Below are 57,671 nucleotides of genomic sequence, written 5' to 3'. Positions count from 1 at the left end.
TTTATTTTTTTCAGTAAAATGTCAAGTTCTTTTTTATCGTAACTCCACTCGCCACTATAAAAATCCTGATAGATACAATCGCCAAGGAACACAATCTTTTCTTCTGGTACATAAATAATCGATGAATCCTGAGCATGTACCCCACCGACATGTTCCACGACACAGGTAATGCCACCCAAGTCTATCTCCATCTTCGTTTGGAAGGAAAGATCCGGTGCCTGTAACTCCAAATCGTCACGTGTAGGCATTTCGCGTTTAATCATATCGCGGCAAAATTCGATTTCTTCCCCGGTTTCTACACGGGCATCAAGAGACGCATCATCCCATTTTACGTTTTTCAGATCATCTATTTTTTTCTTTGTTTCCTCGTGACTAATCGCTAATAAATTCATTGTTTTCATACCAAAAATATGGTCCCAATGCCAATGTGTAATGACAACAAACTTAATGGGCGATCTGACCTTTTCTCCGGCCAGGTTAAGAAAATCGCTTGCATGTGCCGGAGAATTCCCTGAATCGACGACCAGACTATATGTTTCCCCACAAATTAACCCTAAAGTGGGACGATCCGTTTCTGAATAATGAGGCATATAATATACGTTATTCGCTAGTTTTTTTAGCATTCAAATACCTTCTCACCTATTTTTTAGTTACAAACGTCCATGATGATTATTGTACAGTATTCTATCCTGACAAACAAAAAAGGATGTATTTCTGATGACAGAAACACAATCATAGGCGATAACCAATGAAATAAGCTCAGTCCATGGACTGAGCTTATCCTCCTATTATTCATTAGCAAATATCTCTTCTAAAAACCTTTCCCTGATGCTGAAGGAAGTATTTGGTGATTTGAAAAGAATCTGTCATCTCGTAATCTATTTCTTTAATCTCACCTTGATCAAAACTTAAGATGGTAGCATCGGGTAGCCTAAAAGAATTGGAGAATGCGTTGCGATAATGAACTGACTTTCTCCTAATGAGACCAAATCATGCAAAATTCTAGTAATTACCCTGTTCTTTTGTCGGTCCCATTACTCCAGGAACATGCAAGTCTGCCTGACGCAATAGAACAGTCATTTGACCTCGATGATGTGTTTGATGGTGGATTACATCTCTTAGAATTGCCCCACGAGGTGTTAGTCTACCAAATTGATCTACTTCCTCCAACATTTTTTCATCCGTCAGTTTCTGTTTGACCTCTTGAACCAGTCTTTCTGAAATCTCTTTATAGGTTTGGACAATGCCTGCAGCTTCCTTAGGTACAGAACTTTCTGATGGAACCGTTACATCCAGTCCTACCATATCAGCAAAAAATGCAGTACTTGTCATAATATGCCAACCTAGCCAACCAAGTGTACTATGTCCCTCCACAATAGCCTGGTCCAATTTATCATCTGTCAATGATTCCAAAACCTGGATGGTGCCATGTGAAGAATTCATCCAATCACTTAAAAAGTCATCTACTGTTCGATACATATTGTTCACTCCTACTTTTATATTCTAGTTATATCCTAACGGTTTCATAGAACGAATTCAATAATGCCGTTACGTATTTTTTGTTTCTGCAACTTTCCTCACACGTTCTGTAAATTGTACGACCACCTTATCGGAAGCGAACACTAAAAATAGCTTGATAAACCATTTCAATGGATTATTTGTAGTTGTATATTTAAAATACGTTTTATTGTCCGTGATTTTTTTTAATTCATATAATGCAGTGATCTCAAACATATTTGCAAGGGTAAAGCCGACTTTAAGTCTTTTCTCATCGGTAGTATTTCTATATTCCAATGTTTCTACATCATATTCTTCGATACGTTTACCTTCTTTATATTTCTGCCGATAGACGCTTCCAACTACTTCGTCCGTTATTTTAACAGCCTTCTGATCCACCACTTGAGGCATAATTTGCTTCATCTTATCCAATGAAGAACCATCCAAATAACTCCAAACCACTTCTATGGGTGCATCTATTTCTATATCTTTCGACCATTCTTTCATACCCTTACCTCCATCATTTGGATTTCCTATTCTTATACGCATTCTTAGTATAGTACTAATTCGATACTTTTTCGCTATAACCTTCTTTTTCCGTAGGTGACGACTTCTTTCAAATTGGTAATTATCCTCTATGTGACAGAAACGTCAATAAAAAGGTATACTGGTATTGTAAGTTCTTACCTCGTAACTTTTGAAAAAATCAAGGAGGCTATCGATATGATTATCGTAACAAACAGAATCAAGACAAAAAAGGGAATGGCTGCAAAAATGGCTCCAGCCTTTACTAAATCAGGTCCCTTGCAGAAAATGGAAGGTTTTCATAAAGTGGAAGTATTGATTACCCAAAATATTGAGGACTACGATGAAATGAATGTAAATATGTACTGGGTAACAATGGAAGACTTCACTCTTTGGAGAAATAGTGATCACTTTAAAGAAGCACACAAAGGAAGCAAGGCAGATTCGGAAAAAGAGTCACCAATTATTGGAAGTGAGATTATTATCTCGGAAATCGCCTCCACGATCAAAGCTTCCCCTGAATAAGGTGCGATCACTGTCACTTCCCGAATGATGTCGAATAAAAATAGCCTTTCTTTTCTTCTATTGAAAGAAAAGAAAGGCTTTTATTATTGTCTATGCTGCTTTCATATCTACTTCTATTTCATCCACTCTGTTTCTTTTCGCTCTTCTAAAGAATCCGAAAGTTAGAACAACGGTTAACACCAACCCAAGTACGAATGAGATATTTAAGTCTAAGTTGAATCCAATTTTAGCATTCAAAATATACACAAACACCATATACGTCATAAAGATTGCAGGAACTAAGGAAACAAAGTAATTCTTTCCTTTAATAAATAAATACATCGTTCCAATCCAAAGGGCGATTGCTGCGGTGGATTGGTTTGCCCATGAGAAATATCTCCATAGAATATTGAAATCAATAAAGGTCAGCGCGAATGAAATCACAAATAGCGGTATTGCAATCATCAATCGATTGATCGCTTTTTTCTGTCCGATATTTAAATAATCCGCAACAATGGATCGCGCCGCACGGAATGCGGTATCCCCGGAAGTGACTGGAAGTACAATCGCACCCAACACAGCAATTGTTCCAGCAACTGCTCCAAGTAACGTAATCGCGATTTCATTGACAGCAGCAGATGCTGTACCACCCGCAATGATTTCACTTAACGTTTGTCCATCGAATAAACTCATCGCTGCTGCTGCCCAAATCATGGCAATAATTGCTTCAGCGATCATCATACCGTAGAAAATATAACGACCTTGTGATTCTTTTTGGGTTGTCCTTGAGATAATTGGCGATTGTGTTGCATGAAATCCAGATAGTGCACCACATGTAATAGTAAAGAATAGAATTGGGAAAATTGGTAAATTGTCTGGATGCAAGTTTACTAACGTTAATTCTGGAATCGTATAATCCGAGAAAATCAGCGATATCCCGATAGCAATCGTTCCAAATAATAGTACTGCCCCAAGCACTGGGTAAATTCGACCGATAATTTTATCAATCGGCAGAATCGTGGATAGGAAAAAATAAATGAAAATAAATCCTAAAATAACCCCGAAAGCTACTTTTCCATCAAGCAAAATATCAATGAGTGAAGCTGGGGTCGTAACAAATACAGTACCTACGAGAACTAATAGCAATAAAGAGAAAGCGTTCACAATATGTCGTGAAAATTTCCCAAGAAACTTACCTGCAAGCTCAGGTATATGTGCCCCTTTGTTTCGAATGGATATCATTCCGGTTAAATAATCATGCACTGCCCCTGCAAAGATTGAACCGAAAACAATCCATAAAAAAGCTACTGGGCCAAATAAAGCCCCCATAATTGGACCAAAGATTGGGCCCGTCCCAGCGATATTCAGTAATTGAATCATCGCATTTTTTTGTTTTGGCATCGGCACAAAGTCTACCCCATCTGCAGCCGATATTGCCGGTGTATCTCTACTATCTGTCGGAACGAAAATTTTCTCTATAAATTTTCCGTACGTAAAGTAGCCGACAATTAATAGAATGATAGATACAAAAAATGTAACCATATTATTCATCCCCTTTTGCATAAAAATGAAACCGCTTGCAATACTATTATAATCTATTAACGAGAAATATCAAGTAGTTTTCGGTAAATAGAAAGTGAACTATTTGGTGCCTGTCACTCCCCGAGTTTTGTCGAATCTTGTCGAGGGTTTTATCCGGCTTGACAGCTGTATGTTGGAAGAATTTAATGGAGGTTTCTAAAAATTTGCTTACACTAAAAAAAGTCATAACAAAAACCGATTCTCATTTACCTCATGGAATCGGTTTTGGGGTCACTTTTATAAAATTTGCTTACTGACATGTTGATATCCTCGCTTTTTCACCGTATTATCTTTTTCTAAAGATTTGGCCATAGAATACTGCATTTTTTTCAATATGTTGATCGAGTTTTTCAAAGATTTTCTTCATCTTATTTCATCTTCTTTCTGATTTATAGTTGTTAGCGGCTCATTCTTTCATATGCGTCCACATACAAATCAAACGATTCTTTTAGTAAATCTTTCATCATCTTTTTCATGTTTTATCCCTCCCTTTTCTTGTTACTTTAATTATGGTATATAAGGAAGATTTTTACAAAGTCCATGAAATCGATAACATTGACGATGAAAACGGAAACAACGGAAATGAAAACGAGTCCATCTCTTTAATTCATAGATTTACACTCTTTTCCTTTGTTTTACTCAATGATTGGAGTCGATATTCAGAAGTAATTCGCTTACATTTTTCGATTTGGTTGTGCTACTCCTAATCCGAAAGCAAAAACTTGCGTAAACAGCATATCCAAATTGTAATTATTCCAACTTTCGGTTATAAAAATAAAATAAAATAAAGCTAGCTCTTCACATGAAGGCCAGCTTTTCTTATTGAATTTCCCCATCCCTATACTCAGATGGTGTACAGCCTATATCTTTCTTAAAAACCCTTGCAAAGTAGGATGGATCATCATAACCAATAACCCAAGCTATTTCTTCAATAGATAAAGTCTCTGTCTTTAACAGATGTTTTGCTTTATTTAGTCTTATCATTTGCTGGTAAGCAGTTATTGTAAGTTCTGTTTCTTGTTTGAATTTCCGGGATAAATAACCTGCATGTGTATCACAAAGTAAGGCTAATTCTTCATTATTTATCTGCTTATCATAAAAACTAAGCAGGTGTTCAATCACCCTCTGTGTCATTCTTGAATAATTTCTTAATGTGTTTGAAGTTACTAAGTCGCAATACTCTTCAATCATACGATCCTCTAGTTGATTTATGGTGGCTATATTGGTTGCATGCTCTATTTCAAATGCATACTTTTCGGAAATATGATGAATCAATATAGCAGGGACATCACTATTTCTTGCTGCTGTACGCAGTAAAGTATTAAGTACGATTCTTAAATTTTTCAATCGACGCAAGGGTTGACTTGGAAATCGTTCCGAAAAAGAGAACAGCATATTATCTGAACTTATCAGTTTTAAAGCAGACGTTTTATCTCCATGTTCAACGGCATGCATAAAATCTTTTTCGATTTTGTAACGTAGTTTTACCAGTTCAGCGTCTTCATCTACGTTAAGATTATCTACCTTCTTATCTGAAAAACTATTATTTTTTTCTTCGATAATAATTGTCGGCGTTGTTTCATTATGTACCATTTTATCAACTTCTTGGAGAACCGCAGCAAAACTGCTAGCTTGCTGTATCGTGAGTATCGAAATTTTATCGCTCACTACTCTTAGATCATTACTTTGTTTGTTGCTGAAATTATATTCCCTGGATAAACGAAATAAATTAGGGGTATTTTCAAAATATGGACCGATAATAATGGTATATACATCTTCCTTTTCTTTAAAGGAGTACCCAAAGTAATGTAACCCCCATTCGTTTATATAAGAATAAAGATGCATTCGTTGTTTTATTTTTTTATAGAAGTTCAAAACATCCGCTTCACCCGAACCTGGCATGTAATCCGGAATTGAAATTATTTCGCGATAGTAAATAAAATCCACATTTTGATCTAATACATATGTATTTAATTGTGTTATATCGTGTATTTTCATAGCTGTAGAGACCATTTTTGATATTTCCAAACCTGATTCCCCCAATATTTCTTTAAATGATAGGTGATTTTAATCCGCTTTAAGTTAAATAAGTCCTAACAGTTTTAAATTGATTTAATTATAATAATACCATAACACCGCTTTCATCCCTAAGATTATGAAGAGGTGTTCCCATTAAAATTTTATGCACATGATAAAATGTACCAGGACGAGCTATGTTATCATCTCTCTACCTTCGTTTTATCCTTCTAAATTTTATCAATACAGTATAGAGGAGAATAGTCATATGAGTGATCAACACCATGAGAATAACGAACAAAAAGATTTGCCAGACAAAGAAGAATCGGCGCTAGCTAAAGTATTAGGAGTACTTTCCGGAAGTTTTGCACCGATCATCGGTGTGCTCGCAGGTGCGGGCTTACTGAAAGCGCTATTAGCAGTTTTAACGATGGTAGGTTGGCTATCTACTGAAAGCGGTACCTATATCGTTCTATCCGCAGCAGGAGATGCCGTGTTCCACTTCCTTCCTGTATTTCTAGGGATTTCAATCGCCATTAAACTAGGCGCGAATGGATATGTCGGTGGTGTTATTGGAGCATCGCTTCTAACACCAGAAATTGTACATCTCGTAGAAGACGGAACCCGGACCATCGACTTTTTAGGAATGCCTGTCCTTTTGGCAGACTATTCCTCTACCGTGTTTCCAATTTTTATAGCCATGTTTGTTTATGCAGCATTAGATAAGTTCTTGAAAAAAGTCATCTATAGAGATATTCAAATGTTTATCAACCCAATGATCTCATTATTGATTCTCGTTCCGTTGACTATGCTCGTTTTTGGCCCTATAGGAACTATTATTGGAGAAACGCTTGGTTCTCTCATTAGTTTCCTAAGTGATACAAGTGGAATTTTAGCAGGTGCTGTTATGGGTAGTGCTTGGACGTTCTTGACCATTGCAGGTTTACACTGGACCGTCATACCAATTGCTATCGCAAATCTTGCAACAGGACCTGATCCAATTATTGCAATGGCTGCACCAGCACCATTTGCGCAGGTTGGTATAGGGATTGCTGTTTTCATGAAAACGCGTGATAAAGACTTGAAAGCTCTCGCCGCTAGTGGTATTGTGCCTGGGGGCTTGGCCGGAACAACAGAAGCAATTAACTACGGTATCATACTGCGTTATCGACGGACGATGATTTATGTCATCATTGCTGGTGCAATAGGTGGTGCAATCAATGGGGGCTTTGGTGTTCAAATGATTGAATTTGTACTACCTAGTTTACTGTCCATTCCAGCCTTTTCACCTATCGGACAATATGTAATTGGTATTGGAGTTGCTTTTGTTCTTGGATTCCTTTTCACATACGTTTTCGGTTACGAAGGGAAAACGAAGAAAGTAGATGACAATTACAACCATCTCATTGTTGGTGTAAAACCTGAAACAATTGGAAGTCCTTTACATGGAAAAGTCGTACCCTTGTCGGAGATTAATGATCCGTTATTTGCTACTGAAACAGTTGGTAAAGGGATTGCTATTGAGCCTGAAAAGGGTGAAGCAGTCTCCCCTGTCAATGGCGTCGTAACTACTCTATTTCCAACTGGACATGCATTAGGCATCACTTCAGACGATGGAGCCGAAGTACTTATATTTATTGGTGTTGATACCATTAAACTGGGAGGAAAGTATTTCACACCACATATCAATCAAGGTGATCGAGTTAAAAAAGGTGACCTGCTTATTGAATTTGACATCACGAAGATCCAAGAAGCCGGATACCGAACAACTACACCAGTTGTCGTCACAAACACGGAAGAATATCTGGTTGTTAAAGGTACTGAAAGCCCATCCGTCAAGCAAAATGACGACCTATTAAAATTAACAGTATAGGTGGGAAAGCGTACTGGCACTCCCGATATTGGATTTAGGATATAAGCGAAGCCATAGCTATGATAGCTATGGCTTCGCTTTTTTTTCGGGTTTCTTCTATTATAATCCGATCATTCCAAACCATTCTCTCAAATCATTATAATTCTCCTGGGAAACAGTATGTCCTGTGGCGTATTGTTTAAATATTACCTTTGCACCCTGGTCTTTAAAGAATTGCTCGTTTTCTGGTGCCCATTTAAATGGTAGCACCTGATCCATCTCACCATGCGATATAAAGATGGATAAATTGCTAACATCCTTTATGTCATATTCATGTTTTACAAATTCCGGAATATAACCACTTAGTGCAGCAATACCTTTCACACGATTCCCTAACACCACACCAAGTGTCATGGAAAGAATCGCTCCCTGGCTGAATCCAGTAAAATGCAGCTTGTCCTTATCAATTGGATACCTTTCACACGTATAATCGATAAATTGGGTTAATTGCGTGACAGCGTTATCGAATACTTCCCGATGTGGTTTACCAAATCCTTCAATCGTGAAGAAAGCATATCCTGGCGGCTGACTGATTGGACCTCGCACGCTGTATATGTAACAGGATTCCTCAAGCCCCTCAACTAACCCCAATAGATCCTGCTCATTACTCCCCATTCCGTGAATAAGATATAATGCAGGATAAGTCTTTCCTTCCTCTATAATAGAAGGTTTACGTACTTCATATATCATTGGTGCTTCCATTTTCACCACTCCTTTTCTATCCCTTCATTTTAAACGCTTTTGGTAGCAGAAGGAAATAATCGTTCTCCCTGTTTCCTAAAAATTGATATTGCCTAAAAAATAGGTCTTTTTAACTTATTATATTCCTTTTATCCATAGTGTCGTCTGCTTTGCCACAAATTTTACATAAAAAACACTTTGACTTAACAATAGGTACTGCTATATACTTAGAACTTGTAACTAATACATTTCTATGTAAATTAGTTAACTGATTTTAAACTATGAGGTGAAAAAAGTGAAGAAATTGTTATCTTCGAAGATGGGATTCTTCGCAATCGCTGTTGTTCTTTTTTGGATAAAAACATATACGGTATATAAAACGGAATTTGACTTAGGTGTTAGTGGTGCAATGCAAGAGTTCCTATTATTCTTTAATCCTCTAAGTTCAGGATTAATCTTCCTCGGGCTGGCATTGTTTGCTGTAGGCAAAAAAGCCGGACGTCGAATTATTATTTTTTCCTTTATTCTAGGCTTTATCTTGTATGCAAATGTTGTGTACTACCGATTTAATGGTGACTTTATTACAATAGCTACCATGATGCAAACGGATAATTTTGGTAGTTTGGGTGGTAGTATACTAGGTTTAATCGCACCGCATGATATTCTTTATGCATTGGATTTGGGTATTTTAATCGTATTGTATAACAAATTTAAATCAAATTGGTCAACAGAACGTGTACAGCTGCGCAAGCCATTCATGGTATTAGCTGCCGGCGCTATTGCTTTCGGTGTTAATCTAGGATTAGCTGAAATCGATCGCCCGCAACTATTGGAACGTGCATTTGACAGAAATTATTTGGTGAAATATCTAGGTACCTATAATTTTATGATTTATGATGGTATTCAAAGCTTTGAATCATCGACACAACGAGTTCTGGCTGACAGCAGTGATATTACAGAAATAGAAAATTATACAAAGAGTAAGTATGCTGCACCAAATGCCGAATACTTTGGAACTGGTGAAGGAAAGAACATTATCAAGATCCATCTGGAATCATTCCAGTCCTTCCTCATTGATTATGAACTACATGGTGAGGAAGTTACCCCATTCTTAAATTCATTGGTAAATGATCAAAGTCAGGATTACACCTACTTTGATAACTTTTTCCATCAAACAGAGCAGGGAAAAACAGCTGATGCGGAGTTGACAACGGATACGTCCCTATATGGTCTGCCACAAGGGTCTGCTTTCGTTACAAAAGGTGACAATACGTATCAAGCATTACCAGCTATACTGGATCAACAACAAGGTTATACGAGTGGCGTTTTTCATGGAGACGGTAAATCGTTCTGGAATCGTGATGAAGTATACAAACAGCTTGGTATCAATGAATACTATTATGACATTTTCTTTGATATGAGTGAAGAAAAGGTTATCAATTATGGTTTAAAAGATAAGCCATTCTTTGAAGAATCTGTTCCATTACTAGAAGAGATGGATCAACCATTCTATGCACATATGATGACATTGACACACCATCATCCATTTATACTTGATGAAGGAGAAGCAAGCCTTCCACCTGCAGAAACCGGTGATGGTACGGTCGATCGATACTTTCAGACAGCTCGTTATTTAGATGAATCATTAGAGAAATTCGTTACTGATTTAAAAGAAGCTGGTCTTTATGAGGATTCCATTATAATGATCTATGGAGACCATTATGGCATCTCACAAAATCATAATAAGGCAATGGAAGAAATTATGGGAGAAGAAATTACACCATTAAAAAATTCAGAACTACAACGTGTACCATTTATGATTCGTATTCCAGGTGTAGACGGTCAAGGAACAAATCATGCCTATTCTAGTCTTGTTGATGTTATGCCTACCCTATTGCATATTCTAGGTATTGATGCAAAAGATTATATTTTATTTGGTACCGATATGTTTTCTGAAGACCATAAAGAATTTATTCCATTCCGAAATGGTGACTTCGTTACAGAGAGATACAGTTCCATTAATGGAATCTTTTATGACAATACAACAAAAGAAATAATCGAAGAACCAACGGATGAAATGCTTGAAATGACAGAGACTGTCCTTCATGAGTTGGAACTTTCCGATAAAGTATTAAATGGAGACCTCTTGCGTTTCTACACACCTAATGAAGATTGGGAACCAGTAAATGCAAGTGATTACTTCTACGGTGAAGAAGAACTGATTGAAGACGATGTTGAAGTTGAAGAAGAACTGATTGAAGAAGAAGTTGATGTTGATGTTGAAGTTGATGTTCAAGATGAAGTTGAAAATGAGAATGCGAGCTAACAAAAACCATCCGGTGTATCCAACATCGGATGGTTTTTTCGATATATGTGCCACAATCAGGTTTGCATCAAAAGGACTGACCTCCGACTGGTGCCTGTCACTTCCCGAATTCTGTCGAAAGCCTTGTATCACAGTCATTTATTCGTGATACACGCTTTTTGTAGAGAATAATTACTGTTTTTATTCAGCCATTTTTCCTAAAGACAAAATTACTCCCTGTCTCTTGGTGGGTTTAACATCTCTTCTGTATCCTCGGTAATAGTTGTAGGTCGGTTGGAAATTTCTGTTTCCTCCCCAAACTCTGTTCCATATTTAAGGTTTCCAGGTCGTCTGCCCTCATCATTATCCGCATCCAATGCTGCCTCCATAGGGTTAAACAGAGCAACTATATAGTATAGGGCACTCAATCCAACAAGTCCATAGACCAATCTTGATAAGAAAGCGTCCTGCCCACCAAAAATTGAGGCTACTAAATCAAATTGAAAAAAGGCAATCAGACCCCAATTAAGAGCACCAATTATAATCAATGTTAAGGCAATGGTCTTTAAAGTCCGCATATATATCACACCTCCCTTGACGATTTATTACAGTTCCAACTTAGCTTTTGTTTTATATTCAATTTTAATACCAAAAAAATTTACAGGTGCCTGTCACTCCCCGAATTTTGGCGATATTTGTCGATTTGACTTAAATTTTTTTTGCTTAATGAGATCACGATTTCGTTTGTTTTTTATTCCCGTATTTCTTCTTCCTGCATATGCTAATGAAAAAGCGGAGGAATGCAAATGTATTACTATTATCCTTATGTACCAACTTATTATGTTCCAATGAGTTATGTTGATCCATCTTCTATGAATATGCGTCAACAGCCGAGTGTACAGGAAGTCCTACAAACGCTTCGAACACAGCACAATAATTTATATACGCAATTGGTGCAAGCTGGAATGAACAGACAAATCGTGGATTATGCATTTTTCTTTGTCGTAAGCTATACGCTCAATCAAGCAAACACCAATTTGCCGGCTAATCAAATCTATAATCAATTTCAAAGGCAAGTACCTTGGTTTAATATCCTGTTCAGACAATTTAATATACCTCAAAACTTAGTAAATCGTGTGTTGATTAGAGTCATTGAAATTACGTTAGATGCACTGGAAGATGACGCAGAGCAACCGGCTCCTGGTTGGTCCGGTTGGGAAAACTTAGGTGGTACCTTAACTTCTGCACCAGCAGTGGCATCATGGCAGCCAAACCGCCTTGATGTCTTTGGTCGTGGAACAGATCAAAGTCTTTATCATATCTGGTGGGACGGCAGAAGCTGGAGCAATTGGGAAAACCTTGGTGGCACATTAACATCTCCACCAGCAGCAGTTTCTTGGGGGCCAAATCGAATCGATACCTTTGTACGCGGTACAGACCAAGCTCTTTATCATAAATGGTGGGATGGCAGCAGTTGGAGTGATTGGGAGAGCCTTGGTGGGACATTAACGAGTGGTCCAGCTGTATCCTCCCGCCGTCCAAATCAACTTGATGTCTTTGTACGCGGTACAGGTAATCGCCTTTATAAAAAAACATGGAATGGTTCACGCTGGGAAGATTGGGAAGACCTTGGTGGTACCTTATCATCCGAACCAGCCGCTGTCTCTTGGGGGCCAAACCGGATTGATGTTTTTGCAAGAGGGCAAAATCAGGACTTAATTCACAAATGGTGGAATGGAACGAGCTGGAGCAATTGGGAAAGCCTTGGTGGGACATTGACAAGTGCCCCAACTGTCTCTTCTCTCCGCCCAAATCAGCTTGATGTATTCGCTCGAGGAACAAATAACAGACTTTATAAGCGAACTTGGAATGGTGCCCGCTGGTTGGATTGGGAAAATCTTGGTGGGACATTAACATCAGCCCCTGCTGCTGTTTCTTGGGGACCTAATCGAACCGATGTCTTTGCAAGAGGACAAAATCAAAATCTTATCCATCTTTATCGCGGCAACTAAACACGAAAAAAAGCGAACAGTGCCAGGCACTGTTCGCTTTTTAATGTATAAATAGTTTACCTGGGTTGAGGATTCCTTTTGGATCATACATATGTTTCGTTCGCTTCATCACTTCCAACGCCGCACCATGTTCTGCTTCCTGGAATTTCATTTTGCCAAGTCCCACCCCATGTTCGCCGGTGCATGTGCCGCCTACTTCAATTGCTTTTAAAACAATGGCATCGCTCGTCTGCTCTGCTGTTTCACATTCACCATCCACATTTGGGTTATACATCACGCTCGTATGAAAGTTACCATCACCCACATGTCCCCAAATTGCTCCTTTCAGACCACTTTGATCCATCCTGGTTCTGGCAAAAGAAACAAGTTCGCGCGTCCGTGAGATTGGCACACAAACATCACCACCAATTTCACAGATCTCTTGTTGATGGGCAATGGCATAATTTAAATCTTTTCTAGCTTTCCAGATCTCATTCATCTTTATTGGATCATTTGCTGCTATCCAATTCTCACAATTAAGATCATGCATTAATTCGCTTGCACGTGCAACTTCTTCTTCAACTGCTCTTTTTGACCCAGCAAATTCAAAAAATAAGGAGTGCTTCACCGGGAAGGACTCCCCACTATGATGGTTGATCATCGAGATGCTGACAGCGTCAATCAGTTCCATACGCAGAACAGGAATCCCCGCCTGTAAAATTGTCTGGGCGGCCTTAGCACAATCGTCCAACGAATCAAACGTACATCTGGCCATCATATTGTATTCAGGGATACGATGAAGTTTTAGCGTAACTTCAGTTATAATGCCGAGTGTCCCCTCAGAGCCAGTAAATAATCCTGTAAGATGGTAGCCAGATGAAGATTTCCTCGCTTTTGAACCAGTACGTATGACGGTCCCATCAGCAAGCACTACTTCCAAATCAAGCAACTGATCACGCATTACTCCATAACGGACTGCCGTTGTCCCACTTGCGTTCGTAGCAACCATACCACCAATCATCGCATCCGCTCCTGGATCAACCGAAAACATCAGCCCATACTCGTTCACCAGTCGGTTCAGCTGTAAACGAGTAACACCTGCTTGAACGGTAACCCGCATATCTTCCGGAGAAAATTCAATGATTTTATTCATGCGTTCAAAATTCATTACGATTCCCTTTTGAATTGGTATTGCTTGTCCTTCCAGTCCTGATCCCGCACCAAATGGGGTGACTGGCACAAAATTGGCACAAGCAATTTTAAGAATCTCCGCAACATCTCCCGCAGATTCAGGAAAACAAACGACATCAGGCTCAACAGCAGAATGAATGGATTCATCCTTGCTATGCTGCATTAACACCGTTTTATTTTGGCTGATTTTATCCTTGCCAAGTTTTTCAATTAGTTGTTGTATATACAATGGTAGCACCGCCTGTAAATATAATTAATAAATCATATGCGCAATCAACGCAATGATTGGCAAAGAAATTAACGTACGTTCCATAAATACGATCAGTAAATGGCTGAATTTAATCGGTATTTTTGAGATAAGCAACAAGGTACCCATTTCCGTTAAATAGATGATTTGGACTAAAGAAAGTGCACCTACTACAAATCTTGTCATCTCCGCTTCAATTCCTGATGCCAGAACGGCTGGCAGGAACATATCGATGAATCCGATTATTGTTGCTGGAGCTGCTGCAGCTGCTTCAGGAATTTGCAATACGTTTAGAATCGGTATCATCGGCTGAGATATCCATTGGAAAACAGGTGTAAATTCGGCAATTATCAATGCAATCGTACCAATCGCCATTACTTGCGGCAGTAAAACAAATACGATTCCTGAGAATATTTCAGTCCCTTGATTTATCTGCTCTTTAAATGAGCCTGCACCTTTCGCACGTTTTACTGCCTGATGAAGTCCCCACTTAAACGCTGACGTATTTTCAGGTATTTCTTCATGAATTTGGCTACGTTTATAATACGTATCCGGTATTCTGGAAATCGGTGGGATTCTCGGGATGATAACAGCACTAACTACCCCAGCAATAACTATCGTCAAATAAAAGACCGGAAACATATGCCCGACATCAAGCATATTGGCAATTACAAGACAGAACGGAAGTGAAACGGTTGAAAAACACGTTGCAATCGCTGCCGCCTCTCTGCCTGTGTAATAACCATCTTGATATTGCTCCCTAGTAATTACAACACCGACATTTACATTTCCTACCCATGATGCAAGCAAGTCAATTGCCGACCGTCCAGGCAATGTGAATAACGGCTTAATCGTTCCACGCAGTAAGGTTCCTACAAATTCCATTGCACCAAAATTAATTAAATACGGCATCAGATACGATGCCACAAAGAACCATACAATCAGGCTTGTAAGTAAGCCGAACATAACTTGTCCCGTAATTTCGGAATTGATCAGTGTAAAACCTATATCATGGAACGTCATGATTGCAAAAATGGTACCTAATAACCGAACAACCATCCAAAATATGGAAACATGAAAAGTATTCTTAAGAAATTCGGACTTCAGGATAAAATTTGGTTTCATAATCATTGCAAAAATGGTCAGGACGGTTGATAATACCATCGTGTAAGTAATAATGGCTGGCAACCAACCTGATAAAAATTCAATTATAAATTCGGTAATAATTCCTAATGGTATATTAAAAGAATCCCCATCAATAATCGGGAACAGGAAAATAATAACTCCAAATAAGGAGGGAAGCAAAAACTTCATTAAATCTTTTGTTGTATGCTTTTCATCCGCTGCGTATGCTTCTTTTTCTTCATTCATCATTGTTAACCTCCTCATTTCTTACATGCTTTCTAATCAGTCACTGGCTACATCGATTCAAGTACTTCTTCAAGTACCTCTATCCCGTCATCAATTTGCTCTTTCGATACAGTCAATGGTGGAATCATGCGAATCACTTCACCTGCATTTCCACATAAGTAGAACAGGACACCTTTTTCCAGACAACCATCCAATACTTTCATAACCGCTTCACCATCAGGCTCTCCTGTTTCAACATTTTGCAAAGCGAAGCCAATCATTAATCCAACACCACGTACATCTTTGATAATTGGAAATTTATTTTTTAGTGTTTCTAGGCGATGACGTGCATATTCTCCGACTTCACGGGAGTTTTCAAGTAATTTTTCCTCTTTGATTACTGCAATGGATGCTCTGGCGGCTGCACAGGCAATCGGATTCCCACCAAATGTTGTTGCATGTGTCCCCATTGGCCACTGTGCCATTAATTCTTTCGATGCAATCGTCACTCCAAGCGGCATACCAGCAGCAATACCTTTAGCTACAGCCATAATATCAGGGGTTACATCAAAGGTCTGAGCTGCGAACCAGTTACCAGTACGGCCAAATCCTGTTTGTACTTCATCAAAAATCAATAAGATACCGTGACGATCACAGATTTCACGGATTTTTTTCAACCAGGATTTCGGCGGGATGATATATCCACCCTCACCGAGAACAGGTTCTACAATCATGCAAGCAACTTCTTCCGGATCTACCTGATGCTGAAATAATTTCGCTGCTTCTTTTTCCAGTTTTTCCGCAAAAAATACTTCCGGATCTGAATCTGCTGGACATTCTTCGGGATTCGCATATGGCAGCTGGTATGTTAACCATGATGGCTGCAGATGTTTACGATATTTACTTTTGGATGTAGAAACACTGAGTGAACCGACCGTACGGCCATGGAATCCACCTGTAAATGAAATCACATATGGACGCTTTGAAACATATTTTGCTAGTTTTAAAGCTCCTTCAATTGCTTCTGTACCACTGTTTCCGAAGAAGAAATTATCCAGTTTTGGCGGGAGAATTCCTTGAAGATCCTGCGCCAGCTTCAAAATAGATTCATAGATAATAACTCCAGATGGCCCGTGAATTAAATGATCTGTGCTGTCTTTAATCGCTTCAACGACTTTTGGATGCCGGTGGCCGACGTTCTCTACTGCGATTCCTGATGTGAAATCCAAATATCTTTTTCCATCCGCTCCATAGTAATAACAACCTTCCGCTTTTACGACCGGTAAATTCGGATGGTCTTTTGCCATGCTTGGTGCTAAATAATTCCCAATGTTATCTACTAATTTAAGCCAATCTTGGTTTTCGTTGTTCATGGTGATTGCTCCTTTATTTATATCGAATATTTTTTTAGTTTTCGTACGACGGATGGCTGGCTAATTCCTAGCATTTTTGCCATTTCCGTTGTTGTCTTGCAGTGCTTTTTCGCATTTATTAAAACTTTTTCTTCGACCGTTTCTAAAATACGTGTCAGTGTCTGTCCCTCTATTTCGAGAGAATCAAGTTCACTCTCGCCGTTCGAACGGTAATTGATCGGTAGGTCTTCTTTCGTGATGATCGTGGATTCACTCTCCGTAACAAGTCTCTCCATCAGATTTTTCACTTCCAACTGATTTCCTTTCCACTCCAGATGCAGCAATTCATGGAAAAGATCATTGGATAGTGTACGGTCTAACTGATAGTCCGTGCAGAATTTCTCAATGGATTTTAGAATGATTTCACTCAAATCTTCAGGTCTCTCCCGTAAAGGTTTAATCTGGATTGGTAACACATGAAGCTGGTAAAATAGGTCTTCCCTGAATTGTTTGTTCGCGACCAACTTTTCCATATCGGCTTCGGTTGAACTGATCAATCGAAAATTACTTTTGTGATCTCGCATTGCTTTTAACAGAATGCTTTGGGAGGTGAGCGATAACTCATCGACCCCTTCCAAATAGAGCGTTCCGGTTGCTGCTAATTGAAAGTATCCGAGTTTTTGGGCCGCTTCTTCCAGGCTTCCTGTTAGCTCTTGTGCAAGAATTGCTTCCGGGATAGCCGCACAATTTACTTCAATGAACGGACCATCCTTCCAGGGACTCTCTTGATGTATGAGTTTGGCAAGTGTTGTTTTTCCAACACCATTCTCCCCTTGCAGATGAATTGGAACTTTGAGTGGCGCTGCCTTTTTAATGGCCTTCATTACTTGTTTCATCGACTTGCTTACAGCGATGAACCCACCAAAGTTGAAGCTTTTCTCACGATACGTTTCCAGTTCCTCTTTTACCCGCGACATCTCGCCTTCCAGTTCATTCAAATAATTCTGAAGATTAAGCAATTCGGATACCTCATACGAGTAGCTGACAACAAATTCGACTTCGTGATTCTCGTTGAACAGTGGTACACCTGTAATCAGTACTTTCCTGCCATCCTGTTTACTTTGGACGAGAACAACTTTTTTCTTCTGTTTTTGAACAAGTGGCGTAATTGCCGGAGAAAACACACCCTTTTTCTCTAGATCATACACAGATTGTCCGAGTAAATCTTCTGCAGACAAGCCATATTGTTTCCCACTAATATGTGTAACCTTAATGATTTTCCCGTCCCGATTCGTAACCATGATATCCTCATCATACGAATCAATCACCTCTTCTTCTGCATTTGGAAGAAGATATAGATTATCCATCCAATCGCCCCTTTGCCACCCGAAAATTATTCATATTTGAATAATTATACATTTATTAATAATAATTATACATACATGGATATAATAACGCAACAGGAAATTTGAAATGGTGCCTGTCACTCCCCGAAATTTGTCATTATATGTCGAAAATAATGTTATGCATCTCACAAATCGATTACCCCCTAGCAACATTCCCTATTTTCCCCTATAATGAATAAGGATGAAATTTGAAGTAGAAGTTACACGTTATAACAGGCTTACTGGATGCAGGCTGGTATTTTCCACCATAAGTTCTAATGAACATATAATGATCGTTTTTCTTCACTTACACGGAGGTTTTTAATAGATGAGTCTACTTACAATCAATTCACTAAGCCATAGCTTTGGTGATCGCACGTTATTTAAAGATGTATCGTTTCGACTGGTTGCTGGTGAACACGTTGGTCTAGTTGGTGCGAACGGGGTCGGAAAGTCTACCTTGATGAATATTATTACGAAACAATTAATCCATGATAGTGGCCGGGTAGAATGGACCCCTGGCACAGACTATGGTTACTTGGATCAGCATACCGTTCTGACAAAAGGGAAAAGTATTCGTGACGTCTTACGAGATGCATTTTTACCACTGTTCGAACAAGAAAAAATGCTGACTGATGTGACCGAAAAAATGGGTACGGCAACCCCGGAAGAGTTAGAACAATTGCTCGAGCAAATGGGAGTTATCCAGGATAAACTGGAAGCTGGTGGTTTTTATACATTGGATATAAAAATTGAAGAGGCTGCACATGGTCTTGGTATTGACGCTATTGGCCTTGATAAGGATGTCTCCGCACTGAGCGGTGGTCAGCGGACGAAAGTGTTGCTTGCAAAGCTTTTGCTTGAACAACCAGAAGTTCTCCTGTTAGATGAGCCAACAAACTTTCTTGATGTTGAACATATTGGATGGCTCAGTCACTATTTAAAAGAATATCCACATGCAGTATTGCTAATTTCCCATGATACGGAATTTATGAATGGTGTCGTGGATGTGATCTTCCATCTTGAATTTTCCAAGCTTACACGCTACACGGCTACGTATGAAAAATTCTTGGAGCTTGCTGAAATTAATAAGAATCAGCATATAAATGCCTATGAAAAACAACAGGAATATATTAAAAAGCAAGAAGATTTTATTGCGAAGAACAAAGCACGCTACTCGACTACTGGTCGCGCTAAAAGTCGTCAAAAGCAGTTAGCCCGTATGGATCGAATTGATCGCCCTGAAACTGCAATGAAACCGACATTTAGCTTCAAAGAATCACGTGGCAGCAGTCGATTTGTTTTCGAAGCAGAGGAACTAGAAATCGGTTATGACCAACCGTTGTTTCCAAAACTGACAACGGAGATTGAACGTGGTGACAGGATTGCAGTTGTCGGTAGTAATGGTGTCGGAAAGTCGACTTTGTTGAAAACGATACTTGGTGTAATCGATCCAATTGGCGGGAAACGTATTCTTGGTGACTTCCTCTTCCCTTCTTATTATGAACAGGAAGTACAGTCACCGAGTAACACGCCCATTGATGAAGTGTGGGATGCTTTCCCGCATCTCGATCAAGGTAAAGTCCGTGGGATTCTCGCTAACGTTGGGTTGAAAAATGAGCATATTACCCGTCCGATGAAACAATTGAGCGGTGGCGAACAGGCAAAAGTACGCTTATGCAAGCTCATGCTAAACGAGAGTAACTGGCTCGTATTCGATGAACCAACAAATCACCTGGATGTCGTTGCTAAAGAAGAATTAAAACGAGCATTGCAAGAATACAAAGGTACCATTGTTCTCGTCTGCCATGAACCCGAATTTTATGAAGACTGGGTCACAAAAGTTTGGAATGTAGAAGAATGGGCCATGAATGAACAAGCATAACAAAACAAAAAACAGGCTGCCGAATCTAAATCGACAGCCTGTTTTATATGTAATTCAGAATAAGTGCCTGTCACTCCCCGGTTTTTGTCGAATGCTGTTTGTGGATGTGTGGCTATACGTGTTTGGAATTTGTAATAGGAGGCTTCTCTTCTAATTTGATGAAACCCTTTTTATAAACTTCATAGTATGTATGGTAACAACTATATTCAGGAGGTGTTCAGGCGTGATTCACACAGTAAAACCAGGTGAAACACTATTTCAAATATCCATGGACTATCGTACACCACTAGCGGAAATTATTCGAGCAAACCCAGCAGTAAACCCTGATTTCATTTATCCTGGTCAAACCATTGTTATACCAGGTTTTCCTTCTCCTCTAACGATCCCTTACCGGATTGATGTATCCGTTAACAACCGCTGGCTAAGGTTACTAAAAGACGGTGTCCTTCAAAAACAGTATCCGATTGCTGTTGGGAGAATTCTGCATGGGACGCCTATAGGTGAATTTATAATTATAAATAAAGCACCTAATCCCGGTGGACCATTCGGTACCATGTGGATGAGTTTATCAAAGCAGCACTATGGAATACACGGAACAAATGACCCCAGTTCGATTGGTAAAGCTGTATCAAGGGGCTGTATTCGAATGTATAATAGTGATGTTGAAGAATTAGCAAGTATCGTCCCAATAGGAACATTGGTGTCCATACATCCATAATTTATATACCGCACATTTTAGTAATAAGAGTCTACGTTAGATTTTAAAATTTTATTTAATTCCTAACAAACAGTCCCAAAATGAGTTTTGGGACTGCCTATTTATTGGATTTATAATCCCTAAAACAAAGGTAAATTATTTAAATTATTCTCTTTCCTTTCATCTGGTTCGCTTCTGATAATATCCCTTCCATATTTATGGAAGACATCGATATGAGCGATATTTCCGGACTTCGCTTCATCCAATGCTGTAATATAATCCAGTTCACGCCCTAAATTTGTTTTAAATGCAATAAGATCACCTGAATCATTTTTTCGAACTGCAACGATTTCTTCTTTTCCTTCCATATTTATTGTTTCACTAACGGCATGATGCCCACTTTGTTCGCGGTAATCATTATAAATTTTTTCGAAGTCTTTCCTTTCCATATATGAGCAAACCTCCTTATTTCACAAAGCTTTTAAAGTCTTTATTGATTTTCCGCACTTGGCCGGTTTTTCGTCTTCACTTCTTCTATATTCGTATCACTATAAACCGATGTACCATGACCACCAGAAGTTTTGGCAATATATTCCTTTACTTCATTATAGGACAAGCCAGATTGCTCATTCTTTTCCTTTACAACATCGATATCTGTACCGGCATCCGTACTATTTTTCTGCTTATTATTTTCTTTCATGGGAGTCACTCCTCATTTTTTAAGTAAAATACTCAATTTTCGACTCAGGAAAATAACGACGTATATAACCACCAATCGTATCTTTTATATCCTCCTGTTCCTCATTTTGATATACATATTTGCCAATCCCGTATTTTCCCCATTTCCATTTACGTTTCGATTCATCCAGTTCCAGCTTGGTCATTGGATAGTTTTCCTCGATAACACGTTTGGCTGGTTTCGTGAAGCGGTGTTGAATCATTTCAAATGTTAAATCCTTGGTTGCAAAGGCAGGTAATGCAGCCTCAAGCTTTTCGAACATCTCCTTATAGCCTTCCTGCCAGCCGTCATGTATGTAAATTGGAGCGACAATAAACCCAAGCGGATATCCAGCTTCCGCTACTTTAACAGCAGCCTCAATGCGCTCATGTAGTCTCGAAGTCCCTGGTTCAAAGTATTTAATAATGTAATCATCATTGATGCTGAAGCGAAAACGGGTTCTTCCATTATGCTTTGCATCCAGCAGGTGATCGACATGGGCAAACTTCGTGACAAAACGCAAAAGGCCAAATTCTGACTCGCCAAAGTACTCGATCGCTTTTTTCAGTGTATGTGTGAGATGGTCCACACCAACGATGTCTGATGTACAGGATGCTTCGAAACGGGTCTGTTCTGGTGCGCGCTCCCGCATATAGCCATCCGCCGCTTCAAATATCTCATCCACATTTACATATGTCCGAATATATGGTTTGCTACCCATCGTTGTTTGCAGGTAGCAATAGTGGCAATGTCCCATACAGCCTGTCGCAAAAGGAATGGCATACTCGGCAGATGGTTTAGAAGTATCAAACTTCAATGTCTTCCTTATACCGACAACAAGGGTTGATTTAGCTGTCCGGTACTTTTGAAAATGATTTTCTCCTGGGAGGTTTCGAATTTGGTTGTGGGATGTCGTCTCTCGAATCTCAATCCCCATACCTTCAAATTTTGAAACCAACTCTTTTCCAAGCGGATATTCCAAAGCCCTGGGTTCCACGTAAACAAGTTGCGGGACAAAAGGCTTAACCATAATAGTTTCCATCACTGAACTTGATAATATTTGGTGGTTCAAACGCATCTTTGTATGCCTGCTCTGCCTCTGCTTCCGATTTAAAAATAGCAAATTCATCCGTCAAAGGATAATAGGTTTCATGTGCAAAAAGTGCCAACTCATGAGGTTTTTCCGGATTTTGTACGATTGCTGCTTGCTGAACTTGGGCTACATCCTGTGCATGTGGGTTTCGTATAATCATATAGACAACTTCACCTGGTTGAAACGATTCATTTAGTTCCAATTTAACAGCCTACTTTCGTTTGTTTATTCTTAGTTATTTCCGGGTTCTTGGTAGTTTATGTATAGTAATTTGTACACCAAAACAGGGTCTCCTACTTTATGAGGAAACCCTGCATGTATTATTTTCGCTTTCGCTTGTTTATCTTATTATCTAAATTAAGAAACTCGCTGTCTTGCGCAAATTCTGTGTCCTCTTTTTTACGTTTAGGTGTTGTATCATATTTCAATACGTTCCTTTGCCTACCCTTATCTTTATTGCGATTTTTGTTTTCCTCTGACATGAGCATAGCCTCCCTAAAACATTTATCATTGGGACTTGCATTCCTATTATGTCACATATTCCTATTCTTATTTAAGTTGAATCGAAATGTCTCAATCAGGCAAAACTACATGTAAAAGAGGAGGGATGATGAATGAGTAAAGGCAAAAAGAAGAAAAACAAGAATAAAGAGGAACTAAACGATATGAAAGATAACAAAAAGTATCCAACTAACCGCCCCAAATAACGAAAACCGAACAGTGTCTCTCACTGTTCGGTTTTCGATAATATTTGACTATAGGTCTTTCATCATTTCATTTACGAGTGCTTCCTGATAGCCTGCTGTTTGCTGGTGCCCGATTTCTTCGGCTATTTGCCGTAAATTTGGGTCGTTGATCCCGTTCAATTTTGCTAACCTTTCCCCATTTAAGGGGTTCGTTGGATTTGTTTTTATATAATCTTCCCTTGTCATATGCCATAACTCCACATGTTGCGGATAGCGATCCAGCAACCGTTGTGCCATGGCAAGACCTTCAGGATCAAAGTCGCCAGAGTAATGTAACGTGCAGCCTTCCTTCACCAACCGATCCATCAATACGAGTGCAGCTAATTTAAACTGGCCATTCGTCGAAATGATTGGTGTGTTCGGTTTCATGTCCAAAATACTCGAGCAGACACCCGAATTCTCAACAACCCATACATCTTTTCCACGGACGGGATAAACGCGACCAATTGTAACGAGCTCACGTAATGGAACATTCAACACCGTCTCCATCTCCACTGCTGCTTGCCACACGGGATGGATCTTCCCCAGTTTATCTTCTGCCAAAAATCCTGTGCATGTGACGAAATTAAGTAAATCATCACGGTAAATATTATGATATGTCAGCAATTCATTGATCGATTCGGTATCTGCCGGCATCCCCTTATCAGCTTCCTCCATTTGATAGGAAAGAAGATGTAGGAAAAGCTTTCCTTGATTGCGTGGCAATCCAACGTAGGCTTTTTCCAAATGAGCTACCATATCAGAAAATAACACTTGCTTGGTTTCCGCTAATCGAATGATCCATCTGCTATCACCTGGCATTCTTTTCACATATTCCAACCAAAATGCAATTTTCGGATGACGTACAATTAATCCATTAAAAAGATCTGCTACATTGTTTTCCCGTTCCTGCTTTACTTCTTTTTTCGAGCGGATGGTCTCACCAAAATATGCATCAAGCAACTCCTTCAGATTGAGCCCATCAAAACGTGTCTCTTGTAATTGCTTTTCAAAATCGATCAAGGCTATTTTGCCCTTTGTCTCCAGTTGCACCGCAGACATACCGAAGAAACTACCAATCGTTTCTAAATCATCTCTTGTAAAAAGCTGAACAGGAATTGTTCCACCTACTCTGCCAATGGATTCATATTCTCCTCAATGGAGCGCGCTCTTCCCATTTCCTGTGTGGCAACAAGGTTGTTCCATTTTACTAACTGATCCAGATCTTGCTGTAATTGTTCTTCTGTATAGGTTGAAAAACCGGATTGTTCCTGGATATGGGCATAAATTTCTTCCGGAAAAAGAAATTCCCGCATCCGTTCGTGTTCTATATAAAAATATCGCAATATCACTCGATATGTACTTGCCTTTTCAGCCGTTAAGTAACTGGCTTCAACGACCTTTTTAAATGCGTTTACTTCCATAACTAACACCCACATTTCTTAGAAAACTAAGCATACGAAAAGCCTTTAGGCGTATACGCAAAGCCCGCACTTATGCAATGCTAAAATAATTACCTTACGTCCATTTTAACATATAACCCTAAAAACCGAACAGTGCCAGGCACTGTTCGGTTTTCGACAATATTTGACAATATTCGGGGAGTGACAGGCACTGATTGCTATGCGATACTTAGTGCTGTTTTTCTTCTATGTTGCATGAAGAATACGAGGACAATAATTGCTAATCCGACTCCACTTGTTAGAAGGCTCGCATACATGGACAATGCTCCGCTTGTGATTAGCAATATGCGTTCTGGAATCGTCGTTCTCGTACGTAACCATCCAATTGCACCAGCACCAAGTGCGATCACGCCGATGGTTGCTGTCAGGAATGCTAAAAGAACCTCAACCACAGTGCCATCCATCAGGAGCGCTGGATCTAGGACAAACATAAATGGAACGACGAACCCTACAATACCCAGTTTTAAAGCTTCCATTCCCACTCGGTTCGGATTCGCATCTGCAATTCCGGCTGCTGCATAGGCGGCCACTGCAACAGGCGGTGTAATCGCTGAAAAGATGGAAAAATAAACAATAAATAAATGAGCTGCCATTGTCGTTACACCTAATTCAATCAGCGCAGGTGCAGCAAGCATGGCGGTTAAGATATACGCTGCTGCCACTGGCATGCCCATTCCAAGGATAATACAGATTAGCATCACCAATAGTAATGTTGGAAATAGTAAACCATCCGTTAATCCAAGTACAATACTCGTTAATTTCCCTCCAAGTCCGGTCGTCATGATTCCTGCAATGACAAGCCCAGCTGCCCCACATGCTGTTGTAACTGATATAGAGGATTTAGCCCCATCTACCATGGAGGCAACTATTTTCGTCATACCCATCCGATTTTCTTTACGGAACCAGCTGACAACTATAACAGCTAAAATTCCATAAAACCCTGTTCTGGAAGCACTGTAACCTTGCATCAAGAAAAATATCAGAACGGTGATTGGAATAAAATAAAACCAACCTTTCTTCAAAACTTTCGTTAACTTAGGAACATCGGCTTTGGCCGGCCGTGGTAAGTCTAGACGCATTGCTTCAAAATGGACCATTGCAAGCAAAGAGACATAGTATAAAACACCTGGGATAAGCGCAGCAATCACAATTGACCCGTACGACATTTGGGTAACAGCAGCCATTAAGAAAGCAGATGAGCCCATAATTGGCGGCAAAATGCTTCCTCCCGTAGACGCAGCTGCTTCCACTGCAGCTGCAATTGTTGGCGGATATCCAGATTTTTTACTAACCGGAATGGTAAAATGTCCGGTTGTCACAACATTTGCTGTTGGACTTCCTGAAATCGAGCCGAAAAATGCACTCGTAAGCACAGCAACTTTGGCAGATCCCCCTCGCGTTCTTCCTGCGATTGCCGAAGAAATGTTAAAGAAAAATTCTCCTGCACCTGATTTTTGCAAAAAGGACCCGAATAACATGAACATGAATACAAACGTTGCAGCTACGGAAATTGGAGACCCCCATAGCCCATTAAAGCTATAGGTCAGTTCATCAATGAATTCAACGACAGACAGTTCCCTATGACTTAGCAGACCAGTTAAATGATGACCGCCAAGAGCATAAGCTGCCCCAATAAATACAATGACTATAATTGGAAAACCAATTGTTCTGCGCGCCGCTTCAATCGTTAACAGCACAAACACGAGCCCGAAAAAGATGTCCAGTCCATTTAACGGATTCATAATTGGAATCCTCGTTGCAATTCGTTCTGCATGTATCGTAAAATAAATTCCTGCGCCAAGAGACAACAGTACGAAAAGATAATCCATTACGCTAGGTGCCTGCCTTTTTATACCATCCTTTTTCGAATAGCCATAAAGCAAAAAAGTAAGTGCCAGGATGAAAGCAAGATGGATCGCCATTTGATTAAGTGGATCCAAATTCCCCCAAACGACAGACCAAATCTGGTATACCGATAAAATGCATGCGATTATGGAAAAGATTTTCATAGGATTGCTTGATAGGTTGCGTTTATACCCTTCCACAAACCAGCCGGTTAAAAATGTCTTGATGTCCACTGTGCTACGACTCCTTTTTGGAAAAGTTATTCCAGCAATCCCTTTTCCCGGAAAAATTTTTCAGCGCCCGGATGTAGGGGAACATTGCCAACATCCATCATCTTCTCTTCTGTTAAATTTTTGAATTCCTCATGCACATTTCCAAGATAATCCATATTTTCATAAATCGATTTCGTCATTTGATAGACTTCATCCTCTGGGACATCTTTATGGGTGATAAGGATAGCCGGTGTACTTATTGTGTCGATATCCTCTTCCATAAAAGCATATGTGTTAGCTTTAATGGTGCCAGATTCCATACCTAGTTCTTCCGATACTGCCTGAATCGTTTCCTGATCCAGTGCGAGCATTTTCAACTTCATCGTAGTGGAAGCCTCAATTATATCTCCGGACGGTGCTGATACTGCATCACCGGTTGCATCCATTCGATGATCTGCCATCATTTCAAATGTTTTCGATCCGGATAAATAATCTATCGATCCTCCCCAGGAATGGATATCTTCATAGGTAACTCCATATTCCTGTAAAATTGCTCGCGTTATAATTTCCCCTGCTGAGCCTTGTTGATCGACCGCTAATCGAATCGGTGCTTGCTGTCGGGCAATTTCAGCAATCGATTCATACGGTGTATCTGCGGTAACAATGAATTGATAATAGTTAGATGGTATGACAACACTTACAGCCCGAAGATTGGTGTAAGCCTCTGAATATGGTTCCTCTCCGCTGTATGCGGCATAGGAAGTCATCGCATAGGACAAGCCATATGGCACGACAGCCGTTCCGACAGCTGGTGGGTTTTCCACAATGCTGCCCGGCTCCACTGTAACAATAGCACCATCGTTTTCCCGGCGGATGGATTCAGCAATCCCCTCTGCAAATACAGACCAGGCTCCACCAGTACGTCCACCAATGATCGTTGTTTCGATGGAATCCTTTGAACCGTTCGTATTTGAAACAGATTCACTTCCGCAAGCTGCCAAGAAAACAATTCCGAGCATGATAGCTATAGCCATGTATCTATTTTTATTCACGAATTTCTCCCCCCTACTCATTACTGCGATAAGTTACTTTTTCTTTCCCTCTTGAACTTGCAAACTAATATCTAATGCCTTCACCGAATGCGTTAATGCTCCTAATGAAATATAATGAACACCGGTATTTGCATAAGTTGCTAGTTTTTCCATCATAATCCCACCTGAAGCTTCCGTGACAATGGTGCTTGGGACCATTGCTGCAAATTCCTTAACTTCTTCTGGACTGCGATTATCGAACATAATAACGTCTGCGCCTGCAGCTATCGCTTCCATTACTTCTTCCTTGTTTTCCGTTTCGACTTCGATTTTTACCATATGACCAACTGCTGCTCGTGCTTTTTCAACTGCTTTCGTTATTGATCCACAATATGAAATATGATTATCCTTAATCATCACACCGTCATATAATCCATTGCGATGATTTTTTCCTCCACCAGTGATGACCGCATATTTATCCAGCATGCGCAAACCTGGCATTGTTTTTCTAGTATCACAAAGATGTATCGTTGAATCATTCAATGTTTCGATTGCTTGATTCGTCATCGTTGCAATTCCACTCATTCGTTGTAGCAAATTTAAGATGACCCGTTCTCCCGTTAACAAATGGCGAACAGGGCCATATACTTCTGCAATGGTATCGAGCGGTTGAACCTTCTCACCGTCTTTAAAATGAAGCTTGATTTCCATTTGTGGTTCGATCAGATGGTATGCTTCTTTTATAATGGCTAAGCCGGATAATGTCCCTGTCTCTTTGGCGATGAATACCCCTTTTCCTGTTTGAGTTTCCGGAAAAATCGCCTCGCTCGTTATATCCTGATCACCGATATCTTCTAATAAAAAAGACTCGAGTGCTTTGCGCAGTTTTAATATGTTCATGTTTATTTCTCCTTTTATGTAATTGTGATTGTGATGTTTTTCACATTAAGGGTATGAAGGTACGCTTGTTTATTTTTAATCATATAGGCCTTATTTTTTCTATGTATCTAGTGGTAAAGTTAAAGAATTCTAATTTGGTAAGTCACCTGTCTTGACATCTATATTTACATAGAATTAATATATTATCAAGTATTAAATTTCGTATGTAGGGTCCTTTACAAACGGATACCTGCTATCATTGACGTGTTGCGTATTTATGCTATGGTGAAAGCAAAACGATTCGCATCACGTGAAAATTTTATTGAGGTGGTTTCTATATGAAAACGGAGAAGAAAATGTCTTCTGCTAATAGACAGCAACTGATTATAACCAAGCTGAAAGAAGCAAAAAAGCCAATCAGCGGCAGTGATTTCGCCAAAGAAACCAATGTCTCCAGACAGGTGATCGTTCAAGACGTTTCCATTTTAAAAGCAAAAAATGAGCCGATCATCGCAACAAGCCAGGGGTACCTTTATTTAAACGATGATAAAAATGATTCTTTAGAACAGAAGGTAATCGCCTGTAAACATGGTGACGAACAAACGCTGGATGAACTCTATCTCATCGTCGACCATGGCGTTACGATTAAGGATGTTAAGGTTGAGCATGCTGTCTACGGTGATTTGACTGCATCGATTCGGGTCAGCAACCGAAGAGAAGCGGACCAATTCGTCGAGAAAATTCACACAGCTGGTGCCTCCTATTTATCATCCCTAACAGACGGTGTACATCTGCACACCATTGAAGCCGACGCTACCGACAAAATTGAAGCAGCCTGTGCCGACTTAAAAAAAGCCGGCATCCTCATCTAAACCGCCATCCCCAAAAACCGAACAGTGCCTGTCACTCCCCGGAATTTGGTGAAATTTGTCGAATGATAGACAGATTATCCTCTCTTCAAAAAATTCAGTTATATCGAAAAGAGATGAAACCACAGCCATGTGATTTCATCTCTTTTATTTGTGATAATCTATTAATCTGCCTGCATGCCTCCATCAACATTATACAAGGAGCCATTCACGAACGATGCATTATCAGATGCAAGGAACAGTACAACTTGAGCAACTTCATTTGGCGAACCGAAGCGTCCAACTGGTATTCCCTGTTTGATTGCTTCTCCTGAAGTTTCTGGCTCACCTGGTGTAATATTGTTCTGAATATCTGCAAGCATCTGTGTGTCAATCGCTGCTGGTGCAACAGCATTGACACGAATTCCACTCGAAGCTGCTTCAAGTGCAGCAGTTTTTGTTATTCCTGCTACCGCATGCTTGGAAGCAATATATCCAGCCATACCAGCTGAACCAATATATGCTGCATTTGATGCGGTATTAATGATGCTGCCATAGCCTTGGATCTCCATCTGTTTTATTACATGTTTTAGTCCTAGAAATACGCCAGTTACGTTAATACTAAGAATTTGTTCAAATTTTTCTTTTTCCAAATCCTTAATCTGTGTAAATGGTCCATTGATTCCTGCATTGTTGAAGAAAACATCAATTTTTCCAAAGGCTTCCACAGTTTGTCGCACATAGTTTTTAACATCTTCTTCATCTGTTACATTCGCTTTAAGAGTCATAATCTTATTACTATCAGCTTTCAAAGAAGTCTTTGCTTTATCAAGGGCTTCCTGATTAATATCAATCAACACTACTTTTGCGCCATTATTTAAAAAAAGCTGTGCCGTTGCTTGTCCAATACCACCAGCTCCACCAGTGATCAATACTACTTTATCTTCCATTTAAATCTCCTCCTTTTAGTAATTAACTGTCCTTTTGTAACTACCAACAGCATACTGTAAGCGCTGCCTTTTTACAAACATTTCGAAATATTAAACACAATAGTGCCTGTCACTCCCCGATATTTGTCGAATGGTGTTAAGCGATTCCAATTGAAACTATCCTTGTTTAATGAAATAATAAGCGTATAAATCCAACTTTATTGATATGATTAATGAAATCAAACGTAGGAGGTTCCTAATGAAATTAACAGAGTTAGAAATGAAGGAAGAACAAGTAAGCCTTTTAATAAAAACGGTAGAAGCCTTTGCAAGTCGTGCACGGCAGCACGATGAAGATGGCTCATTTCCTTTTGAAAATTTCGAGGACTTAAAAGGAATCGGTTACCCGGCATTAACGGTGCCAAAAGAATATGGTGGCGCTGGAATTTCATTATTGGATATGCTTCAATTTCAGGAAATTATCGGAAAGGCGGATGGTTCAACAGCACTTTCGATTGGATGGCATATGGGAATCATGAAACATCTTGGAGAAAATCAAATCTGGCAGAAGGAAACGTATGAAGCAATTGCCCGTGATGTCGCCCAAACAGGGGCGCTCCTAAATAATGCTGCCTCAGAGCCTGCTGCTGGAAGCCCCACTCGTGGTGGCAAACCGGAAACCTTTGCAAAAGAAGTCAATGATGGATGGGTAATTAATGGTAGAAAAACATTCACCACCCTCTCACCTATTCTTGATTATTTCGTCGTAAGTGCAACTATTGACGGCACTGACCAAGTTGGGAATTTTTTGGTTAAGCGAACGCGAGATGGTGTCAGGGTTGATGAAACATGGGATTCGATTGCAATGAAGGGTACTGGTAGTCATGATCTCGTATTGGAAAATGTAAATGTAAAAAAAGATGATCTCGTAGAACGTTTAACACCTGGTAAAAAGAAGGCTACTGGCTGGTTGCTGCATATACCGGCATGTTATCTCGGAATTGCCAGCGCTGCACAGGAATACGCAATTCAATTTGCTGCCAGCTATTCTCCAAACAGTATTGAAGGCACGATCTCCGATTTACCGAATGTGAAACAAAAGCTCGGTGAGATGGAGCTGAAGATGATGGAGTCCCGGCATTTCCTTTATGGTGTTGCTAGGAAATGGGATGAAAGTGATGCAGCTACTAGAGATGCGATGGGGCCAGAACTCGGCGCAGTTAAATTATCTGTCGTTAATAAAGCGATTGAAGTGATTGATCTAGCAATGCGAATCACCGGTGCCCGCAGTTTGTCAGCTAAAAATCCATTGCAGCGTTACTATCGTGATGTACGCGCAGGACTCCACAACCCACCCATGGATGACATGACAATTATGCAATTAGCCAGCAAATCAATCGCAGAACAAAACTAAACCAAACAGTGCCTGTCACTCCCCGATTTTTGGAGAAATTTGTCGATTTATCAATTCCGCTTATAAGCAGAAAAACAGTTCCGCGATGGTTCTTATTACCTTCGCGGAACTGTTTTTATATTACAATATAATGTTTAATTCCCAACCGGATATCCGTGAATATAATTCGACATAATTCGGGGAGTGACAGGCACTTACTGCCGATTGCTCAGTTTACGAGGTTCTCCAATTCATCGCCAGCTGCAAACCTTTTAAGATTTTCAAACGCTCCTTCACCCATTCGATCAACCGCTTCATAGGTAGCAGCTCCTATATGCGGCGTTGCGATGACATTTGGCAGTGTAGCCAGTTCACTTTTCGTAGGTTCATCTGCAAACACATCAAGGCCCGCAGCACTAATTTGGCCTTTTTTCAATGCTTCGATCAATGCATCTTCATCAACTAATCCACCACGTGATATATTGATAAGAATTGCCGTCGGTTTCATCATACCTAATGTATCTTTATTGATCATTTTGCGGGTTTTTTCATTGTAATTCGTACAAATAACAATCACATCAGAAGTGGATAAAAGCTCATCCAGTTCGACAAAATTAACCTGTAGTTTCTCAGCAGTTTCATAGTCTTTATGATTGCCATAGGTGTTTATTTCCATGTTAAATCCCGATGCACGTCTTGCAAGAGCTTTGCCGATATTACCAAAACCAATGATACCGATACGCTTTTTAAAAATTTCATAGCCTATTGTATTTTCCCAATGGCCAGCTTTCATTTCCTGATTTTTTTGAGTAATATGCCTTGCAGCAGCAATCATAAGACCAAAAGCATGGTCTGCTACAGCTTCTGTATTCTGACCTGGAATATTTGTGACTGGTATCCCTTTTTCTCGCGCATAGAGATGATCAATATTGTCATAGCCCGAACCAAACTTCATAATGTATTTTAAATTTGGTGCTGCATCAATGATTTCTTTATCAATTTTAACAACAGCTACAACTATGACGTCCATATCCGCAACTTCTCTTTTTAATTCCTCCTTCTCAATTCCCTGGTCTGTCAGGATAACCTTTACCTCCCCCAGTGTTCTCATGTCATCTAGAAATTTTGGTTCTGCTTTAATAAATGGATCCCGCAGCATAAATAACATTTTCATATGTATTCCCTATTCCTTCCTCAAATTACCAACAGTTATTTGAATATTATTTTTTCAGTATAGTCTATCGTGAATATGAAAGCAAAAAGCCGAACAGTGCCAGGCACTGTTCGGCTTTCGACATATTGTGACATAAATCGGGAAGTGACAGGCACCGTATACAGTTATTTTGATAAAACTTTCGAGATTTTTTCAATCGCCCAGTCCAGATCTTCCTGTTTGATTACAAGTGGTGGTGCAAAACGAATCGTGTTCTCATGCGTTTCTTTACACAATACACCTTCCTCCAGTAATTGTTCACAATACGAACGAACCGGTTTGTCAAATTCCACACCGATAAACAACCCACGGCCACGAACTTCTTTCAAACCTGGATGATTGATTGCTCGCAATGCTGTTGCAAAATAGTCACCTAATTGAAGTGATTTTTCAACTAAGTTTTCTTCCTCGATAACCTCAATTGCTGCCAAGGATACGGCACACGCCAATGGGTTACCCCCGAATGTTGAACCATGTGACCCTGGTGTGAAGACGTCCATCACTTCTTTATTAGCTGCAATTGCAGATACTGGAAAGATACCGCCACCTAGGGCTTTACCCATCACATAAATATCCGGGACAACATCTTCCCATTCACAGGCAAACATTTTACCGGTACGTGCAAAACCGGTTTGCACTTCATCAGCAATGAATAAAACATTATTTTCAGAACAGATATCACGAACAGCCTTTAAATAACCTTTTGGTGGAATAATGATACCTGCTTCTCCTTGGATTGGCTCCACAATAACTGCTGCAGTATTCGGGGTAATTGCCGCACGGACTGCTTCTGCATTTCCGAATTCAATCTTTTTAATACCTGGCACGAACGGCCCATAATTTTTTGTCGCACTAGGATCATCTGATAAGGATACTGAATTGATGGAACGACCGTGAAAGTTCCCTTTTGCAGCAATAACTTCTGCTTTATTATCTTCCACACCTTTTACTTCATAAGCCCAACGACGAGCAGCTTTAATAGCAGTTTCAACTGCTTCGACCCCTGTGTTCATTGGCAGCACTTTATCTTTTCCAGTTAACTCCGCAACACGTTTTGTCCATGGTCCTAATAATTCATTATGAAATGCACGGGAAGTAAGTGTTACTTTATCCGCCTGGTTTTTTAATGCTTCAATAATCTTAGGATGACGATGACCTTGGTTTAGAGCAGAATAGGCACTTAACATATCCATGTACGTATTCCCTTCTGGATCTTTTACCCATACGCCTTTCGCTTCAGAAATAACAATTGGTAGGGGATGATAGTTATGTGCACCGTAGTGGTCCGTCTGTTCGATAATTTCGTTTGACCTGGAAGTTGTCATAAATGATCCTCCTTAAAAAGTTTACTGATAAGGTGGAGAGATGTTTTAACCTCTCTCCTACTCTTTCTACCCTAGTATACATTTAAGATTAGATGATTCATAGATTTTCAGAAACCGCTTTCAACTACATAAGTCGTGTTAAATAATCTGGTCGATCTGCTTTAGAATCGTTTCGAATATATTCAAGGTTAGTATATGACTACGTCTGTCGCAACTAGAAGTAAACCTGATAAAGTTAAAAGTATTCGAAAAAACAGTGCCTGCCACGGTTCGGTTTTCGACATATTTCGAGCAATTTCGGGGAGTGACAGGCACCTAAATGACACCTAGATGTTTAGTATTTCCCTTATGTCTTCTTCGGTTAAGGTCGTTGTTGTTGATTCATCGGGGTTGATGATTTCTTCGATAAGATTACGTTTTTTCTCTTGTAGTTCGTTCATCTTATCCTCAATCGTTCCCTTGGCGAGAAGTTTTATGACTTGGACGGTGTTTTTTTGTCCAATCCGGTGTGCACGGTCAGCTGCTTGTTCCTCGACTGCTGGGTTCCACCATAAATCATATAAAATAACGGTGTCTGCGCCAGTCAGATTAAGCCCTGTGCCCCCTGCTTTTAATGAAATAAGAAAGATATCGCGCTCTCCATCATTAAATCGATTGCACGTCTCGACCCGCTCTTCGGATGGTGTTTTTCCGTCCAAGTAAAAGTAGGATCTTCCCTCATGCGTCAATTCTCTTCCGATAATATCCAACATCTTTGTAAACTGTGAAAATATTAGCACACGTCGACCTGAAAGCCTTGCTTCTTCCAGGATCCGCAATAGCTGTTCAAATTTAGCGGAGCTACCTTCATAGTTATCCACAAACAATGCTGGGTGACAACAAATTTGCCGTAGTCTTGTTAGCCCTGCCAAAATTCGAATTTGATTTTTGCGAATCGTATTCTTATCGAGATGCTTCAATGTTTTATGACGAAGCTTCGCCAAATACGCTGCATACAATGTCTTCTGTTCCGGTAACAGTTCTACCGATTCCATTGACTCGATTTTTTCTGGAAGTTCCCCCACAACATCCTCTTTCATCCGGCGCAGCATGAAAGGACGAATCCTTCTGGAAATCTTCTTTCTCGTTAATCTACTGTAATCCTTCAAGCTACCGAACAATTCCGGGAAAACAACATGAAAAATCGACCATAGCTCTTCCAGTGCATTTTCAACCGGTGTCCCTGTCAGCGCAAAGCGGTGATCAGCCTGTACCTTTTTTACTGCCCGTGCTGTTTGTGTCATTGGATTCTTAAATGCTTGGGCTTCATCGAAAAACACGGTATGAAAGTTCTGTTTCTCATACCATCTGATGTCACTGCGTAATAATGGATAGGAAGTTATCAGCACATCCACTTCAGAAAGGTCACGCTGCAATTTTTTCCGTGTTTCCACATTCCCGTCCAATACTACCGCCCCAATAACTGGTGCAAATTTCATCAGTTCATGCAGCCAGTTATAGGTAACCGATGATGGGCAAACAATCAATACAGGAAGTTTGCTTGACCGAATGTCAGCCAGTTCAGATACGATATAAGTGATGCTCTGTAAGGTTTTCCCAAGTCCCATATCATCTGCTAAAATTCCACCAAAACCATAACTTGACAGTGTCTTCATCCATCGATAGCCCTGCTTCTGATAATCTCTTAAAATCGTTTCCAAACTCACAGGAACCTGGAATTGTAATTTGTCGGGATTGCGAATCTTATCCAGAAATTGCTTAAACGAATCCTCAATAGAAAACGTCTCCGGATTTTCCACCGAATCCATTAGCTGTAATCCCTTTGTTAATGGGACCTCCAAGCCTGCCTCCAACTCTTTATCCTGTTCAGGTGCAGCAAGGAGAAAACGGCGAATCTCTTCCATCTCCCTTGTCTCCAGGGTCATTAGCGAACCATTGGGCATCCGATAATACTTCCGCTTTTGCTCAATAGCTTCAAGCACATCACGAATTTCCTTTTCCGGAAAACCTTCTATTTCAAATTTAAACTCCAGCCAGTCTGTTCGTTCTCGCTTATGCTTCACCTTAATTTTTGGTCGGGCTGGACTTTTGATGATCCGGTTTCGTACAGCAGTTGTCGCATACAATTGAACGAGCTTCTCCAGCTTAGGAAGGACGTGATAAAGAAATTCATATTCAAGTTCTTCATTTTGGAAAAAATACCCACCATCTGTTTTCGCAAACGAGCTTTCATCCATCAGCTTTAGAATTTCTTTCTCCTTCTCTATATCCCTTACAATCATACGGCCCGCACGAACTTCCCGTTCTTCCAAGGGATTAATCACCACATTTTCATATTGGAACTCCAGTCCGGCGAGAAGACGATTTTTCACCCGGTCGAGGTAAAGCCTGGCTATGAGCGGTGTTTTTTCAAATTTTTTTGTAACTTGAGTCGATAACAGAACATCCCCCATTTTCCTTAAACCCGGCACAACTTTTTCCATAAAAAATTTCATTTGCTCTGCTGGTATTGGAATAGTATTCGTTCCTGAGATATCCAACATTTGCTTCAGTTCATAGAGGCGTTGATTTTCTTCCTCTTTCAGCATCATTAATTTTCCATCCATTAGTGCTGTTCGATACGCATACAACAGAAGCATCGACTGCATTCCCTTGATTTCCAACTGATACCCGTTCTTATCATATTCGGAAAATAAAAACCTTAATGGAAGTGCTGCGTCTACTACTTGAAGTCCGTTATATGTATTGCCGCCATGCAAAAGCTTTACAGACGGTGCTTTTGTAAGCTTTGGTTCGATTCGCAACCAGGATGATGGCGGAACCAACAGTAATTCAGTCCTGCTCTTATAATTGTGTTCTTCCGGCAAAGAATCTATATATGCTTGCTCATCCTGCACGACTTGAATCAACTGTTGCATGACAGCATCCGCTTCGGTCTGGAAGCAATGGAGACTTGGATCATACGTGGTTGTAATCGTAAGAACACTTTGAGAACCTTGTTGAACCTTCTTCAAAAAATCCCGGATATTCCGTATTTTCGTTGCTCCTACGGTTAATTCCATTCCAAACATATAATCTTCATGCCCGGTATTAACTGGTTTGCATAAAAATTCCACATCTAATACCGTTCTTTTCTCAAAATGCAGCTGATGGCCACTATAGCGAACAGGTTTATCCTCAAATAGTGTGAACAAGCCCTGTGTCAGCTTATTTGCTGGCTCTACCTCAGCAGTTACTAGCGGTGCCGTTCCGTGCCGTTGATGGTCATTTATGGCAAGTAATACCGCTGCAATATGTTGGCAATCTTTATTATATGAGGCAAGCGTAGGACAACTGCATGCCGCACGTAAATCACTTCGGCGACTATCTTTTTTAATGGTGACATGAAACGCCTCTGCAGCAGAAACCGTTGCCACGACTTGTTCAGAACTGTAACTTTCAAATGTAACTTTATTATTGCGGTAAAAAGCTTCCCCTCTTTTAAAGGAAACCGCCCCACATCGATCCATGATAATTTTCTGATTTAGTTTCGTGTTCAATGCAGTCGCTCCTTTCAAAGGGAATTTATTTATTAGAGACTTGACATTTGCTAAGTCATAGAGCGAATGCCTTTCATGCTATGTAGACAAGAAGTTTTATCCTTTCCAATCTGCTAAAAATATAATTTTTATCGAAAATTTTTTTGTACTATAGTATAGTATTATGTGGTGCAGTTATATTATAGCAAAGGAAAGACATGAATTGCTAAAGGAGCGTTAATCGAATGTAAATTGAAAATCCCGATTTTATATAAACACGACCAAAAAGAAACTACAGATAGAAGGGATTTTTTCTATGAGTATACAAGAAGAAGTACAGAAACGAAAAACATTTGCGATTATATCGCATCCGGATGCCGGTAAAACAACGATGACGGAAAAACTGTTGTTGTATGGTAATCTAATTCGTACGGCAGGAACCGTAAAAGGGAAAAAATCAGGAAAATTTGCAACATCGGATTGGATGGAAATCGAAAAACAACGTGGAATTTCCGTGACATCCAGTGTAATGAACTTCCCATATGATGGGTATCACGTAAATATTCTCGATACACCTGGTCACGAAGACTTCAGTGAAGACACCTACCGCACATTGACAGCGGTGGACAGTGTTGTGATGATTATTGATTCCACAAAAGGGATTGAAGCACAGACACTTAAACTATTTAAAGTATGTCGTATGCGAGGAATTCCGATTTTTACGTTTATTAATAAATTGGACCGTGAAGGAAAAGAGCCGCTCGAATTACTCGAAGAAATTGAGCAGGTGCTTGATATTGAAACGTACCCAATGAACTGGCCTGCCGGTATGGGAAAAGGCTTTCTCGGTATTTTTGATCGATACGGCAAACAATTTGTAAAACATAATGTAGGCGACGTAGAAACGTATATACCGAATGAAGAGCTTAATCAGTCGGAGCATCAAGATCTCACAACAAATCCAACGTACGAAGCTGCAAAAGATGAGCTTGAATTGGTTGAGGAAGCTGGAGATCAGTTTTCATTGCAAGCTGTATTAGACGGAGAGCAAACACCGGTATTTTTCGGTAGTGCCCTTGCCCCATTTGGCGTTCAGTTGTTTTTCGATACGTTTATCAATATGGCGCCGACACCGACACCAAGAAAATCAACACAAGGTATCATTCAGCCGGATAGTCCGGAATTCTCAGGATTTATTTTTAAGATCCAAGCAAATATGAATCCTGCCCATCGTGATCGAATTGCATTCATCCGTGTGTGTGCCGGAAAATTTGATCGTGGAATGAGTGTGAAATTATCGCGAACAGGCAAAGTCTTTAAGCTTTCCCAATCTCAGCAAATGGTTGCTTCTACAAGAGAAACAATCGATGAAGCTTATGCTGGTGATATTATTGGGATATATGACCCGAACGCCTATCAAATTGGCGACACATTACTGGAAGGCAATGACAAATTTGAATACGATGAATTGCCACAATTCCCACCGGAAGTTTTCAAAAAAGTAACGGCAAAAAACGTATTGAAATCAAAGCAATTCCGAAAAGGGATCGAACAGCTTGTCCAGGAAGGTGCCATTCAATTATTCCGTGACAAACTGACAGATTCATTTATATTGGGTGCTGTTGGAGATCTTCAATACGATGTTTTCAAATATCGTATGCAAAACGAGTACAATGCCGAAGTAATGTTCGAACCAATTGGAGAGCGCATCCCTCGCTGGTTAAAAGAAGGTGAAGTCGACGAATCCCTTTTCGATGGTGGAAACCTTCTCTGTAAAGACCGCGACGGCAACCATCTTGTACTGTTTCGAAATGAATTTGCACTAAACTGGTTCAAAGACAAAAACCCGAAAATCGAACTCATCGACCTATTCGAAGTGAACGAATACAAATAGGTGCCTGTCACTCCCCGGTTTTTGTCAAATTATGTCGATTTAATCGTGTGTCCTATTTCTTTAGGATTCACGATTTTTTTATCCATCACAAAACAAAAAAACCAGATAAAATGCTTATCCGGCAATGATTGCAGAACCTTCCAGCTCCACTTTTCTTTCTTCTATTTTATCCTCCCTTAGCTGTAAGCTGTGGAAAGTGATTTCCGGGCGGCTTCCGATGCGAATGTTAACTCCAGTTTGACCGAGTCCTTCACTTATATAAAACGAGCGTCCCATATATTGCTGCAAGCCTTTAACCATATTCATTTGAACGAGTTTCCCCATTTTTGCCAAATGATAAGGTTTCGGCCAGTGAATTTGACCACCATGAAAATGTCCAGATAACAAATAGTCATAAGGATAATCTGTCATATGCAGCACAATATTCGGATCATGTGTTAAAACAAGATTATACCCTGTTCCAACCCCATCATACGACTTCTCTAAGTCACTATGATCCGTACTAAAGTCGTCTATACCAATGATATTTACAGTTTTCCCATCTATATCAATGGTTTTATTTTCATTTTGCAGTGTTGTAAATCCATAATCATTCAACAAATCTTTTAATTGATTGAAGTACGGGTAACGCAATACATAATCGTGATTACCAAATACCGCATATGATCCATACGTAGGTTTCAACTTACGAAGTTCCTTTAGGTAAGGAATCAGTCTTGATATGCTCTTTTTTCGATCCAGAAAATCTCCTGTTAATGCAATCAAATCGATTGTTTCATTCTTTAACTGCTCAAATAACTGTTCTGGAGTAATGGAGATATTTTCAATATGCATATCTGATAGATGCAGAATACGAAGTGATTGATCACTCTTCGTTTGTTGTTCGTTCTCCATATGAATATCATTTATCGTAACGGCATACGTATTTTTGTTTCCTTTATATAAAAAATAGCTTAATAGAATTAGAATAATCGTGATAATCGCAAATATCATTTTATCCCTCCTAGTGTCTATTATATAGGACTAGGAGGGATGAAATCATTTGCAATTTATGGATAAGCTACCAGTTAGACATGCTTGTATTTCTGTAGTAACTGATCTTTCGGCATAAACAAGTACATTGGAATTGTTCTACTTCTATGTTTAGTAGTAGTGGAAAGTAAGCCTATCGGTAAAAAGGATAGAGTTTTAAAGAACTTATAATAGCTGTTTTGTATCGACTTTGTCTCAAAACCTAATCGCTTACACCCTTTATACAGGGAAGTAATTCCAATTAACCCTTTTATTTCATCCTTGTTTTCATGTATTCGGATATAGTGTGCAATAGATGGCAACGCGTCCCGAACACGTTTATAGATAACCAATCCACGTCTTAGCTCACTATCATAGCCTTGCACTTGCTTTAAAAGATTCACATTATGCAGATGAATTTTTAATAAAACATCATTTCTATGGATTACGGTGCCATCCGCTAATATAAAGTCTCTTCCCTTGTATCTCGTCAGACGCACACGAATGATTGTCCGCTTGCCTTCCTCATTTACAATATATTCCAAACGAGTAAGCCGATAATAAATGGGATCAATTAACTTCCATACCGATAAAAAATAGCTTCTTACATTCATATTCATTCCATTTCTCCTTGCCAGTGATAGCCTTTATTTTGCGCAAAACAATGAACATCTATTACTGGAAGTTTTAGGTTTTAGCGAATGAAATAACGATTCCTTCACAAACTATACCTGAAGGAGTCGAGTCTAATGGTCCACATATTATTTATGCCGTTATTACAAATACCTTCTGGACATCATCATGTTGCTGATTGCATCCAAGATCAATTAAATGAAGCTAGCGAAGAATTTCATTGCGAAAAAATGGAGTTACTGTCCTACAGCTTTGGGCCTGTGGAAAAGCTTGTATCCTCATTCTATCTGCAATGGATTCAAAAATTCCCTAGTCTATACAGCAATGTTTATCAACGGATGGCCGTAAAACAAGAAAAGCATAACAAGCATTATTACATATATGAACTTTTATTTTTAAAGCATGTTCAACGTATGATTGCCCAGACAAAACCCGATCTCATCATATGCACACACGCCCTGCCATCCTATCTACTGGACCGATTAAAAAGAAGGAATCTGTGGACAGGGAAGGTACTTAATGTTTACACGGATTATTTTATTAATGATTTATGGGGATTCGATCATATTAATTACCACTTTATCCCAACCATCGACGTACAGCGTAAACTTATTGAACGCGGTGTGGACCAACAACAGACGATCTTGACAGGTATACCAGTTCATCCCGTGTTTAGAACGAACAAGCCTCCCGATATCGTGAAGGAAAAATATACTGTATTAATCAGTGGTGGGAATATGGGTGCAGGTTCCATTGAGAAACTTCTTGACCGTCTCCAACCATCAGGAACAATCAACTATCACGTACTGTGCGGGAAAAATAATAAATTATACCAATCGATTAAGCAACGAAATCATTCTTGCATCCATGCACTACCCTATATCCATTCAAAAGAAGAAATGAATACACTATATGATCAAGCAGATGCTATTATTACTAAACCAGGTGGTGTAACCATTAGCGAAAGTTTATGGAAAAGGCTCCCGATTTTTGTGTATGAAGCTTTACCCGGACAGGAAGAAATTAATTTGAATTACTTAAACAGCCAAGGATTGATCTTTCATTTGGATAATTGGAATACGAGTATTGCTGTGGAATCGACCATTATTGAACGGTTACAAACTGAATCAGCCCAACTCCACGAAAATTTAGAAGCCTATTTCAAACCTATCGAAAAACAAAACATCACCCAAATCATCCAAAAATTAATTTAGGATCGCCCTTTAGGTGCCTGTCACTCCCCGAAATTTGTCCGTTTTTGTCGAATAGATTTAGACCTGTTTCCAGCTTACAATCATTTGGATTATCCTATAACTGTCACGAATTAATGTGCAGAGATTAACTCATACTAAGTACACCTTGAATAAGGAGTGATTACTATGGGTGAAAGCTCACAGTTTCGTGCTGGTCAAAAGGCACCAAATAACGGGGTTTATATCGAGGTTGGTGAAACCGGCAGTAATGTGAATGATCCGCAACAGATAAAACTTAGTGCCGGAGAGAAATTTCCGGGAAACTCCAATCAGAATCGTATCTGGGTAAATCAACGGAAACAATACAGCCCAGGCGTACAAGGTAGACAATAACAATAAAAACCGGGTGGTGCCTGTCACTCCCCGGTTTTTGTCATATTTTGTCGAATTAAATAATTTGACTCCTAGTTAGTTTCCCGGTTACCGTCGCGCAACTGTCCCAAATCCCACCCACGCTGTGCCACATCAAAAAAAGCCCTACAGGCATTGCCGCAGGACTTCATTGCTATTCTCTAAACTATCTATTCATTCGATAAATTCAATACATCAAGCAATTTAAAGAACAGGCTCACGATAATCGCTACTACAGTTGCTAGTCCCATTCCACTTAGTGCCACTGTTCCAATCTGTATGGATGCGCCGCTTATACCGATTGCCAGGACCACACATGTCAAAATCAAATTTTGTGAGTTGTTGTAGTCAATTTGCTGTTCAACGAGCATGCGTAGACCACTTACAGCGATGATACCGAATAACAGTAAGGATATCCCACCCATGACCGGTGTCGGGATGGAAGAAATCAGTGCAGCCAATTTCCCACAAAAGGATAAAACTACCGCTACAAGTGCTGCTCCACCAATAATCCATGTGGAATATACTCGTGTGATTGCAAGTACCCCAATATTTTCACCATATGTTGTGTTTGGAGTCGATCCGAATAAACTGGAAATCATTGTTGAAATTCCATTCCCAAACAAGGAGCGGTCGAGCCCGGGATCCTTTATAAGGTCTTTCTTAACAATATTCCCTGTGACAACCAAGTGGCCAATATGCTCAGGAACAAGAACAAGTGCTGCCGGTAAAATAATCAGGATATCGGACCAATTAAATTCAATTTTGTAGAATGTTGGCATTTGAATCCATGCTGCCTCTTTTACTGCCGTGTAATCGACAATACCAAACAACGTTGCAATAATATAACCCGTGACAATTCCTAGTAAGATCGGGATAATTTTTAGGAATCCTCTCATGGTTACCCAGTAAATGATCGTTGCTCCAAGTGTTAGCAATGAAACTGTAATTGCTGTAGTATCTCTTGGTACATCAGGAACCGCAACCAAGCCCGCCATGTCAGCCGCTACCGGAACAAGTTCAAGTCCGATAACCGCAACGATTGCTCCCATTGCCGCTGGTGGAAAAATAACATCAATCCAGGAGGTACCGGCAAATTTCACAATAATACCTATCAATACGAGCACGATACCTACAACGAAGAAGCCGCCCAATGCAGCTCCATAGCCGCCACCAGTAGTCAGTACAGCCATTACCGGTGAAATGAAAGCAAAACTGGACCCAAGGTATGCAGGAATCTTACCTTTTGTAATAAAAATATATAATAATGTTCCAAGGCCATTCATAAGCAGAATGGTAGCTGGGTCTACACCAAATAATATTGGTACTAGTACGGTTGAACCGAACATTGCGAATAAGTGCTGGATACTTAATGGCAAACTTTGTAATAGTGGTAAACGTTCATCCACCTGAATTTCACGTTGTTTCATCTCGTTCTCTCCCTTTTATAGATATATAAAAACACCTTGCCCGGGCGATCTGGCAAGGTGTTTGAAAGCAGCACAGGACATGAGTCTCCTGACGATTGCGCAGAAACACACAATCATCCGCTTAAACCTTACCAGACTCACAGGACTGTTTTAAAGGTGTATAAATCAAGTTGTTGATGTTATTATGACAAACTTCGCTATAAAAGGCAAGCTTTTTTTCAGGACCATTGACGTAATCAATACGATAACTTATTTCTGTACCTTCAATTCAAAAGTTTCTTCATTTCCGTCCCACCGAACAAGAACTTCGATGATATGGTTTTCCCTTGGAATGGCACTGCCCTGATGAAAAGCCCCGCTACTGAAAACCTTATTGGTGCGGGGTTCCTCGAATGTCATCGTCGAATCGCTAGAGCCTGCCGGAGACTGATATTTATAATGAAATTTCTCTATTTCCGCCATTTCTTTATCGGTTCCTTTAAAAATAAGTTTAAATTGGTCTTCGTACTCGCTGTCATATTGTCCTCTTCCATTCCGTTCATAAAACTTCTCTTTCGCATTCACCTTGTAAGAAGCTTCCCAATGTTTACTTTTACCAACAAAAGTATAATTATTTTTAATTGTTTCCCCACCAGCTACAAAAACCATATAACTCACACCAAAAAGTATGAGTGCACCGAGGATAACTGCTGAAATCTTTTTTATATTCAAGTTCTAACCCCATAATAACTAAATTTTCTTACTATTATCATAACAGAAAAGACCATCATATTATACCTATGATGGTCCGCGTTAATTCGTTAAAAACTAGCTCGACTCCGGTAAATGACCTGTCCTTTAGCTGCAAATTTTTCTTCATATTCCGTCATGATATTTAGGGGATCCTCCATCACATGAAGATCCAGACTCACTTCCTCAAGCTTCATCCCAAATTCATTGAAACTTACAAGTGAATATTCGAATAATCCACGGTTGTCGGTTTTGAAAATAACCTTTCCCTTCGTATCCAGTACTTCCTTATATTGCTCCAGAAATGTATGGTACGTCAGCCTTCTTTTCTCATGGCGACTTTTTGGCCATGGATCAGAAAAATTCAAGTATATGGTGTCAATTTCGTTTTCAGCGAACATTTCCCGCAGATCGGCTGCATCTTCATTTAAAAGTAATAGATTTCCAACTTCTGAATCCAAGACTTTCTCCGCAGCGGATACGATAATGCTTTTTGCAACCTCTATACCAATAAAATTGATATTCGGATGTTGTTTGGCCATTCCAACAAGGAATTGACCTTTACCAGTTCCTATTTCAACATGAATGGGATAATCATTTTTAAAGACGGATTGCCATTTCCCTTTATAATCCATTGCATTTGGGATAACAAGCTGGTCGTTATCCTTTAAAAAGTCATCAGCCCACGGTTTATTTCTTTGACGCATTGCGTTCCCTCACTTTACTGCTTTTTGAATAGAAAAATTGAAACAGACGAAACTAATTCCTGAGGTGATAAAAATGACGCTTAACGTAAACAATCAATTAACATTGCTGCTCGATATTTTAGATGAACAACAGAGTGGATCTTCCGCCAGTGTCAGTGAATACCAGCAGATAGAACGTTTAATCAAATCGATGATGGCAAACCACAGCATCACGGATGAACAGCTGTTGAGTTTGCTTCCCGATATTTATAATTATGGAAGACAAGGCGAATCAGCGCAAAGTCAGCCGGAACATATTGCATTGAATAAAACTAATTTAGATAATTGGATAAGTGCTATACAACAAAATACTACTATAGAATAGACATGCGTACCTGTTCATTGATTTCTTTTAAATCATTCAACCGTTCCATTACTTTAGCTGGTTCATCCCGCATTGTATGCCAGCTTAAGAACTGGAGCGCATCATGAATTAAGTACCAGTACATGCGTTCAAACAGATTCTTAGTTGGTGTAACGCTGTATCTCATCAGCCATTCATTCCAATTTTCCTTTGGAATATACCGTTTCAGCAGCATGCCAAAATCAGTAACTGGATCGGCGATCATCGCATTATCCCAGTCGACAAGGAATATATTGTTATCCTCGGTAAGAATGAGGTTATTATGATTAATATCACAATGGCAGACAACAAGCTCCTGATTCCGTGTTCTCGGCAGTAATTGCTCCAAATAATCAATTGCCTCCTGGACTTCCACATGTTGTTCAATGAGACCTCTGGAGTTCAAGAGGCCCTTGATATTTTCCAGACTATCATCAGATGTGGCAGGTGTCCTTCCCATACGGAGGAGCATATGCAATAATTCAGTGGAATGATGGATCTTATGAAGAATATCAGCTACACGCTGATGTTGCATTTCATGAGATTTTAATGCTCTTCCTTCGAGCCATTCCTGTGCGGTAATGACATCGCCATTTTCCATCCGCTTCGTCCAAATCAGCTTGGGAACAATTCCTTCAGCAGATAACACAGCGAGAAATGGGGATGAGTTGCGTTTTAAAAAAAGCCGTCTGTTGTCTTTTTCTGCAACAAACGCATCACCTGTAAGCCCGCCAGCCGGTGTTATTTTCCAACCAATACCTAATACTTGTCCAAGCCATTCGATCATAACCTATTCACATCTTTCAAAATTAGCGTTCAATAATATATTTTATAGTGATTTGTCCTAAAATACAAATAAGATTTTCCGAAATGCTGATATTCATTGTCAATATAAGGAAGAACCACTGATTTTTATTGGTTCTTCCTGCTTCTTTATCATGCTTGCATGGCAAATGTCTGTTTGGCCATCCACCTGAAACCGGATAGGTTGCTCGGAAGCTATTTTCATTGTTTTGGCTTCAAGAACTTCCACTTCCTTGTAGTTTTCATGTTTCCCGAAAAACACCGTCATAAACAGAGCTAAGACCTTCCATTTGGATATCGTATGAATGATAAGAATTGGTAATACATTAGGCTGGACGACGGCATTTGGAATGATTTTCATTCCTCCTCCATAATATGGATGATTCCCGATTGAAACCATCCAGCAATTTTGAAGCAACTTTTTTCTCCCATCCAGTTCCAGTGTAACGGTCATTGGTTTAAAAAAAATCAAAACCTGTAAGAGTGCGATAACATAACTTACTGTACCAAGACCGATCCGATTAAAAAAATTCTTATAACAGGATTCATTTGCTATTTTTGCTATTTCCGCATCAAAGCCAAAACCTATGCTATTCACAAAATCCCGTTCTTCTTTATCATCCTGCCTATAGTTTCCAATCCAATAGATTAGTGGATGTTTATTATTTATAATCTGTATTAAAATTTGTTCCGGTTTCCCTTTAATCCCACAGCCTCTGGCAAAATCATTGCCGGAACCTCCCGGGATAAAACCTATCGGAATATCTGTTGTGGTCAGCCCATTGATCACTTCATGGATGGTACCATCTCCACCAATAACAATGATTGTCTTACCGGTTGGATCTTTGCTGATTTCCTTTGCAATCTCTTCCCCATGTCCTCCATATTCCGTGTAATAGTATTTGCTATTCATTTGGCGATAGCTTTTACATTTTTGAAGATCGGAGAAAATCCGCTTCGCTTTGCCAGATCCTGCTTTTGGATTAATAATAAATAGGTACATGCCCTATTCCTCCACGTCTTGAAATGTTTCGGTGTCCCTATCGGCTTCCCATTCCGGACGTTTGATGGAAGTGGATTGACAAGTTTTCAGTAACACCTCTGCAGCCTTTAATTGCATATTTTTTAATGGCGAAGTAAGACGCCGTTTTTCCTGAAACCAATTCGGATAATCTTTTTGACCGATTATCTTTGTATGGTATGGCTCTGTTGCATAGACAATCGAATTTGTCCGTGACAGTACCGTTTTTTCAATCGGAAAATCAATCGAATGGCTGGCCAATATACTGCTCACAAGATTTTCTGACCGTTTCAGTGCGATGAGCGGACTGAGCATTTTCGTAAGTTCGTTGCCTTTTTCCAGTGTCCATGTTCGTTCGTCTCCGGCCATGATGACTGTATCCGGGCTTTTCTCCAGAAAATAAATGATTTCAATCCCAATTGGACTGATTAACAGGATTTCTGTTTCAACTGGCGCTTTTTTAATTGCAAATATCGGCAAATACATAATTAAATACGTGTCCGGGAAGCGTTGCAGCAAATATTTCAGCAGTGGGTCCCGATAGTAATTATCCTTTACAAAAGAAGTTTCCGTAACCGTCGATGTTGCCCATTTTATTTGGAATCGGAATAGCTTATCGAGAAAATAGTGCTTTAGCTCTAACTCCGTGTCAGGAAGGTCACTATATTCACTATTCTCTTGAACCGGCTCTTGATCTGGTGCTTCTTCTTTTGGTCGTTTCCATTTAGCTTTTAACCTAGAAAACCGCGACATAGTTGGTTGCTCTATCTCTGGTTCTGTCTCTGTTTCCGGTTTATTGAGTAATTCAGGGTTTTCCCATATGCTGTAAAGCTTATTCCAATTATCTTTTTTCAATCGTATGTACTGGGTTGGGTAGCGAAACGTGTCCCACTCGTAACGTGAGATATAATCCTGTAATTTAATAAGCTGGGCTATTGGTGACACCTCCCTAAATTAATAAGCGTGCCGCAATACGGACTCGAGGTTGCCAATAAGACATGCTTCATTTTTATTGCTACCCGAGCTACTTCAACGGAAACCGCTCAACAACCTCATATTTTGGCGACTTCGTTGGATGAATCTGGAACAATACAACTTCTGTAACATGCATTGCCTGTTTGTCGGTAAATTGCTGTTGGACTTCTATTATTGTTTCGCCCGATAAAGCACTCTCTCCGGTCCATTTTTTTGCCATCGTAATATGTGGGCGATATTGCCGGTTTTCTTTTTCAAATCCAATTTTCTGGGAGCAGCCCTCCACGACATGTTGCAGTTCAGTTAATAGATCAGTATCTTCAACCCCGGCCCATAAGACGCGAGGTTTCATTGGATTGCCAAACGTACCGATTCCTCCGACAATCAAATCAAATGCCGGAATATCTTGGACCGCCTGCAATTCCTTTAGTAACTGTTGTATTTTATTATCGGTAACTTGTCCTAAAAACTTTAGCGTAATGTGCAGATCCTCCCTATGTGGCCATTGCTTGTATGGCAATCGATCTTTTAACTTATGCTGCCAGTACGATAAAGATGTTTGCAATTCTTTCGGCAAGTGGATAGCAATAAAGTAATGTGACATCTGTAATCCCTCATTTAATTTGATTTGATCATCTAGGAACTATGTTTTAGGCTTAAGTGACAAACAATACGCTAACTCACTTTCCGTCAGTTCACGGTAAGCACCGAGATTTAACGTATCATCCAGTTTTAATTCCCCCATGCGAAGACGTTTCAAGTAGGTGACCTTCTTTCCCACTGCTTCAAACATTCGCTTCACCTGATGAAATTTCCCCTCTGTAATTGTTACTTCAATCTCTGAATTTTCTCCACGCTCCAGAATCTTTAGTGCCCCTGGCTTTGCTTGATAGCCGTCTTCGAGCACGACACCTTCCTGAAACGTAGCAATATCTTCATCCGTTACGAATCCATCTATCTTTGCATAATAGGTTTTTCCGATATTTTTCTTTGGAGAAACAAGTTGATGTGCAAGGTTACCGTCATTGGTAAGAAGTAAAAGACCTTCTGTATCTTTATCAAGACGCCCGACCGGAAAAGGATTGAAGTGCTTTACGTCTTCTCCAAGCAGGTCAATTACGGTTTTTTCACGGTTATCCATCGTTGCAGAAACATAGCCAGGCGCTTTATTCATCATCAGATAAATATATTGCTGATAGCGTATGACTTTTCCATTCACCGATACCTCGTCTGCAGTTGGATCTACTTTCATACTACTATCTTTGGCAAACATTCCATTTACGGTAACCTGGTTCTTCTTAAGTAACGTTTTTACATCTTTCCTGCTTCCAATTCCCATATTGGAAAGCAATTTATCAAGCCGCATCCTCATTCTCCTTTATCGTCTTAAAAATCTCCCAACTAATGGAATCCTTCCACCGAAAATTCGTTCCAACAATGTGGATGAATAGGCAAGTGCCAAGTAAACAAATCCACCACCAATTGCACCGACAGCAAGCATTGCCGTAGCTGCCCAACGTGATTCTTCATAAGGGATAAATATCCCCATTATTCCTTTTAGTATCCAAACAACGACACACATAATCAACGTAAATATACCAATTAGCATGGTGCGTTTAATTGTTTGTTTAAATCTGAAATCAATTGCAGTTTTAATTCGCCAAAAGTTAAGGATTACGGCAATGCTGGCTGCAATTGCTGTACCGAAGATGGCCCCTTTTGCACCGAACATTTGAATAAGCTGGCTGTTTAGTAAAACTTTTGCCAATAGACCAACTACCAAACTGAACACTGCATAATTCTGCTGATCGATCCCCTGAAGTATTCCTGAAGTTACTGTAAACAAGGCAAATAGCAATGCAATCGGTGCATACCAGGCAAGTAATGTACCTGTCAACTCAATATTTTCCATTCCAAATAAAGAACCATAAGCTTCATCGGCTAAAATTGCAATCCCAACAGAAGCTGGAATAACGAGTACTAAAATAATCTGGAGAGCCTGGTTAATTTGCTTTGTAACCATTTGTTCATTTTTATTAGTAAATGACTTTGTCAGGCTCGGCAGCATTGCCAATGATAAGCCTGTCGCTATTGTCATAGGGATAATTACAATCTTATGTCCGTACATATTAATAACCGAATATGCTTCCACCCAAATATCCTGCCGTCCGCTCGTAAGCATGGCCGGTTCAAATGTAAATTGATCAATGAACTGATATAAAGGGATGGCAAGGCCAACCAATACGAATGGTCCAGCATAGCGGAACAACTCTTTAAATAAATCACGTGTTTGAAGATCGTACGTATAGCGCTGCTCTGCGACTTGTTTATCCAGGAATGGCTTACGTTTTTTCCAGTAAAAAGCCAAGACAACACAGGATCCCAATGCACCAATGAAAGCCGCAAATGTGGAAAATCCTACAGCAGTAACAACAGAACCGCCAAGTACTTGAAGAATGATATAAGCACCGATTAAAATAAATGCAATCCTGACAATCTGTTCAACCACCTGAGAAATAGCTGTCGGTCCCATCGAATTATGACCTTGAAAAAATCCTCGGACAATACTCATGGAAGGAATGATAATTAATGCTACACTCACCATTCGGGTAACAAACGCCACATCTTCAGCAGTAACGTCTGCCTCATCTCCTTTAATCATCCAATGTGCGAGCCAATCCGCACCGAGAAACATGATTAGGAACGCAATGATTCCAGTCCCAAGCATGAGTGCACTTCCTGCCTTGAACATTCGCATCCCTGTCTCATAATCACCAAGTGAGTTATACTTGGAAACAAATTTGGATACTGCTAATGGAATCCCAACCGTTGAAAGACTAATAAATATACTATATGGCGTATAGGCATAAGCATAAAGCGTTCCACCTTCAGCACCTACAAGCGCATTAAAAGGAATGACATAAAGCATCCCCAGTAATTTTGATAAAAACGAAGCACCCGTCAAAAGCATCGTGCCTCTTATAATATTCGACATTATTTCACCCGCATCTTTTCGCATTCGTATTTAAACTGCGACTTCCCCGTCAGCAGTGTCTTTTCTTTTTATACTAAATTTCATTTTATCACACTTAATCTGCACTTTCTTCAAATATCATTCGTTCTGAAACTCATTTTATGTCGAAATTATAATTATATTTAACGAAAATTTGAGAGTGAGACTAGTTAAGTGGTACTATACTAACGAAAGGAATGAATATAATTGACATATGATGTAATCGTAATTGGCGGTGGACCGTCCGGCTTAATGGCAGCTATATCAGCAGCAGAACACGGCGGAAAAACGTTGCTTATCGAAAAGGGAAAAAAACTTGGCAAGAAGCTCGCCATATCAGGCGGCGGTAGATGCAATGTAACCAATCGCCTACCACAGGAAGAGGTCATCAAGCACATTCCAGGAAATGGTAAGTTTCTTTATAGCGCTTTTTCCGTTTTTAATAACTATGATATTATAGAGTACTTTGAAAATATGGGCGTCGCACTGAAAGAAGAGGATCACGGTCGCATGTTCCCTGTCTCCAATTCGGCACAAAGTGTTGTGAATGCACTCATTGATAAATTGAAGGAATTAAACGTCACCGTAAACATGGATACAAAGGTGGAAGCTGTCCATTACAATGATACGATGCACAACGTTATTTTGACCGATGGCGAAAAACTGGAAACGAAAGCCATTGTTATTGCTGTTGGCGGTAAAGCAGTTCCGCATACGGGATCAACTGGCGATGGCTATGCTTGGGCCAAGAAAGCTGGACATACCATCACTGAGCTTTATCCGACTGAAGTAGCTCTCACATCCAAAGAGCCCTTTATTCAGAATAAAAGTTTGCAAGGTCTCTCACTCCGTAGTGTTGATTTATCTGTATTAAATAAAAAAGGAAAACCGATCATCACCCATAAAATGGATATGATTTTCACCCATTTCGGTGTGTCAGGTCCAGCAGTATTACGCTGTTCGCAATTTGTTGTAAAAGAATTGATGAAGGGCCAGAAAAAAGTCCCGATGGTACTCGATGCCCTGCCAGATAAAGATCAAGAAAAACTGATGGAAGATATCTTAACTTCTATGGAGGAAAATCCGAAAAAGGCTTTTAAAAATATTGTTAAAGGTATTGTTCCAGAACGCTTTTTAACTTATATTCTAGCTCAAAATAAAGTTGGAGACGACCAAAAATGCGCCAACGTATCTAAAGAAACCGTGCGCTCCATCGTCCAGGCAATCAAAAATTTCACCTTTAACGTTCATGGCTCTCTCCCACTCGAAAAAGCATTTGTAACCGGTGGTGGTGTATCCATCAAAGAAATAGTACCAAACACGATGCAATCGAAAATAATGCGTGGACTTTATTTTTGCGGGGAAATCTTAGATATTCACGGCTATACAGGCGGCTATAATATCACCTCAGCACTTGTCACAGGCAGACTTGCAGGAATGAATGCAGCAGAAGAAGCAAGTTATATGGTATATGATTCCTAGCATGATTTCAGGTTTTTGTGCCATCCTAATCTTGTCTGATACTTTAAAACTTGAGAGGATTGATGTTATCATGCAAAATCGTAATGGGATGTGGTTACCAATACTTGCTTCTGTCGGTGTAGGCGCTGCAACGTATTATTCGATGACAAGAAATAATCAAAATCTCGGACAAACCGTACAGAAAATGATGCCCTTTTTAGGCGGGACCAACAATAGTAACAACGCCTCTGGTAGTATGGGTCCTTATGGTATGAGTTAATCAGATGGATAAGGGAAGTGCACACTATATGTTGCACTTCCCTTTTTATATAATTTGAAATATTTTTTCTTTTGAATTAGACTGGAAAGCAACGGTATACTGTATGTATAATTATGAAATTAAATAAAAATTAGGCAACATGGGGGATGCAAACATGAAACGATTTGGTTTACTTGCTCGAATTATTACCGCTATCATCCTTGGTATTATTATTGGATCCTTTGCAAATGAATGGTTCATTCAACTATTTGCAACGTTCAATGGATTATTTGGAAACTTTCTAGGCTTTATTATTCCACTGATTATTATTGGGTTTATTATTCCAGGAATAGGATTTATGGGACGTGGAGCAGGCAAGCTATTAGGTCTCACTGCTTTACTTGCATATGCTTCCACCATTCTCGCAGGAACAATAGCATTTTTTATAGCAAAAAATCTATACCCTACGATACTTCGTGGACAGTCTATGGAAATTTTTACAGATCCAACAGAAGGATTAAGCGAAGCATTTTTTAATGTGGAAATGGCCCCACCAATGGAAGTTGTAACAGCACTGCTAATATCCTTTGTAGTTGGAATCGGTATCGCAGCAATTAAAAGTGATGCCCTACTCAAATTATCCAACGACTTTCGCGATATTATTCAACTCGTTATCGAAAAGGTAATTATTCCTTTACTACCGTTCCACATATTTGGTATATTCGCCAATATGACACATGCTGGTCAAGTTGCAACAATCTTAAATGTGTTTGCAAAAGTTTTTATTATGATTGTAATACTTCATTTCTTATACCTGATATTACAATATTCAGTTGCAGGGTCACTAAGCAAACAAAATCCTTTGGCAATGCTTAAAAAAATGTCACCAGCTTATTTCACGGCACTTGGCACACAATCTTCTGCAGCAACCATTCCAATAACATTGAAACACTCTAAAACATTAAAGGTACGGGAAAATACTGCTGACTTTACGGTTCCACTTCTAGCAAATATTCATTTATCAGGAAGTACAATAACAATTTTAAGCTGTGCGCTAGCAGTATTGTTTTTACAAGGTGAATCCATTGCATTCACAACCATTCTTCCATTTCTATTAATGCTTGGCGTTACAATGATCGCAGCTCCAGGTGTACCAGGTGGTGCTGTTATGGCAGCAATCGGTTTATTGGATACCATGCTCGGCTTCGGCCCAACAATGTTATCCTTAATGATCGCTTTATACCTCTCACAAGACAGTTTCGGTACTGCTTGTAACGTAACCGGTGATGGAGCCCTCACATCAATCACAGACAGTATTAGCAAGAAATGGAATATCACAGAAACCGATAAAATTCAAGCTTAATAGAAAAGGGGATGAAATGAGCTTTATCATTTCATCCCTTTTCTATGCAAGATTTTTATATGACTCATAAGACAACAATTCATCATATTCTTCCAAAAGATTAGCAAATACAGAATCCCACGTCTGGCTCAATGCATATTTACTTCCTTGAGAACTCATCATTTCTCTTTTTTCCTTATCTAATAATACTGTTGTAATAGCTTTAACAAACTCTTCAGTATTCTTCTCTTCACATAGTATTCCAGTTACATTTTGCTCAATAATCGAACGAACTCCTCCTGCATTTACACCAATAACTGGAGTTCCACATGCCAACGACTCCAACACCACATTCCCGAAAGTCTCTGTAGCAGAAGGAAAAACAAATAAATCAGATGACGCGTATATTTGGGCCAATTCTTTTCCAGCTAAAAATCCCGTAAATGTCATATTAGACGCAGCATTTTTCTCCAATTCATTCTTTAAAGGACCATCACCAACGAATAACCAGTGAATATCATTCTTCTGTTTTTCCTCCAGCATTTGATTAATCTCTGGAATAAGCATTACATCTTTTTCAGGAGAAATTCTTCCAACAAAAAGTAGTATATATTTTTCTTTAATATTATATTTATTTCTGATTATATGCTTATCGTAATTCGAGTGAAAGATAGAATGATCCACTCCACGTGGCCAAATCGCTAAATTATTAAATCCTTGTTTCTGTAGTTGTTTCTGTGTATCCATAGACGGAACAAATATTTTTTTGAGTGGACGATGAAACCAATGCATATATTTCCATAGTACTTTTGACAAAAATTGAATATCGTAATACTTTAAGTATTTATCAAAATCAGTGTGATAAGAACCAACTATAGGAATATTTAATTTTCCGGCAAAATGCAATCCACATAAACCGATATTAAAAGGTGTAGCAACATGAATAATATCGGGTTCAAAGCTTAATAATTCTTCCTTTAGATAAGATAAATTAGGCAACGCTAACCTACATTCCCGATATAGAAAAAAGGGTAAGCTTGTAAAACGTAGTACGTGTTTTGAAAATAAATCTTTGCTAGAACTTTTAGGTGCAAATACTCGGTATTCAATACTGTTTTCATTCAAATATTCAGTGTAACGCTTTAAGGTTCTTGCCACACCGTTTACATCAGGTGCAAATGTGTCTGTAAAAATTGCAATTTTCATTTTATTACCCCCTATTAAATGAGTAGTTTTACAGGAAAATATTTATAAAATTACTCACCATGAATGCATATGAAATTGTTCCAGCCCACCAACCAAGTAAACAACCTACTACCACATCAGACGGAAAATGAAGACCTAAATAGATACGGGATATTCCAACTAAAAATGCGATTGGAACTAAAATAATAGTCAATATGGGGTATAACAATATAAATGGTGTCACTATAGAAAAAATAGCAGTCGTATGTCCAGAAGGGAAAGAATGATCTTTTAGGGGGTTATCGATCACGTCTATTTGAGGAAGGGCTATATATGGTCTCCTTCGGGGGAATAATCTTTTCGCAAATGCTACAGGGATATGACTTATTGTCAGTGAAATTGCACTTGCAATTGCAGTCAACTGTATTGATTTTGAGCTGAATAGAATGAATAATAGCAAAATAGAAATCGTCCATTTAGCATCTCCAAGATGGGTAATTGTGCGGAAAAATAAATTTAAATGTTTACGCTCAAAGAATTGATTAATATACTTAAATAACTTGCATTCTACTGTATAAAATTGAGCAAACAATTTCTCCATGGTAATCCCCCCAGTTCATTATATTTATATCTACTACCAATTGTACTAAAGTATTATTTAGTGAATTATAATTAAATGTAAAATTATTCTTACATAGCATTTATTCTTTACCAAATGGAGAGAAGTTCATTTCATAGAAATTCTTTTTTGAAAATTAACTTTTTAAACGCAAAAAAAAGCTGATACAAATTGTATCAGCTTTTTTTGACTTGCCTGGCGGCGTCCTACTCTTGCAGGGACAAAGTCCCAACTACCATCGGCGCTGAAGAGCTTAACTTCTGTGTTCGAGATGGGAACAGGTGTGACCTC

General features: G+C 39.5%; 52 protein-coding genes, 1 rRNA gene and 1 pseudogene (1 of these 54 running past the window's edge). 15 read left to right on the top strand and 39 right to left on the bottom strand.

What is annotated here, in order from left to right:
• The 3 genes from ACHABU_RS15635 to ACHABU_RS15625 all read right to left on the bottom strand — a co-directional run.
• Positions 1-623: the 5' portion of an MBL fold metallo-hydrolase gene (locus ACHABU_RS15635; protein WP_435765868.1), read on the bottom strand. The gene continues 229 nt to the left of window position 1, outside the view; 623 of the gene's 852 nt are visible here — the first part of the coding sequence; the start codon lies at positions 621-623; its stop codon lies beyond the left edge, outside the window.
• Between the two features lie 379 nt (positions 624-1,002).
• Positions 1,003-1,479, bottom strand: coding sequence for a DinB family protein (locus ACHABU_RS15630; protein ID WP_435765867.1), 477 nt, complete (start codon positions 1,477-1,479; stop codon positions 1,003-1,005).
• A gap of 69 nt (positions 1,480-1,548) precedes the next feature.
• Complete coding sequence (locus ACHABU_RS15625) at positions 1,549-2,004, bottom strand: SRPBCC family protein (RefSeq protein ID WP_435765866.1); 456 nt, start codon at positions 2,002-2,004, stop codon at positions 1,549-1,551.
• 216 nt (positions 2,005-2,220) lie between these two features.
• Here ACHABU_RS15625 and ACHABU_RS15620 point away from each other — a divergent pair, with 216 nt between their 5' ends.
• Entirely contained in the window at positions 2,221-2,547 is a 327-nt protein-coding gene (locus ACHABU_RS15620; RefSeq protein ID WP_435765865.1) for a heme oxygenase, read from the top strand.
• Between the two features lie 90 nt (positions 2,548-2,637).
• Here ACHABU_RS15620 and ACHABU_RS15615 read toward each other — a convergent pair whose 3' ends face one another.
• Positions 2,638-4,068 (bottom strand): carbon starvation CstA family protein, encoded by a 1,431-nt coding sequence (locus ACHABU_RS15615; protein WP_435765864.1) that lies wholly within the window; start codon positions 4,066-4,068, stop codon positions 2,638-2,640.
• Between the two features lie 858 nt (positions 4,069-4,926).
• Entirely contained in the window at positions 4,927-6,135 is a 1,209-nt protein-coding gene (locus ACHABU_RS15610) for a helix-turn-helix transcriptional regulator (RefSeq protein ID WP_435765863.1), read from the bottom strand.
• Positions 6,136-6,391: 256 nt separating this feature from the next.
• On the opposite strand from ACHABU_RS15610, the gene ACHABU_RS15605 reads away from it, so the two are divergent.
• A complete protein-coding gene (locus ACHABU_RS15605) occupies positions 6,392-7,996 on the top strand; it encodes a glucose PTS transporter subunit IIA (RefSeq protein ID WP_435765862.1) in 1,605 nt (534 codons plus the stop codon).
• Positions 7,997-8,095: 99 nt separating this feature from the next.
• On the opposite strand, the gene ACHABU_RS15600 is transcribed toward ACHABU_RS15605, so the two are convergent.
• Entirely contained in the window at positions 8,096-8,737 is a 642-nt protein-coding gene (locus tag ACHABU_RS15600; protein WP_435765861.1) for an alpha/beta hydrolase, read from the bottom strand.
• A gap of 274 nt (positions 8,738-9,011) precedes the next feature.
• Here ACHABU_RS15600 and ACHABU_RS15595 point away from each other — a divergent pair, with 274 nt between their 5' ends.
• Positions 9,012-11,042: an LTA synthase family protein gene (locus ACHABU_RS15595; protein ID WP_435765860.1), complete on the top strand. Its 2,031-nt coding sequence runs from the start codon at positions 9,012-9,014 to the stop codon at positions 11,040-11,042.
• A 209-nt stretch (positions 11,043-11,251) separates the two neighbouring features.
• Here the strand turns inward: ACHABU_RS15595 and ACHABU_RS15590 are convergent, their stop codons facing one another.
• Positions 11,252-11,599 (bottom strand): DUF378 domain-containing protein, encoded by a 348-nt coding sequence (locus tag ACHABU_RS15590; protein ID WP_435765859.1) that lies wholly within the window; start codon positions 11,597-11,599, stop codon positions 11,252-11,254.
• Positions 11,600-11,827: 228 nt separating this feature from the next.
• Here ACHABU_RS15590 and ACHABU_RS15585 point away from each other — a divergent pair, with 228 nt between their 5' ends.
• A complete protein-coding gene (locus ACHABU_RS15585; RefSeq protein WP_435765858.1) occupies positions 11,828-13,033 on the top strand; it encodes a sialidase in 1,206 nt (401 codons plus the stop codon).
• Between the two features lie 40 nt (positions 13,034-13,073).
• Here the strand turns inward: ACHABU_RS15585 and ACHABU_RS15580 are convergent, their stop codons facing one another.
• Genes ACHABU_RS15580 through ACHABU_RS15565 form a run of 4 tightly spaced genes read right to left on the bottom strand, consistent with a single transcriptional unit; the run spans position 13,074 to position 18,519 of the window.
• Positions 13,074-14,432, bottom strand: a complete 1,359-nt coding sequence (locus ACHABU_RS15580) for an FAD-binding oxidoreductase (protein ID WP_435765857.1) — start codon at positions 14,430-14,432, stop codon at positions 13,074-13,076.
• A 24-nt stretch (positions 14,433-14,456) separates the two neighbouring features.
• On the bottom strand, positions 14,457-15,824 hold the full coding sequence (locus ACHABU_RS15575; protein ID WP_435765856.1) for a YjiH family protein: 1,368 nt from the start codon (positions 15,822-15,824) through the stop codon (positions 14,457-14,459).
• Between the two features lie 44 nt (positions 15,825-15,868).
• The gene (locus ACHABU_RS15570) at positions 15,869-17,173 is read right to left on the bottom strand and encodes an aspartate aminotransferase family protein (protein ID WP_435765855.1); all 1,305 of its coding nucleotides are present in this window, start codon (positions 17,171-17,173) and stop codon (positions 15,869-15,871) included.
• A 17-nt stretch (positions 17,174-17,190) separates the two neighbouring features.
• Complete coding sequence (locus tag ACHABU_RS15565; RefSeq protein WP_435765854.1) at positions 17,191-18,519, bottom strand: sigma 54-interacting transcriptional regulator; 1,329 nt, start codon at positions 18,517-18,519, stop codon at positions 17,191-17,193.
• Positions 18,520-18,865: 346 nt separating this feature from the next.
• Between ACHABU_RS15565 and ACHABU_RS15560 the strand changes: the two genes are divergently transcribed.
• A complete protein-coding gene (locus ACHABU_RS15560; RefSeq protein ID WP_435765853.1) occupies positions 18,866-20,422 on the top strand; it encodes an ABC-F family ATP-binding cassette domain-containing protein in 1,557 nt (518 codons plus the stop codon).
• A gap of 223 nt (positions 20,423-20,645) precedes the next feature.
• Entirely contained in the window at positions 20,646-21,140 is a 495-nt protein-coding gene (locus ACHABU_RS15555) for a L,D-transpeptidase family protein (RefSeq protein WP_435765852.1), read from the top strand.
• Between the two features lie 119 nt (positions 21,141-21,259).
• On the opposite strand, the gene ACHABU_RS15550 is transcribed toward ACHABU_RS15555, so the two are convergent.
• The 10 genes and pseudogenes from ACHABU_RS15550 to nadC form a co-directional block, all read right to left on the bottom strand.
• A complete protein-coding gene (locus tag ACHABU_RS15550; RefSeq protein WP_435765851.1) occupies positions 21,260-21,568 on the bottom strand; it encodes a DUF3892 domain-containing protein in 309 nt (102 codons plus the stop codon).
• Between the two features lie 41 nt (positions 21,569-21,609).
• A complete protein-coding gene (locus ACHABU_RS15545) occupies positions 21,610-21,819 on the bottom strand; it encodes a gamma-type small acid-soluble spore protein (protein ID WP_435765850.1) in 210 nt (69 codons plus the stop codon).
• A 19-nt stretch (positions 21,820-21,838) separates the two neighbouring features.
• Positions 21,839-22,867 (bottom strand): spore photoproduct lyase, encoded by a 1,029-nt coding sequence (gene splB / locus ACHABU_RS15540; RefSeq protein ID WP_435765849.1) that lies wholly within the window; start codon positions 22,865-22,867, stop codon positions 21,839-21,841.
• A complete protein-coding gene (locus ACHABU_RS15535) occupies positions 22,860-23,132 on the bottom strand; it encodes a transcriptional regulator SplA domain-containing protein (protein ID WP_435765848.1) in 273 nt (90 codons plus the stop codon). The genes splB and ACHABU_RS15535 overlap by 8 nt, the downstream gene beginning before the upstream one ends.
• 118 nt (positions 23,133-23,250) lie before the next feature.
• Positions 23,251-23,412 (bottom strand): hypothetical protein, encoded by a 162-nt coding sequence (locus tag ACHABU_RS15530; RefSeq protein ID WP_435765847.1) that lies wholly within the window; start codon positions 23,410-23,412, stop codon positions 23,251-23,253.
• A gap of 273 nt (positions 23,413-23,685) precedes the next feature.
• A complete protein-coding gene (locus ACHABU_RS15525; protein WP_435765940.1) occupies positions 23,686-24,735 on the bottom strand; it encodes a DUF2399 domain-containing protein in 1,050 nt (349 codons plus the stop codon).
• 71 nt (positions 24,736-24,806) lie between these two features.
• A pseudogene (locus tag ACHABU_RS15520) lies at positions 24,807-25,079 on the bottom strand (DUF2397 family protein); the annotation flags it as partial.
• Positions 25,080-25,276: 197 nt separating this feature from the next.
• The gene (locus ACHABU_RS15515; RefSeq protein WP_435765846.1) at positions 25,277-27,196 is read right to left on the bottom strand and encodes a TRAP transporter permease; all 1,920 of its coding nucleotides are present in this window, start codon (positions 27,194-27,196) and stop codon (positions 25,277-25,279) included.
• A 26-nt stretch (positions 27,197-27,222) separates the two neighbouring features.
• Positions 27,223-28,227: a TAXI family TRAP transporter solute-binding subunit gene (locus ACHABU_RS15510; RefSeq protein WP_435765845.1), complete on the bottom strand. Its 1,005-nt coding sequence runs from the start codon at positions 28,225-28,227 to the stop codon at positions 27,223-27,225.
• A gap of 33 nt (positions 28,228-28,260) precedes the next feature.
• Positions 28,261-29,106: a carboxylating nicotinate-nucleotide diphosphorylase gene (gene nadC, locus ACHABU_RS15505; protein WP_435765844.1), complete on the bottom strand. Its 846-nt coding sequence runs from the start codon at positions 29,104-29,106 to the stop codon at positions 28,261-28,263.
• A gap of 317 nt (positions 29,107-29,423) precedes the next feature.
• Between nadC and ACHABU_RS15500 the strand changes: the two genes are divergently transcribed.
• Positions 29,424-29,957: a transcription repressor NadR gene (locus ACHABU_RS15500; RefSeq protein ID WP_435765843.1), complete on the top strand. Its 534-nt coding sequence runs from the start codon at positions 29,424-29,426 to the stop codon at positions 29,955-29,957.
• 161 nt (positions 29,958-30,118) lie between these two features.
• On the opposite strand, the gene ACHABU_RS15495 is transcribed toward ACHABU_RS15500, so the two are convergent.
• Positions 30,119-30,883 carry an SDR family NAD(P)-dependent oxidoreductase gene (locus ACHABU_RS15495; RefSeq protein ID WP_435765842.1) on the bottom strand — a complete coding sequence of 255 codons (765 nt, stop codon included), beginning with the start codon at positions 30,881-30,883 and terminating at the stop codon, positions 30,119-30,121.
• A gap of 238 nt (positions 30,884-31,121) precedes the next feature.
• Here ACHABU_RS15495 and ACHABU_RS15490 point away from each other — a divergent pair, with 238 nt between their 5' ends.
• Positions 31,122-32,276, top strand: coding sequence for an acyl-CoA dehydrogenase family protein (locus ACHABU_RS15490; protein ID WP_435765841.1), 1,155 nt, complete (start codon positions 31,122-31,124; stop codon positions 32,274-32,276).
• Between the two features lie 208 nt (positions 32,277-32,484).
• On the opposite strand, the gene ACHABU_RS15485 is transcribed toward ACHABU_RS15490, so the two are convergent.
• From ACHABU_RS15485 to ACHABU_RS15475, 3 genes are all read right to left on the bottom strand, one after another.
• Entirely contained in the window at positions 32,485-33,429 is a 945-nt protein-coding gene (locus tag ACHABU_RS15485) for a 2-hydroxyacid dehydrogenase (protein ID WP_435765840.1), read from the bottom strand.
• A gap of 164 nt (positions 33,430-33,593) precedes the next feature.
• Positions 33,594-34,793, bottom strand: a complete 1,200-nt coding sequence (locus ACHABU_RS15480; RefSeq protein WP_435765839.1) for an ornithine--oxo-acid transaminase — start codon at positions 34,791-34,793, stop codon at positions 33,594-33,596.
• Positions 34,794-35,119: 326 nt separating this feature from the next.
• A complete protein-coding gene (locus ACHABU_RS15475) occupies positions 35,120-38,332 on the bottom strand; it encodes an SNF2 helicase associated domain-containing protein (RefSeq protein ID WP_435765838.1) in 3,213 nt (1,070 codons plus the stop codon).
• A gap of 295 nt (positions 38,333-38,627) precedes the next feature.
• Between ACHABU_RS15475 and ACHABU_RS15470 the strand changes: the two genes are divergently transcribed.
• Positions 38,628-40,205 (top strand): peptide chain release factor 3, encoded by a 1,578-nt coding sequence (locus tag ACHABU_RS15470; RefSeq protein WP_435765837.1) that lies wholly within the window; start codon positions 38,628-38,630, stop codon positions 40,203-40,205.
• A 114-nt stretch (positions 40,206-40,319) separates the two neighbouring features.
• Here ACHABU_RS15470 and ACHABU_RS15465 read toward each other — a convergent pair whose 3' ends face one another.
• A complete protein-coding gene (locus tag ACHABU_RS15465) occupies positions 40,320-41,198 on the bottom strand; it encodes a metallophosphoesterase (RefSeq protein WP_435765836.1) in 879 nt (292 codons plus the stop codon).
• A gap of 74 nt (positions 41,199-41,272) precedes the next feature.
• Entirely contained in the window at positions 41,273-41,836 is a 564-nt protein-coding gene (locus ACHABU_RS15460) for a YkoP family protein (protein WP_435765835.1), read from the bottom strand.
• 129 nt (positions 41,837-41,965) lie between these two features.
• On the opposite strand from ACHABU_RS15460, the gene ACHABU_RS15455 reads away from it, so the two are divergent.
• Positions 41,966-43,063, top strand: coding sequence for an MGDG synthase family glycosyltransferase (locus ACHABU_RS15455; RefSeq protein WP_435765834.1), 1,098 nt, complete (start codon positions 41,966-41,968; stop codon positions 43,061-43,063).
• A gap of 165 nt (positions 43,064-43,228) precedes the next feature.
• Positions 43,229-43,435, top strand: coding sequence for a YjzC family protein (locus ACHABU_RS15450; RefSeq protein ID WP_435765833.1), 207 nt, complete (start codon positions 43,229-43,231; stop codon positions 43,433-43,435).
• Positions 43,436-43,623: 188 nt separating this feature from the next.
• Here the strand turns inward: ACHABU_RS15450 and uraA are convergent, their stop codons facing one another.
• The 3 genes from uraA to trmB form a co-directional block, all read right to left on the bottom strand.
• A complete protein-coding gene (uraA, locus tag ACHABU_RS15445) occupies positions 43,624-44,883 on the bottom strand; it encodes a uracil permease (RefSeq protein ID WP_435765832.1) in 1,260 nt (419 codons plus the stop codon).
• Between the two features lie 249 nt (positions 44,884-45,132).
• On the bottom strand, positions 45,133-45,594 hold the full coding sequence (locus ACHABU_RS15440; RefSeq protein WP_435765831.1) for a hypothetical protein: 462 nt from the start codon (positions 45,592-45,594) through the stop codon (positions 45,133-45,135).
• An 89-nt stretch (positions 45,595-45,683) separates the two neighbouring features.
• Positions 45,684-46,319, bottom strand: coding sequence for a tRNA (guanosine(46)-N7)-methyltransferase TrmB (gene trmB / locus ACHABU_RS15435; protein WP_435765830.1), 636 nt, complete (start codon positions 46,317-46,319; stop codon positions 45,684-45,686).
• A gap of 73 nt (positions 46,320-46,392) precedes the next feature.
• On the opposite strand from trmB, the gene ACHABU_RS15430 reads away from it, so the two are divergent.
• Positions 46,393-46,683, top strand: coding sequence for a YtzH-like family protein (locus ACHABU_RS15430; protein ID WP_435765829.1), 291 nt, complete (start codon positions 46,393-46,395; stop codon positions 46,681-46,683).
• Here ACHABU_RS15430 and ACHABU_RS15425 read toward each other — a convergent pair.
• From ACHABU_RS15425 to ACHABU_RS15400, 6 genes are all read right to left on the bottom strand, one after another.
• The gene (locus ACHABU_RS15425; protein WP_435765828.1) at positions 46,673-47,488 is read right to left on the bottom strand and encodes a phosphotransferase; all 816 of its coding nucleotides are present in this window, start codon (positions 47,486-47,488) and stop codon (positions 46,673-46,675) included. The two genes, ACHABU_RS15430 and ACHABU_RS15425, sit on opposite strands and share 11 nt — an antisense overlap.
• 99 nt (positions 47,489-47,587) lie before the next feature.
• Positions 47,588-48,508 (bottom strand): diacylglycerol/lipid kinase family protein, encoded by a 921-nt coding sequence (locus ACHABU_RS15420; protein ID WP_435765827.1) that lies wholly within the window; start codon positions 48,506-48,508, stop codon positions 47,588-47,590.
• Positions 48,509-48,511: 3 nt separating this feature from the next.
• Complete coding sequence (locus tag ACHABU_RS15415; RefSeq protein WP_435765826.1) at positions 48,512-49,471, bottom strand: NERD domain-containing protein; 960 nt, start codon at positions 49,469-49,471, stop codon at positions 48,512-48,514.
• 79 nt (positions 49,472-49,550) lie between these two features.
• On the bottom strand, positions 49,551-50,129 hold the full coding sequence (thpR, locus tag ACHABU_RS15410) for an RNA 2',3'-cyclic phosphodiesterase (RefSeq protein ID WP_435765939.1): 579 nt from the start codon (positions 50,127-50,129) through the stop codon (positions 49,551-49,553).
• A gap of 15 nt (positions 50,130-50,144) precedes the next feature.
• Positions 50,145-50,867: a pseudouridine synthase gene (locus ACHABU_RS15405; RefSeq protein ID WP_435765825.1), complete on the bottom strand. Its 723-nt coding sequence runs from the start codon at positions 50,865-50,867 to the stop codon at positions 50,145-50,147.
• Between the two features lie 12 nt (positions 50,868-50,879).
• Positions 50,880-52,496 (bottom strand): putative polysaccharide biosynthesis protein, encoded by a 1,617-nt coding sequence (locus tag ACHABU_RS15400; protein ID WP_435765824.1) that lies wholly within the window; start codon positions 52,494-52,496, stop codon positions 50,880-50,882.
• A 225-nt stretch (positions 52,497-52,721) separates the two neighbouring features.
• Here ACHABU_RS15400 and ACHABU_RS15395 point away from each other — a divergent pair, with 225 nt between their 5' ends.
• The 3 genes from ACHABU_RS15395 to ACHABU_RS15385 all read left to right on the top strand — a co-directional run bounded on the left by ACHABU_RS15395 (position 52,722) and on the right by ACHABU_RS15385 (position 55,597).
• Positions 52,722-53,996, top strand: coding sequence for an NAD(P)/FAD-dependent oxidoreductase (locus ACHABU_RS15395; protein ID WP_435765823.1), 1,275 nt, complete (start codon positions 52,722-52,724; stop codon positions 53,994-53,996).
• Between the two features lie 70 nt (positions 53,997-54,066).
• Positions 54,067-54,255, top strand: coding sequence for a hypothetical protein (locus ACHABU_RS15390; RefSeq protein WP_435765822.1), 189 nt, complete (start codon positions 54,067-54,069; stop codon positions 54,253-54,255).
• Positions 54,256-54,409: 154 nt separating this feature from the next.
• Positions 54,410-55,597, top strand: coding sequence for a dicarboxylate/amino acid:cation symporter (locus ACHABU_RS15385; RefSeq protein WP_435765821.1), 1,188 nt, complete (start codon positions 54,410-54,412; stop codon positions 55,595-55,597).
• Positions 55,598-55,639: 42 nt separating this feature from the next.
• On the opposite strand, the gene ACHABU_RS15380 is transcribed toward ACHABU_RS15385, so the two are convergent.
• The 3 genes from ACHABU_RS15380 to rrf form a co-directional block, all read right to left on the bottom strand.
• Positions 55,640-56,782 carry a glycosyltransferase family 4 protein gene (locus ACHABU_RS15380; protein WP_435765820.1) on the bottom strand — a complete coding sequence of 381 codons (1,143 nt, stop codon included), beginning with the start codon at positions 56,780-56,782 and terminating at the stop codon, positions 55,640-55,642.
• A gap of 28 nt (positions 56,783-56,810) precedes the next feature.
• Entirely contained in the window at positions 56,811-57,362 is a 552-nt protein-coding gene (locus ACHABU_RS15375; protein ID WP_435765819.1) for a phosphatase PAP2 family protein, read from the bottom strand.
• A 211-nt stretch (positions 57,363-57,573) separates the two neighbouring features.
• Positions 57,574-57,671: ribosomal RNA gene (gene rrf / locus ACHABU_RS15370) — 5S ribosomal RNA — on the bottom strand; the annotation flags it as partial.

The organism is Oceanobacillus sp. CF4.6, from assembly GCF_051262635.1.
GTDB lineage: Bacteria > Bacillota > Bacilli > Bacillales > Amphibacillaceae > Oceanobacillus.
The sequence above is the reverse complement of the archived record's forward strand: the minus strand, read 5'-3'. Positions and strand labels throughout refer to the sequence as shown.

Coding starts and splice junctions, on each gene's coding strand:
- ACHABU_RS15630 (WP_435765867.1), bottom strand. CDS start 1,479: ATGTATCGAACAGTAGATGACTTTTTAAGTGATTGGATGAATTCTTCA.
- ACHABU_RS15625 (WP_435765866.1), bottom strand. CDS start 2,004: ATGAAAGAATGGTCGAAAGATATAGAAATAGATGCACCCATAGAAGTG.
- ACHABU_RS15620 (WP_435765865.1), top strand. CDS start 2,221: ATGATTATCGTAACAAACAGAATCAAGACAAAAAAGGGAATGGCTGCA.
- ACHABU_RS15615 (WP_435765864.1), bottom strand. CDS start 4,068: ATGGTTACATTTTTTGTATCTATCATTCTATTAATTGTCGGCTACTTT.
- ACHABU_RS15605 (WP_435765862.1), top strand. CDS start 6,392: ATGAGTGATCAACACCATGAGAATAACGAACAAAAAGATTTGCCAGAC.
- ACHABU_RS15600 (WP_435765861.1), bottom strand. CDS start 8,737: ATGGAAGCACCAATGATATATGAAGTACGTAAACCTTCTATTATAGAG.
- ACHABU_RS15590 (WP_435765859.1), bottom strand. CDS start 11,599: ATGCGGACTTTAAAGACCATTGCCTTAACATTGATTATAATTGGTGCT.
- ACHABU_RS15585 (WP_435765858.1), top strand. CDS start 11,828: ATGTATTACTATTATCCTTATGTACCAACTTATTATGTTCCAATGAGT.
- ACHABU_RS15575 (WP_435765856.1), bottom strand. CDS start 15,824: ATGATGAATGAAGAAAAAGAAGCATACGCAGCGGATGAAAAGCATACA.
- ACHABU_RS15570 (WP_435765855.1), bottom strand. CDS start 17,173: ATGAACAACGAAAACCAAGATTGGCTTAAATTAGTAGATAACATTGGG.
- ACHABU_RS15565 (WP_435765854.1), bottom strand. CDS start 18,519: ATGGATAATCTATATCTTCTTCCAAATGCAGAAGAAGAGGTGATTGAT.
- ACHABU_RS15560 (WP_435765853.1), top strand. CDS start 18,866: ATGAGTCTACTTACAATCAATTCACTAAGCCATAGCTTTGGTGATCGC.
- ACHABU_RS15550 (WP_435765851.1), bottom strand. CDS start 21,568: ATGGAAAGGAAAGACTTCGAAAAAATTTATAATGATTACCGCGAACAA.
- ACHABU_RS15545 (WP_435765850.1), bottom strand. CDS start 21,819: ATGAAAGAAAATAATAAGCAGAAAAATAGTACGGATGCCGGTACAGAT.
- splB (WP_435765849.1), bottom strand. CDS start 22,867: ATGGTTAAGCCTTTTGTCCCGCAACTTGTTTACGTGGAACCCAGGGCT.
- ACHABU_RS15530 (WP_435765847.1), bottom strand. CDS start 23,412: ATGTCAGAGGAAAACAAAAATCGCAATAAAGATAAGGGTAGGCAAAGG.
- nadC (WP_435765844.1), bottom strand. CDS start 29,106: ATGAACATATTAAAACTGCGCAAAGCACTCGAGTCTTTTTTATTAGAA.
- ACHABU_RS15500 (WP_435765843.1), top strand. CDS start 29,424: ATGAAAACGGAGAAGAAAATGTCTTCTGCTAATAGACAGCAACTGATT.
- ACHABU_RS15495 (WP_435765842.1), bottom strand. CDS start 30,883: ATGGAAGATAAAGTAGTATTGATCACTGGTGGAGCTGGTGGTATTGGA.
- ACHABU_RS15490 (WP_435765841.1), top strand. CDS start 31,122: ATGAAATTAACAGAGTTAGAAATGAAGGAAGAACAAGTAAGCCTTTTA.
- ACHABU_RS15485 (WP_435765840.1), bottom strand. CDS start 33,429: ATGAAAATGTTATTTATGCTGCGGGATCCATTTATTAAAGCAGAACCA.
- ACHABU_RS15480 (WP_435765839.1), bottom strand. CDS start 34,793: ATGACAACTTCCAGGTCAAACGAAATTATCGAACAGACGGACCACTAC.
- ACHABU_RS15470 (WP_435765837.1), top strand. CDS start 38,628: ATGAGTATACAAGAAGAAGTACAGAAACGAAAAACATTTGCGATTATA.
- ACHABU_RS15465 (WP_435765836.1), bottom strand. CDS start 41,198: ATGATATTTGCGATTATCACGATTATTCTAATTCTATTAAGCTATTTT.
- ACHABU_RS15460 (WP_435765835.1), bottom strand. CDS start 41,836: ATGAATATGAATGTAAGAAGCTATTTTTTATCGGTATGGAAGTTAATT.
- ACHABU_RS15455 (WP_435765834.1), top strand. CDS start 41,966: ATGGTCCACATATTATTTATGCCGTTATTACAAATACCTTCTGGACAT.
- ACHABU_RS15450 (WP_435765833.1), top strand. CDS start 43,229: ATGGGTGAAAGCTCACAGTTTCGTGCTGGTCAAAAGGCACCAAATAAC.
- uraA (WP_435765832.1), bottom strand. CDS start 44,883: ATGAAACAACGTGAAATTCAGGTGGATGAACGTTTACCACTATTACAA.
- trmB (WP_435765830.1), bottom strand. CDS start 46,319: ATGCGTCAAAGAAATAAACCGTGGGCTGATGACTTTTTAAAGGATAAC.
- ACHABU_RS15430 (WP_435765829.1), top strand. CDS start 46,393: ATGACGCTTAACGTAAACAATCAATTAACATTGCTGCTCGATATTTTA.
- ACHABU_RS15425 (WP_435765828.1), bottom strand. CDS start 47,488: ATGATCGAATGGCTTGGACAAGTATTAGGTATTGGTTGGAAAATAACA.
- ACHABU_RS15420 (WP_435765827.1), bottom strand. CDS start 48,508: ATGTACCTATTTATTATTAATCCAAAAGCAGGATCTGGCAAAGCGAAG.
- ACHABU_RS15405 (WP_435765825.1), bottom strand. CDS start 50,867: ATGCGGCTTGATAAATTGCTTTCCAATATGGGAATTGGAAGCAGGAAA.
- ACHABU_RS15400 (WP_435765824.1), bottom strand. CDS start 52,496: ATGTCGAATATTATAAGAGGCACGATGCTTTTGACGGGTGCTTCGTTT.
- ACHABU_RS15390 (WP_435765822.1), top strand. CDS start 54,067: ATGCAAAATCGTAATGGGATGTGGTTACCAATACTTGCTTCTGTCGGT.
- ACHABU_RS15385 (WP_435765821.1), top strand. CDS start 54,410: ATGAAACGATTTGGTTTACTTGCTCGAATTATTACCGCTATCATCCTT.
- ACHABU_RS15380 (WP_435765820.1), bottom strand. CDS start 56,782: ATGAAAATTGCAATTTTTACAGACACATTTGCACCTGATGTAAACGGT.
- ACHABU_RS15375 (WP_435765819.1), bottom strand. CDS start 57,362: ATGGAGAAATTGTTTGCTCAATTTTATACAGTAGAATGCAAGTTATTT.